General features: G+C 46.9%; 47 protein-coding genes, 1 tRNA gene and 2 other annotated features (1 of these 50 running past the window's edge). Of the genes, 46 read left to right on the top strand and 2 right to left on the bottom strand.

The genetic code is table 11. The features are described 5' to 3' along the window. Positions 1 to 4,404 carry the 3' portion of a S8 family serine peptidase gene (locus tag BLS14_RS25595; RefSeq protein ID WP_090954596.1) on the top strand. Its footprint begins 123 nt before the window's first position, so 4,404 of the gene's 4,527 nt are visible here — the last part of the coding sequence; its start codon lies off the left edge, out of view; its stop codon occupies positions 4,402 to 4,404. 90 nt (positions 4,405 to 4,494) lie between these two features. On the opposite strand, the gene BLS14_RS25590 is transcribed toward BLS14_RS25595, so the two are convergent. Together BLS14_RS25590 and BLS14_RS25585 are read right to left on the bottom strand one after the other, a co-directional pair. Beyond that, positions 4,495 to 5,730: a CynX/NimT family MFS transporter gene (locus BLS14_RS25590; RefSeq protein WP_090810438.1), complete on the bottom strand. Its 1,236-nt coding sequence runs from the start codon at positions 5,728 to 5,730 to the stop codon at positions 4,495 to 4,497. 292 nt (positions 5,731 to 6,022) lie between these two features. Next, a tRNA-Arg gene (locus tag BLS14_RS25585) sits at positions 6,023 to 6,096 on the bottom strand. A gap of 191 nt (positions 6,097 to 6,287) precedes the next feature. On the opposite strand from BLS14_RS25585, the gene BLS14_RS25580 reads away from it, so the two are divergent. The 45 genes from BLS14_RS25580 (at position 6,288) to BLS14_RS25360 (ending at position 57,238) form a co-directional block, all read left to right on the top strand. Continuing rightward, entirely contained in the window at positions 6,288 to 7,265 is a 978-nt protein-coding gene (locus tag BLS14_RS25580; protein ID WP_371121671.1) for a hypothetical protein, read from the top strand. A 135-nt stretch (positions 7,266 to 7,400) separates the two neighbouring features. Beyond that, positions 7,401 to 8,741 (top strand): trigger factor, encoded by a 1,341-nt coding sequence (tig, locus tag BLS14_RS25575; protein ID WP_090954594.1) that lies wholly within the window; start codon positions 7,401 to 7,403, stop codon positions 8,739 to 8,741. Between the two features lie 377 nt (positions 8,742 to 9,118). Then, entirely contained in the window at positions 9,119 to 9,709 is a 591-nt protein-coding gene (gene clpP, locus BLS14_RS25570; protein WP_024633993.1) for an ATP-dependent Clp endopeptidase proteolytic subunit ClpP, read from the top strand. A 12-nt stretch (positions 9,710 to 9,721) separates the two neighbouring features. Further along, positions 9,722 to 10,975 (top strand): ATP-dependent protease ATP-binding subunit ClpX, encoded by a 1,254-nt coding sequence (clpX, locus tag BLS14_RS25565; RefSeq protein ID WP_063566713.1) that lies wholly within the window; start codon positions 9,722 to 9,724, stop codon positions 10,973 to 10,975. A gap of 123 nt (positions 10,976 to 11,098) precedes the next feature. Next, the gene (gene ispG, locus BLS14_RS25560) at positions 11,099 to 12,196 is read left to right on the top strand and encodes a flavodoxin-dependent (E)-4-hydroxy-3-methylbut-2-enyl-diphosphate synthase (protein WP_063566714.1); all 1,098 of its coding nucleotides are present in this window, start codon (positions 11,099 to 11,101) and stop codon (positions 12,194 to 12,196) included. A 169-nt stretch (positions 12,197 to 12,365) separates the two neighbouring features. Beyond that, entirely contained in the window at positions 12,366 to 14,120 is a 1,755-nt protein-coding gene (gene lonB, locus BLS14_RS25555) for an ATP-dependent protease LonB (RefSeq protein ID WP_090954592.1), read from the top strand. A gap of 86 nt (positions 14,121 to 14,206) precedes the next feature. Then, a complete protein-coding gene (gene lon / locus BLS14_RS25550) occupies positions 14,207 to 16,546 on the top strand; it encodes an endopeptidase La (protein ID WP_072735421.1) in 2,340 nt (779 codons plus the stop codon). Positions 16,547 to 16,701: 155 nt separating this feature from the next. Then, a complete protein-coding gene (gene yihA, locus BLS14_RS25545) occupies positions 16,702 to 17,355 on the top strand; it encodes a ribosome biogenesis GTP-binding protein YihA/YsxC (protein WP_063566717.1) in 654 nt (217 codons plus the stop codon). A 266-nt stretch (positions 17,356 to 17,621) separates the two neighbouring features. Next, positions 17,622 to 18,212, top strand: coding sequence for a non-ribosomal peptide synthetase module (locus BLS14_RS25540; RefSeq protein WP_090954590.1), 591 nt, complete (start codon positions 17,622 to 17,624; stop codon positions 18,210 to 18,212). 569 nt (positions 18,213 to 18,781) lie between these two features. After that, a complete protein-coding gene (gene hemA / locus BLS14_RS25535) occupies positions 18,782 to 20,170 on the top strand; it encodes a glutamyl-tRNA reductase (RefSeq protein WP_063566719.1) in 1,389 nt (462 codons plus the stop codon). 14 nt (positions 20,171 to 20,184) lie between these two features. Beyond that, the gene (ccsA, locus tag BLS14_RS25530; protein WP_371121670.1) at positions 20,185 to 21,012 is read left to right on the top strand and encodes a cytochrome c biogenesis protein CcsA; all 828 of its coding nucleotides are present in this window, start codon (positions 20,185 to 20,187) and stop codon (positions 21,010 to 21,012) included. Next, a complete protein-coding gene (locus BLS14_RS25525; RefSeq protein ID WP_256336667.1) occupies positions 20,975 to 21,667 on the top strand; it encodes a precorrin-2 dehydrogenase/sirohydrochlorin ferrochelatase family protein in 693 nt (230 codons plus the stop codon). The genes ccsA and BLS14_RS25525 overlap by 38 nt, the downstream gene beginning before the upstream one ends. A gap of 2 nt (positions 21,668 to 21,669) precedes the next feature. Beyond that, positions 21,670 to 22,626 carry a hydroxymethylbilane synthase gene (gene hemC / locus BLS14_RS25520; protein WP_090954588.1) on the top strand — a complete coding sequence of 319 codons (957 nt, stop codon included), beginning with the start codon at positions 21,670 to 21,672 and terminating at the stop codon, positions 22,624 to 22,626. Between the two features lie 4 nt (positions 22,627 to 22,630). Next, the gene (gene cobA / locus BLS14_RS25515; RefSeq protein ID WP_090954586.1) at positions 22,631 to 24,193 is read left to right on the top strand and encodes a uroporphyrinogen-III C-methyltransferase; all 1,563 of its coding nucleotides are present in this window, start codon (positions 22,631 to 22,633) and stop codon (positions 24,191 to 24,193) included. A 107-nt stretch (positions 24,194 to 24,300) separates the two neighbouring features. Beyond that, positions 24,301 to 25,302, top strand: coding sequence for a porphobilinogen synthase (hemB, locus tag BLS14_RS25510; protein WP_079696601.1), 1,002 nt, complete (start codon positions 24,301 to 24,303; stop codon positions 25,300 to 25,302). A gap of 22 nt (positions 25,303 to 25,324) precedes the next feature. Then, entirely contained in the window at positions 25,325 to 26,629 is a 1,305-nt protein-coding gene (gene hemL, locus BLS14_RS25505; protein WP_090954584.1) for a glutamate-1-semialdehyde 2,1-aminomutase, read from the top strand. Then, complete coding sequence (locus BLS14_RS25500; RefSeq protein ID WP_090954582.1) at positions 26,626 to 27,534, top strand: RluA family pseudouridine synthase; 909 nt, start codon at positions 26,626 to 26,628, stop codon at positions 27,532 to 27,534. Before hemL ends, BLS14_RS25500 begins: the two co-directional genes overlap by 4 nt. A 136-nt stretch (positions 27,535 to 27,670) precedes the next feature. Beyond that, entirely contained in the window at positions 27,671 to 29,143 is a 1,473-nt protein-coding gene (locus BLS14_RS25495; RefSeq protein ID WP_063566726.1) for a LysM peptidoglycan-binding domain-containing protein, read from the top strand. Positions 29,144 to 29,301: 158 nt separating this feature from the next. Then, positions 29,302 to 29,581 (top strand) — a binding site (T-box leader). A 58-nt stretch (positions 29,582 to 29,639) separates the two neighbouring features. After that, entirely contained in the window at positions 29,640 to 32,306 is a 2,667-nt protein-coding gene (locus BLS14_RS25490) for a valine--tRNA ligase (protein ID WP_063568110.1), read from the top strand. A 77-nt stretch (positions 32,307 to 32,383) separates the two neighbouring features. Next, a complete protein-coding gene (locus tag BLS14_RS25485; RefSeq protein WP_063568111.1) occupies positions 32,384 to 33,760 on the top strand; it encodes a bifunctional folylpolyglutamate synthase/dihydrofolate synthase in 1,377 nt (458 codons plus the stop codon). A gap of 56 nt (positions 33,761 to 33,816) precedes the next feature. Next, positions 33,817 to 35,136 (top strand): UDP-N-acetylmuramate--L-alanine ligase, encoded by a 1,320-nt coding sequence (gene murC / locus BLS14_RS25480; RefSeq protein ID WP_063568112.1) that lies wholly within the window; start codon positions 33,817 to 33,819, stop codon positions 35,134 to 35,136. Between the two features lie 120 nt (positions 35,137 to 35,256). Beyond that, a complete protein-coding gene (locus tag BLS14_RS25475; protein ID WP_063568113.1) occupies positions 35,257 to 36,456 on the top strand; it encodes an SPOR domain-containing protein in 1,200 nt (399 codons plus the stop codon). A 145-nt stretch (positions 36,457 to 36,601) separates the two neighbouring features. After that, positions 36,602 to 36,844 carry a DUF4321 domain-containing protein gene (locus BLS14_RS25470; protein ID WP_024633972.1) on the top strand — a complete coding sequence of 81 codons (243 nt, stop codon included), beginning with the start codon at positions 36,602 to 36,604 and terminating at the stop codon, positions 36,842 to 36,844. 93 nt (positions 36,845 to 36,937) lie between these two features. Beyond that, a complete protein-coding gene (locus BLS14_RS25465) occupies positions 36,938 to 37,549 on the top strand; it encodes a Maf family protein (protein ID WP_090954578.1) in 612 nt (203 codons plus the stop codon). Between the two features lie 35 nt (positions 37,550 to 37,584). Next, the gene (radC, locus tag BLS14_RS25460) at positions 37,585 to 38,274 is read left to right on the top strand and encodes a RadC family protein (RefSeq protein ID WP_063568115.1); all 690 of its coding nucleotides are present in this window, start codon (positions 37,585 to 37,587) and stop codon (positions 38,272 to 38,274) included. A gap of 194 nt (positions 38,275 to 38,468) precedes the next feature. Next, complete coding sequence (locus tag BLS14_RS25455; protein WP_063568116.1) at positions 38,469 to 39,503, top strand: rod shape-determining protein; 1,035 nt, start codon at positions 38,469 to 38,471, stop codon at positions 39,501 to 39,503. Positions 39,504 to 39,691: 188 nt separating this feature from the next. Further along, positions 39,692 to 40,564, top strand: coding sequence for a rod shape-determining protein MreC (gene mreC / locus BLS14_RS25450; RefSeq protein ID WP_063568117.1), 873 nt, complete (start codon positions 39,692 to 39,694; stop codon positions 40,562 to 40,564). Beyond that, entirely contained in the window at positions 40,564 to 41,097 is a 534-nt protein-coding gene (locus BLS14_RS25445; RefSeq protein ID WP_063568118.1) for a rod shape-determining protein MreD, read from the top strand. The genes mreC and BLS14_RS25445 overlap by 1 nt, the downstream gene beginning before the upstream one ends. Positions 41,098 to 41,171: 74 nt before the next feature. Further along, the gene (gene minC, locus BLS14_RS25440; protein ID WP_063568119.1) at positions 41,172 to 41,834 is read left to right on the top strand and encodes a septum site-determining protein MinC; all 663 of its coding nucleotides are present in this window, start codon (positions 41,172 to 41,174) and stop codon (positions 41,832 to 41,834) included. Between the two features lie 3 nt (positions 41,835 to 41,837). Beyond that, positions 41,838 to 42,632: a septum site-determining protein MinD gene (gene minD / locus BLS14_RS25435; protein WP_063568120.1), complete on the top strand. Its 795-nt coding sequence runs from the start codon at positions 41,838 to 41,840 to the stop codon at positions 42,630 to 42,632. Positions 42,633 to 42,858: 226 nt separating this feature from the next. Beyond that, positions 42,859 to 43,743, top strand: a complete 885-nt coding sequence (locus BLS14_RS25430) for a M23 family metallopeptidase (protein WP_063568121.1) — start codon at positions 42,859 to 42,861, stop codon at positions 43,741 to 43,743. Beyond that, the gene (locus tag BLS14_RS25425; RefSeq protein ID WP_063568122.1) at positions 43,736 to 44,596 is read left to right on the top strand and encodes a site-2 protease family protein; all 861 of its coding nucleotides are present in this window, start codon (positions 43,736 to 43,738) and stop codon (positions 44,594 to 44,596) included. Before BLS14_RS25430 ends, BLS14_RS25425 begins: the two co-directional genes overlap by 8 nt. Before the next feature lie 104 nt (positions 44,597 to 44,700). Then, positions 44,701 to 45,951, top strand: coding sequence for an Rne/Rng family ribonuclease (locus BLS14_RS25420; protein WP_090954574.1), 1,251 nt, complete (start codon positions 44,701 to 44,703; stop codon positions 45,949 to 45,951). Positions 45,952 to 46,007: 56 nt separating this feature from the next. Further along, positions 46,008 to 46,092: a sequence feature (ribosomal protein L21 leader region), on the top strand. Positions 46,093 to 46,106: 14 nt separating this feature from the next. Then, entirely contained in the window at positions 46,107 to 46,418 is a 312-nt protein-coding gene (gene rplU / locus BLS14_RS25415) for a 50S ribosomal protein L21 (protein ID WP_062328098.1), read from the top strand. Between the two features lie 13 nt (positions 46,419 to 46,431). Continuing rightward, positions 46,432 to 46,761 (top strand): ribosomal-processing cysteine protease Prp, encoded by a 330-nt coding sequence (locus BLS14_RS25410; RefSeq protein WP_063568124.1) that lies wholly within the window; start codon positions 46,432 to 46,434, stop codon positions 46,759 to 46,761. A 23-nt stretch (positions 46,762 to 46,784) separates the two neighbouring features. Next, entirely contained in the window at positions 46,785 to 47,096 is a 312-nt protein-coding gene (rpmA, locus tag BLS14_RS25405; RefSeq protein ID WP_024633959.1) for a 50S ribosomal protein L27, read from the top strand. Positions 47,097 to 47,247: 151 nt separating this feature from the next. Beyond that, a complete protein-coding gene (locus BLS14_RS25400; RefSeq protein ID WP_063568125.1) occupies positions 47,248 to 47,985 on the top strand; it encodes a Spo0B domain-containing protein in 738 nt (245 codons plus the stop codon). Between the two features lie 17 nt (positions 47,986 to 48,002). Continuing rightward, positions 48,003 to 49,313, top strand: a complete 1,311-nt coding sequence (obgE, locus tag BLS14_RS25395) for a GTPase ObgE (RefSeq protein WP_090954572.1) — start codon at positions 48,003 to 48,005, stop codon at positions 49,311 to 49,313. A 232-nt stretch (positions 49,314 to 49,545) separates the two neighbouring features. Then, entirely contained in the window at positions 49,546 to 49,983 is a 438-nt protein-coding gene (locus tag BLS14_RS25390; protein ID WP_024633956.1) for an ACT domain-containing protein, read from the top strand. Between the two features lie 93 nt (positions 49,984 to 50,076). Continuing rightward, on the top strand, positions 50,077 to 51,363 hold the full coding sequence (locus tag BLS14_RS25385) for a homoserine dehydrogenase (protein WP_064635831.1): 1,287 nt from the start codon (positions 50,077 to 50,079) through the stop codon (positions 51,361 to 51,363). Between the two features lie 119 nt (positions 51,364 to 51,482). Further along, on the top strand, positions 51,483 to 52,553 hold the full coding sequence (thrC, locus tag BLS14_RS25380) for a threonine synthase (RefSeq protein ID WP_064635832.1): 1,071 nt from the start codon (positions 51,483 to 51,485) through the stop codon (positions 52,551 to 52,553). Further along, positions 52,550 to 53,518: a homoserine kinase gene (thrB, locus tag BLS14_RS25375; RefSeq protein ID WP_090810415.1), complete on the top strand. Its 969-nt coding sequence runs from the start codon at positions 52,550 to 52,552 to the stop codon at positions 53,516 to 53,518. The genes thrC and thrB overlap by 4 nt, the downstream gene beginning before the upstream one ends. Further along, a complete protein-coding gene (pheA, locus tag BLS14_RS25370) occupies positions 53,515 to 54,396 on the top strand; it encodes a prephenate dehydratase (protein WP_063568130.1) in 882 nt (293 codons plus the stop codon). The genes thrB and pheA overlap by 4 nt, the downstream gene beginning before the upstream one ends. A gap of 138 nt (positions 54,397 to 54,534) precedes the next feature. Further along, entirely contained in the window at positions 54,535 to 55,419 is an 885-nt protein-coding gene (ilvE, locus tag BLS14_RS25365) for a branched-chain-amino-acid transaminase (RefSeq protein ID WP_063568132.1), read from the top strand. A gap of 193 nt (positions 55,420 to 55,612) precedes the next feature. Next, on the top strand, positions 55,613 to 57,238 hold the full coding sequence (locus BLS14_RS25360; protein ID WP_090954570.1) for a LysM peptidoglycan-binding domain-containing protein: 1,626 nt from the start codon (positions 55,613 to 55,615) through the stop codon (positions 57,236 to 57,238). The last annotated feature ends 433 nt before the right edge of the window (positions 57,239 to 57,671 follow it).

Below are 57,671 nucleotides of genomic sequence, written 5' to 3'. Positions count from 1 at the left end.
ACACAATGGAGAGAGATTCTTGCCCAGCGGGAAGGAAAGCTTGCAGCAGATCCATTTTTGGACAAGAGCCTAGAAGGTCTTGGGGGAGAGAAAACAAGAGTAATTGTTGAGCTCTCCAATAAACCAGTTGCTGTTGCGCAAGGCGAATCTACCCTCTCAGGAAAATCTTTTACCTCCTCTATGGAAACAAAGGCTGTGACTCAAGTCGAGCAACAACAACAGTCATTTGTACATAGCCTCACTCAGAATAAAATCAAACACGAAGTATTGGAAAATTACGCATATGCCCTGAATGGTGTAGCCATTGAACTTAAGGGTAACCAATTGGGACAGTTGCTTCGCATACCGGGCGTTGTCAGTGTATACCCTGACCTTGAAATTACCGTATCCCCGGAAACAGATGAAGTGAATCCTTATATGAAAGATACCGCACCATTTATTGGCGCCCCTGAAGTATGGAATCTGGGATACAAAGGAAAAGGTGTCAAAGTTGGTGTTATTGATACAGGAATCGATTATGAGCATCCTAATTTGCAAGACGCCTACAAAGGTGGATGGGATTTCGTAGGAAATGACAATGATCCTTACGAAACAACACATGAAGAATGGAAAGTGTCTGGGGCACCTGAGTTTAATGCCAATGGAAGCGCCTATTACACATCCCACGGTACTCACGTAGCCGGTACCATTGCTGCTCGAGAAGCAGGGGACTACGGCATTGTCGGCGTTGCACCCGAAGCTGATATCTATGCCTATCGTGTTCTTGGACCCTATGGTAGTGGACAAACCTCATGGGTATTAGGGGGAATCGATCGTTCCGTTGCCGATGGTATGGATGTAATCAATCTCTCGTTGGGTAACGCTGCCAATGATCCAAGTTACATTACTTCGGTTGCTCTTAACAATGCCATGCTGTCTGGCGTGACTGCAGTTGTAGCAAGTGGTAATGATGGCCCGAATCGTTATACATTAGGTTCTCCAGGAGCATCGGCTATGGCAATCACTGTAGGTAACTCCACAGGGCCTAGCCAAAGCATTACAGCCAACACTCATTTCTGGATTGGTGAGGAAGGTAAAGGTACGCTTCCAGAAGAACAGCCTGTCCCTGAAGTTGAGCCATCTCCTGAACTGGGAACAGCACCGGGAACGGAAACTCCTGAAGTTCCGGCTCAAGGTGAACCATCAACAACACCGGAAGGTGCAACAGGTGAAGAAGCTTCATCAACAAACGAAGCGGCATTGTCTGGATCAGCGTCTGCTGATGTTACAGCTCTAGATGTGGAAGACAGCCAATCCGAAGAGGGTGTTCAGCCAGCCTCGCCTTCTGCGCCGATCGAAACCTCTCCAGAGGTTGAAACTGTGAAAGAAGAGCCTGCCATTGCTCCAACTGAAACGGAGCAAAATCCATTGGGTGTTACTGAGTCGGTGTACCGACTTGATGTAATGGGCTGGAGCCTCTCAGCAGATCCGGAATCTGTTTTGACGAATCAATATGATCTTTTATTCGCAGGGTTGGGTAAACCGACCGACTTTGAAGGCAAGGATTTTACAGGCAAAGTGGCTTTTGTACAGCGCGGTGAGCTGGCATTTGTAGAGAAAGTAGCCAATGCCAAAGCTGCTGGTGCAGTTGCTATTATCGTATATAACAATATTCCAGGCCCGATCGGTGTGAGTTTGGGAGATAATTTTGAACTTATTCCAACTTTGAGCATGTCGAAGGAAGATGGAGAAAGTATCAAAGCTGAGCTGGATGCCGGTCAAAGCGTTCAAGTGAGCTTCAGTGACTTCGTTAAAGGTCAAACGGCTGGCGATGAAATGAATCCATCCAGCTCCCGCGGACCAGCCAAGGTGACTCTGGATATCAAACCGGATATAGTTGCACCGGGTACCAGCATTCTTTCTACTGTTCCTGCCTATGGCAAGGACGAACCTGGAGCTGATTATTCACAGGCTTACGATCGTAAATCAGGTACAAGTATGGCCACACCTCATGTTGCCGGACTGGTTGCCCTGTTGATTGAGAAGCACAGTGACTGGACACCATTTGATATTAAAGTTGCACTCATGAACAATGGTAAAGTGCTCGACACGACAAAATACGATGTGTTTGATCAAGGTGCAGGTCGTATTCAAGCGGTGAAAACGATTGATCCTGCTGCATTTGTTAAAGTATTGGATGTAACGAAATACACAGAGAATGGCGTGGCTGTCGAGAAACCAAATGTTACAGGTAGTGTGAATTTTGGTAACTTCCTCAGCACGGACGAAAAAACCGTCAGCAAAACGATCAAAGTGGAGTCGCTGAATGGCAGCGGTGGAAACTACACTGTAAGCGTGAATCCAACTCGTACAATTCCTGGTGTATCCGTTGCAGTGGATAAGAGCTCTTTTACACTGAATGGTGAGGAAGAGTTACAGGTTACTATTACAGTTCCAAAAGGTGTTACTGCGGTAACAGAAGCGCAAGGCTACCTTCAGTTGTCTAATGGAACGGACACATTTAGTGTTCCATATGTCGCACATTTCAACCTTACATTGGCAGGCGTTAAATACATTGAGACTGTGAAAGGTACAGAGAAGAACCCGTTCCATTATCCATTGAAGCCTGATGGTACGCTGGATACACTCAATGTAGCTATGGAATTCTACAATCCCATGAATTTTGCCCTTATTGAGATCTTCGATGGCCTTAACCCGGATGGGGGCTATTATGGAGACGGATATATTGGATCTATTTTTGGAAACTACTATAGTTTCGCTGCCAACACAAGATATACTCTGGCTTGGGATGGACAGTATGCAGACTACACTACCGACGAGGTAACGACTATTCCAGATGGTCTTTACACGGTTGATATCACTGCAATCGGTGTTGATGGAAAAACGTATATCGAAGATACTTCTCCATTTTTGGTGAAAAAAGCAGCTCCGGTTGTAACAGCACCAGAAAATCTGGAAGTGGTGCAGGCGGACAAAGAAGCTTTGACAGGTAATGTTGATGATCTTTATATCGTAGCCGCTCCAGCGCTTAAAAGTGGATGGGATACTGAACTTGATGTAACAGCTTCATTGAAGGCTGGTTACACTGTGAAAGATACAACGAATAAGAAGATTACGGAAGGTGCCTTTGAAGTTGAAACAGACGGCTCATTCACTCTTAGACTCGGCAAGTTGTTAGCTGGGGAGTACATTGTGGAAATGTCTGTTGAAGACTTGCAAGGTTTGATTGGAACAGCGACTACATCACTTCTGGTGAAAAAAAATCCTGATCCGGAAGTTCCTAATCCTGGTACACCATCACCGGGCTCTGGTTCAGGGTCTTCAGGCGGATCTAGTTCTTCCAATTCTTCCCCATCAACTACACCTACGCCTACAATTAAAGGTGACGCATCTGTATCCGAAAAGAAAAACGCTGACGGAACTACACAGGCTACAGCAGCGATTTCCGAAGCGGTAATTAATACACAGTTGCAGGATGATAAGAAGGAAATCAAGCTGGATTTATCAAGCGTTGAGTTTGACAAATATAGTCTAGTAGATCTGACAATCAGTAAGGCTATTGCTGATAAAATTCAAGCCTCAGGTAAAAATCTGATTATTGAGGGCAAAACGTTCAATGTGACTATACCTGCTGCTTCTTTGACGGATTACGTCACAGATAGAGGATTTAGCTTGAAGTTGCATGTTGCAGAAGGCAAGGATAACAAACAAAACGAGAACATTGTTTCTCAAATTGTATCTATTGATCTTGATGCAGACAAATTCAAGCACAATATTGGGCTTACATTGAAATATGATGTGAACTCTGTAAAAGACGTACGTAAAGTTATTGCTTATCATCAAACAACAAAAGATGCTTGGCAGCCTGCGTCTTTGTCCAATGTGTCTCAAAAAGGGCAATTGGAATTCAATGTAACACAACCAGGTTCTTATGTTGTTGTAGAGAATGCTGTAACTTTTGGAGACATCAACAGCCACTGGGCTAAAGATGAAATCGAAGTTATAGCCTCTCAACAAATTGCTAAGGGTATTAGTGCTAGCACATTCTCACCGAATAGTACCATTACTCATGCAGAATTTGCGACGTTGCTTGATCGTATTTTCGGAACGGGAATCGATTGGGAAACACGTAGTAAAGAAGCGAGTGCACAGGACCAATTGACACGCGAAAATATGGTTTTGATGATTGCCGATGCTTTGGAAATAAAACAAGGAGTAACATCCATTGGTTTCAAGGATGAAGATCAAATTTCAGATGGAGCGAAATCAGCTGTTCATTTTGCTGTAGAGAATGGTTTGGTAAAAGGTATGTCTGGCAACAAGTTTGCTCCAAAAGCTACATCAACTCGTGCTCAAGTATCTGTCGTTCTGTACCGTCTACTTGAATATCTGGATAAGCTTTAATAACTATTCTAATCACAGTGTGAGTTTAGCAAAAAAAGACCTTTCCATTGGGAAAGGTCTCTTTGCTTATATAATGGAAGCTCCAATTCATCATGAACTAATCAAACGATTGGCACTTGCTTTCAATCCCATGAAAAGTAACAGAACAGCAAGTGTAACTTGCAAAAGCAATGGAAGGGTCCATCCTTGTGTCCAATCATGAAGCACACCGAACAGCAACGGTCCGACGGCTGCCAGCATATACCCAAAGGATTGAGCCATACCTGAAAGTCCCGCAGCCTGTCTTGCATCGGATGTACGCAGTACAAAAAACATGGTTACAAGTCCGAACGAAGCCCCGGCTCCAACGCCAGCCAAAGCAACACCGACGGTTACGAGAGAGGAAATACCACTTAAAAGGAATGCGTATCCCAGAATCAGACATGAACCTGTAATTGCTGTCAGCCAACGTTGATCTTTCATTCGTCCAGCCAGAATGGGGACGATGAACGTTACCGGAACACTAACCATTTGCATCAAAGACAACATCCAGCCGGCTGAAGAGGAACTGAAACCCTGATCAGATAGAACCTCTGGCAGCCAGGTAATTGTAGTGTAAAAAATTAAAGATTGCAGTCCCATGAACAATGTGACATACCAGGCTAAGGGAGATGTAATAAGACGAACGGGCTTCGCTTCCGTTCTCGAAGCCACGTAAACTTCGCCGCGACGTCCAGAACGGACGTGAGGCAGCCAGAGAATCAGGGCTAGAATGGACAGTATAGCCCACATGCCCAGTGAAGCATGCCAACCCATGGAGGTTAAGCCTGCCGTGGGAACGCTGATTCCTGAGGCGATAGCGCCCCATATATTCATGGACACGGAATAGAGGCCGGTAACGAGACCCACTCGCAATGGGAAATCCCTTTTGATCAGACTGGGCAGCAATACGTTGCTCAGGGCAATACCACATCCAAGGATTGCTGTTCCTGTAAAAAGAACGGGAACAGAGGGCATAAACCGGAGGGATACGCCTATGGTCACAAGAATTATGGCAGTTAACAGAGCGGTTTCTAGTCCGAATCTTCGCGCCAATTGTGGAGCGAACGGAGAGATTGCTGCGAAGGCAAGCAAAGGAAGAGAGGTAAGCAAGCCTGCCAATGTATGACTTATTCCTGTATCTGTACGGATCAGTTCCACAATTGGACCTGTTGCCGTAATAGGTGAACGCATTGTTGCTGCGATAACGATAATGCCTGCCAGCAAGAGTCCAAGTTTCATGGATGCTGACGATGAATTATCGACTGCAGAATGGTCAGGTGAGTTTTGATGTAAAGAGGATGGCATGGTAAATCTCCTATAGTTTATTTGTCTAATATGTATACTTTGATACATACATATACATAAACAAGCATAACATCCCGTGTCAACATCAGCCGATTAACGTATTCAATCATCCCCAGAACGCAAAAAAAAGCTTCCCGAAGGAAACTTTTCTTTATTACGTCCCAGGAGGGATACTCTCCTTGCAGTCGAGACTGCGAAGTAATCCTATCGAAGCTAATGCTCCGACGAACCATTGGGGTTCTCATCCCCAGAACGCAAAAAAAGCTCCCCGAAAGAAGCTTTTTTTTAATTACGTCCCAGGAGGGATTCGAACCCCCGACCGACGCCTTAGAAGGGCGTTGCTCTATCCAGCTGAGCTACTGAGACATGAAATTTTTCAAGCAAAATTGATTTTATCATAAATAATGATGAATATCAAACATTTTATTATAATACATTTTTCGTATATGATATTTGGCGGCAGTAACGTTTTTTTCATTATAATTAAGGTTATGTTAGAATATCAGAAGAACTCAAAAAAATAGATCGACTTTCGTTTAATATACATCTATTTATGGTTGATTGCGACTGGAGATTCAGGATACAGAGGAGGTGCTCCTATTAAGGAATCCACGACCCCGGAAACCGAGCACAGTAACAATATTGTGCTGTTTCCTAAGACGCTGGACTATTACCAGATTCAATTGACGGTTATGCTAGAAAATGAACGATATGGTGAAGCGATGGACCTGCTTCGCTTTTTGCTGCAATGCCAAGGGCAGGAAGAACGGCATTACGACGAATGGCGAGCCTTGCTCGAATGGCTTGAAGCTGCGTTTCCTCATTACGGGGAAGATTTACCCGAGGTTCGTGAAGAGCGTGAGGAAGAGGAAATTAGTGAAGAGGACATGGCACGTCAACATGCCCGATCCAAGCTTGAGCAGGATGATGGCTATGCGGATAAACTTCTTCGTACCGTAATGGAGGAGCCTTTATCTGAACAAACAATGCTGGCGCTGGAGCAGCTTGCTTATCTCGATCGGCCAGAAATTGATGATTCGCTTATCGGTTGGCTCAAAGACAAGACGCTGCATCCTTTACTTCAGTTCCGCGTGCTTCAGACATTACGTCGCCGAGGTGTTCAAGGCATTATTGCGTTTACTCGTGGGGAAGAACCAGTTGAAGTGGAGATTGATACCGTTCCGCTTAGACCTGAGGATTTCCCGATTCAGATCGTTCAGATTCTTGAAAGAGTGGCAGATCAGACGGAGGTTCATGAACCTACGCTCTTTTATTTTGCACAAGAACTGTGGATTCAATATGTCATGGCTGTGTACGGAACCCGTGATTACATGTCCATGCTGGAAGAAAATGATTCCATGACAGATATATGGGGAGCTGCTCTACATATGACCGTTGCAGACAGTCTGGGCGGTTCGCATGACGAGGAAGATACTCGCTCAATGTATGCTGTGACAGGGGCGATGCGCTTTCGTCTGGAGCAAGCATATCGATCAATGAAGCAGTTTGTTTCTGCCGGTTTGGATGGTCAATAGGACCCGGAAACGTTTTCCTCAAACCGTATCAAGGGATTCCCCTTGAAAAAGAATCTAATCTTGTTTATACTAAAATGGTTATTTTGTACGTGATTGCCTACGTGAACATGCGAATTTTGGAGGGGAAAGTATACAATGAAAGCAACTTGGGAAAAGATAGAGAAGAACCTTGGGGTTCTTGAGGTTGAAGTGGGTGCAGATCGTGTAACTGCAGCACTCGACAAAGCTTTTAATAAAGTAGTTAAACAAGCAAATGTACCTGGATTCCGTAAAGGTAAAGTTCCACGTTCCATCTTTGAAGCTCGTTTCGGTGTAGAAAGCCTGTATCAAGAAGCAATTGACATTTTGCTTCCTGAAGCTTACACAGAAGCAATCGACCAAACGGATATCTTCCCGGTTGATCGTCCTGACGTAGATGTCGAGCAATTCGCTAAAGGACAAGTATTCAAGTTCAAAGCGAAAGTAACAGTTAAACCTGAAGTTACACTGGGTGACTACAAAGGCGTTGAAGTTGCTGTAGCCAAACATGAAGTAACGGATGTAGAAGTGACTGAAGAGCTCGAGCGTCTTCAACAACGTCACGCAGAACTCGTTGTTATCGACGAAGGTTCCGCACAAAACGGCGACGTTGCTGTAATCGACTTTGACGGTTCCGTTGATGGTGTACCTTTCGAAGGTGGACAAGCTGAGGGTTATTCCCTGGAACTTGGTTCCAACACATTCATCCCAGGATTTGAAGAGCAGGTTGTGGGTCTGTCCACAGGCGACTTCAAAGACGTTGAAGTAACTTTCCCTGAGAGCTACCATGCAGCTGAACTGGCTGGCAAAAAAGCGGTATTTAAAGTGAAAGTACATGAAATCAAACGTAAACAACTTCCTGAACTGGATGACGAGTTTGCAAAAGATGTTAGCGAATTTGATACGCTTGAAGAGTACAAAGCTGATCTGAAAACGCAATTGGAATCCCGCAAAGCAGATGAAGCCAAAGCAGCTCAAGAAAATGCTGTTGTAGAAAAAGTGGCTGAAAATGCTGAAGTGGATATTCCTTCTGCAATGGTTGAGAGCGAAGTACAAAACATGATGCGTGATTTCGACAACCGTCTGCGCAACCAAGGTATGAACCTGGAAATGTTCCTGAGCTTCTCTGGTCAAACACAAGCTGACCTGAGAGGACAAATGCAGGAAGATGCTTCCAAACGTGTTCGCAACAACTTGGTTCTTGAAGCCGTTGGCAAAGCGGAAAACATCGAAGTGTCTGACGAAGAAGTTAACCAAGAACTCGAAAAAATGGCTGAGTCTTACAAGCGTCCTGCTGAAGAGATTCGTGGCATTCTCGAGGGTAATGGTTCCCTGGACAGCCTTCGTGATGAAGTGAAACTGCGTAAAACGATCGATGTTCTCGTTGAGAACAGCAAAGTCGTTGAAGCTGTTGAAGCTCCAACTGAAGAAGTTGCTGCAGAAGCTGACGAAAAATAAGACAAGCTGTTACGTAATGAACAGCTGAATAAACGATAAGGCACGTGAATCATTGCGTGCCTTATTTTTAAATTATGGCATCCATTTTATAGAGGATTCAGTAATAATATGGATGGATTTCGTTGTGGCATTGGTTATGCATATTTAAGGTCCTATGGTTCTCCTGCAAATAAAAAAAAGGTGAAACGGCATAGGATTGCTCCGATTTGCACATACATAGAAAACATGGTTAAATATGATCAGGCAAAAAAGTAAACTTACTCCGTCTTTACACCACTTGTGAAAAATGACATTGTCACAGGAACGTGTTAGAATGAATTTGGGTTTGCTTTACAGGTAGCCTATGTCTAATTACATGTAGAAAAGAGGTTGGTCTCATGAGTCTGGTGCCAATGGTTGTTGAACAAACCAATCGAGGCGAGCGGTCTTACGATATATATTCGCGTTTGCTGAAGGATCGCATTATCTTTTTAACCAGTGCGATTGATGACGATGTAGCCAATCTTGTCATAGCGCAGCTTTTGTTTTTGGCAGCCGACGATCCTGAGAAGGATATAAGTTTGTACATTAATTCACCTGGTGGTTCTGTCACCGCAGGGATGGGTATATACGATACGATGCAATATATCAAGCCGGATGTATCGACCATTTGCGTAGGTATGGCAGCAAGCATGGGCTCGTTATTGCTGACAGCCGGAGCTCCTGGCAAACGATATGCGCTGACTAACAGCGAAGTGATGATTCATCAGCCGCTTGGCGGCGTTCAAGGACAGGCTGCGGATATCAAAATTCACGCAGAATGGATTATTAAAACACGTCAGAAACTGAATCAAATATACGTCGATCGTACAGGTCAACCCCTTGAGAAAATCGAGCGGGACACAGACCGTGACTTTTTCATGAGTGCTGAAGAAGCCAAAACGTACGGCATTATTGACCAGGTGCTCAGCAGACCGATCAATTCCTAAAGGGGTGGTTTCATGTTTAAATTTAACGATGAGAAAGGGCAGTTGAAATGCTCTTTTTGCGGTAAATCTCAGGAACAGGTGCGCAAGCTGGTCGCTGGACCGGGCGTTTACATTTGTGATGAATGTATCGAACTGTGCACTGAAATCGTAGAGGAAGAGCTCGGTCATGACGAAGAACTGGACCTCAAAGATATTCCAAAACCGAAAGAAATCCGCGACATTCTTGACCAATACGTCATTGGACAGGATCAGGCGAAGAAATCTTTGTCTGTAGCGGTTTACAATCACTATAAACGGATCAACACACAAAGTAAGATTGAAGATGTTGAATTGCAAAAAAGTAATATTTTGCTGTTAGGACCTACGGGTTCTGGTAAAACGTTGCTTGCGCAAACGATGGCCAAAATCCTTAATGTTCCTTTTGCTATTGCTGATGCAACTTCATTGACGGAAGCAGGTTATGTCGGCGAAGATGTAGAGAACATTCTGCTCAAGCTGATTCAAGCTGCTGATTATGATGTGGAAAAAGCAGAGCGCGGCATTATTTATATCGATGAAATTGATAAAGTAGCGCGTAAATCCGAGAACCCATCCATTACACGTGATGTATCGGGTGAAGGTGTTCAACAAGCGCTCTTGAAAATCCTGGAAGGGACTGTAGCTTCTGTACCTCCACAAGGTGGTCGTAAGCATCCACATCAGGAATTCATCCAGATTGATACCACCAACATCTTGTTCATTTGTGGCGGTGCCTTTGATGGTCTCGAGCAAATGATTAAACGCCGGATCGGTAAAAAAGTCATCGGCTTTAATACCGTTGCGGAACAAAAAGATCTTAAACCAGGTGAATATCTGGGTATGGTATTGCCGGAAGACTTGTTGAAATTCGGTCTGATTCCGGAGTTTGTAGGCCGTTTGCCAGTTATCTCCACTTTAGAGCCGCTGGACGAAGACACATTGGTACGGATTCTTTCCGAGCCAAAAAATGCGCTTACGAAACAGTACCAAAAACTGCTTGAGCTGGATAATGTGAATCTGGTGTTCGAACCAGGAGCATTGCTGGCGATTGCGAAGGAAGCCATTAAACGTAACACGGGTGCACGTGGACTACGTGCAATCATCGAGGGCATTATGCTTGAGATTATGTACGAAGTGCCTTCCCGTGATGATGTTACGAACTGTGTCATTACCGAAGAGGTCGTTGAGAAGAGAGTCGTGCCTGAACTGAGCCAATCCAAGGACGACAAGCAGGAAGAAAGTGCCTAACTAAAGGCGAATATTCCGTTTCAACACTGAAATATAGACTTGTCAGTTCTCCACTCCTGGCAGAAGGCGAATTCATGTCTCTGTCAGGGTGGAGCTTTGACGTTGTGGGGAGAGAAATCACTCATGTTTTTAAGACAAGATACACGACCCGTAAAAGTGGGTAACTTAACGATTGGTGGCAGCAACGAAGTCATCATCCAGAGCATGTGTACAACGAAAACGGCAGACGTTGAGGCAACCGTGGCAGAGATTTTGCGTTTGGAAGAAGCAGGCTGCCAAGTGGTGCGTGTAACGGTGAACAATGAGGAAGCTGCAGCAGCCATCAAGGAAATCAAAAAACGGATTAATATTCCGCTCGTAGCGGATATCCATTTTAATTATAAACTGGCGCTCCTTGCGATTGAGAACGGCATCGATAAAGTACGGATTAATCCCGGCAATATCGGTAAACGTTCCAAAGTAGAGGAAGTCGTCAAAGCTTGTAAAGAGAAGGGTATTCCGATTCGGATCGGGGTAAACGCAGGATCTCTGGAGAACCATTTGCTCGAAAAATATGGTTATCCAACAGCTGATGCTATGGTAGAAAGTGCACTTTATCACATTGGCATTCTAGAAGAATTGGATTTTCACGATATTATCGTGTCTCTCAAAGCATCGGATGTGCCGATGGCGATTGAGGCTTATTCCAAAGCGGCTGAGATCATCAAGTATCCGTTGCATTTGGGCATTACCGAGGCGGGTACATTGTTCTCTGGTACAATCAAAAGTTCTGCCGGTATGGGTGCCTTGTTATCCATGGGCATTGGTTCGACGATGCGGATATCGCTTAGTGCGGACCCGGTTGAAGAGATCAAGGTTGCTCGTGACCTGCTCAAAACCTTTGGTCTGATTTCAAATGCAGCTACGCTGATTTCCTGTCCTACCTGTGGCCGTTTGGATATCGATCTGTTCTCCATTGCGAATGAAGTGGAAGAGTATATCTCCAAACTTAAGGTGCCGATCAAAGTATCGGTGCTGGGTTGTGCTGTTAACGGTCCGGGTGAAGCCAAGGAAGCGGATATCGGTATTGCCGGTGCACGCGGAGAAGGCTTGTTATTCCGTCATGGTAAAATGATCCGTAAAGTGCCAGAAGAGATCATGGTTGAGGAATTGAAAAAAGAGATCGACAAAATCGTGGAGTCTTATGAAGCGACAGGCGTTATTCCTGGCCGCTCGCACTGATTGATTTATATATCGTTTTGTAACAGTCCGTCAGCATTGACGGGCTGTTTTTTGTTCTCAAACATACAATTTCCTGATCACCCGTTTACGTCTCGGTGAAAAGGCTATACTACCAAGTATTAGCATGATCTCGTATGAGAATAGGGATAGAACAGGAGGATGTTGAGACATGGAATTTGGTATGGTCATAATGATGATTCAGTTATTTTTTGGTGTGGTGATCGGTTTGTATTTCTGGAATTTACTTCGAGGGCAGAAAACGAATCGCGGTGCGGTGGAGCGTGAATCCCGCAAGGAACTGGAGAAGCTGCGGAAGTTGCGCTCCATTTCACTCACCAAGCCCCTGTCAGAGAAGACACGTCCGGCAACCATTAATGACATTGTAGGGCAAAAAGACGGACTTCGCGCCCTTAAAGCCGCGCTATGCAGTGCTAATCCACAGCATGTCATTATATATGGACCTCCAGGGGTAGGTAAAACAGCTGCTGCAAGGGTGGTTTTGGAAGAAGCCAAAAAGAATCCGTCATCTCCCTTCAAGGCCGATGCCAAATTCACGGAACTTGACGCCACGACGGCGCGTTTTGATGAACGGGGTATTGCTGACCCTTTGATTGGTTCAGTGCATGATCCGATCTATCAGGGAGCAGGAGCGATGGGCGTAGCAGGCATTCCACAGCCGAAACCCGGTGCCGTTACCAAAGCGCATGGAGGGATGCTTTTTATTGATGAGATCGGTGAACTGCATTCCATTCAGATGAATAAACTGCTGAAAGTATTGGAGGACCGCAAGGTGTTTTTGGAAAGTGCGTACTATAACTCGGAAGACACGCATACTCCTGCTTATATCCACGATATTTTTCAAAATGGTCTGCCAGCCGATTTTCGTCTTGTCGGAGCGACGACTCGATCGTCCCATGAACTGCCTCCAGCCTTGCGCTCGCGGTGCATGGAGGTCTATTTCCGTCCATTGCTGCCGGAAGAAATCGGGCAAATTGCGGAAGACGCTGTACAGAAAATCGGATTCAGTCCATGTCCAGAGGCAGTTGATGTGGTTAAGCGCTATGCAACCAATGGCCGTGAAGCGGTCAATATCATTCAACTCGCTGCTGGGCTGGCTTTGACTGAAAAACGTGAAACGCTGCAGGCGTCGGATGTGGAATGGGTCGCTGGCAGCAGCCAGATTCAGCCCCGGCCAGATCGCAAGGTGCCTATGCGGCCACAGATCGGTTTTGTGAATGGCTTGGCCGTATATGGACCGAATATGGGCACCATTCTGGAGATCGAAGTATCCGCTGTTCCGACTCTTCGAGATCAGGGACGAATTAACATCACGGGAGTTGTGGATGAAGAAGAGATTGGAGGCGGTTCGCGCATACTCCGGCGAAAAAGCATGGCTAGAGGCTCGGTTGAAAATGTGATAACCGTATTAAAGGCCATGGGCATTCGTCCTAACGACTATGATTTACACGTCAACTTCCCAGGTGGAACGCCAATTGATGGCCCATCTGCGGGGATTGCCATGGCGACAGCTATTACATCAGCCATCCAGGGGCGTCCGATTGACCATGAGACAGCGATGACTGGCGAGATCAGTATTCATGGCCGGGTAAAACCGATCGGCGGTGTACTCGCCAAAGTGGAGGCTGCATTCCAGGCGGGCGCCAAAACGGTCATTATTCCGGCAGAGAACTGGCAGTCCATCTTTGAAAATCTGGATGGCTTACGAGTTATCCCGGTCGATACCGTTGAAGACGTATTCCGAGAAGTATTTGACTGGGTGCCTAATGAGGAGCAAGCCAAACAAATCAACCTTGCGGAGGAGACAGCAACACCTGCACCGGAGATTTTCCCGCCGGCATCCGCATCCTATTTACGTGCTGACTTGCCCCGTCCAGGACAGGTTACAGATTCGGGAAGCTGCTAAGCGCTTCCCTTCATTGGTTTTTTATGTGAACATTTGATAGAATAATGAATGACTACAACCTGAGAGCCATTGGAGGTGCGAAAGCGATGGGACCGAGCAAAGCGAAAGGTCGTCGTTTTCCTTTACTGCCTTTAAGAGGACTTCTCGTCTACCCGAGTATGGTACTGCATCTCGATGTGGGCCGGGAGAAATCGGTCAAGGCTTTAGAAAAAGCGATGGTAGAAGAACATTTGATTCTCCTATGTTCCCAAGCCGAGGTAAATATTGAAGAACCAACACAAGAGGATATTTTCAGAATCGGAACGGTTGCCAAGGTCAGACAGATGCTGAAGCTTCCAAACGGGACGATTCGTGTACTTGTGGAAGGCTTGGAACGGGCTGAAATCATTGAATATACGGACAACGAGGAATACTATGAGGTTCTGGCACAAGAGCTTCCTGAAGAGGAGAACAGTCATCCGGAAACAGATGCGCTGATGCGTACAGTTCTGAACCAGTTCGAAAATTATATTAATCTGTCCAAAAAGGTTACACCTGAGACACTTGCGGCTGTGTCTGATATTGAAGAACCAGGTCGCTTGGCCGATGTCATCACCAGTCACCTGTCTTTGAAGATCAAGGACAAACAGGAGATTTTGGAGACCATCGACGTTCGTGAACGGCTGGAGAAGTTGCTGGACATCCTGAACAATGAGCGGGAAGTACTGGAGCTTGAACGCAAAATCAGCCAGCGCGTGAAGAAACAGATGGAGAAAACCCAGAAAGAGTACTATCTGCGTGAGCAGATGAAGGCGATTCAAAAAGAGCTGGGTGAGAAAGAAGGCCGTGCCGGGGAGGTTGAGGAACTCCGAAATCAAATGGAGGCTCTTGGCTTGCCGGACAAGGTGAAGGAAAAGGTTGAGAAAGAAATTGATCGGCTGGAGAAAATGCCATCAAGTTCTGCCGAAGGTGGCGTTATCCGCAACTATGTGGATTGGCTGCTGGGACTGCCTTGGACGCAGCTGACAGCTGACGATCTGGATATTCAAAAGGCTGAAGATGTGTTAAATGCAGATCACTACGGTTTGGAAAAACCGAAAGAACGTGTGCTTGAATATCTGGCTGTTCAGAAGCTGGTGAAAAAGCTTAAAGGACCGATCCTCTGTCTGGTTGGACCTCCAGGGGTTGGAAAAACCTCGCTTGCCCGCTCTATCGCCAGATCCCTTGGACGTGAATTCGTCAGAATATCGTTGGGTGGCGTGCGAGATGAAGCGGAAATTCGCGGTCATCGACGTACCTATGTGGGCGCAATGCCAGGTCGAATCATTCAGGGCATGAAGACAGCGGGTTCACTCAATCCGGTATTCCTGCTGGACGAGATCGATAAAATGGCTTCAGACTTCCGCGGAGACCCTTCCGCAGCGTTGCTCGAAGTACTTGATCCTGAACAGAACAACACATTCAGTGATCACTTTGTAGAGTTGCCGTTTGACTTATCTAACGTTATGTTTATTACAACTGCCAACACAGTGCATAACATTCCACGTCCGCTTCTGGACCGGATGGAGATGCTCAATATTCCGGGGTATACCGAGCTGGAGAAGCTGCAAATTGCCAAAAACTATTTGCTGCCGAAACAGAAACAGGATCATGGTCTGGAAGAAGATCAGCTGAATATCGGGGATGACAGCATGTTGCGTGTCATTCGTGAATATACACGAGAGTCCGGCGTGCGGAATCTGGAACAGCAGATGGCTTCGTTGTGTCGGAAAGCGGCCAAAAACATCGTGTCTGGTGTGGAAGGTCAGATTAACATTACAGCAGATGAAGTGAAGGATTACCTTGGTCCGGGTAAATTCCGCTACGGTATGGCCGAACTGGAAGATCAGATTGGTACTGTGACGGGACTGGCGTGGACTGAAGTGGGTGGAGATACCCTCGTGATCGAGGTTACCGTTGTACCTGGTACAGGCAAGCTGACGCTGACAGGTAAACTGGGCGATGTCATGAAGGAATCGGCTCAGGCGGCATTCAGCTACACCCGATCCAAAGCTGCACAGCTTGGCATCCCGTCTGACTTCCACGAGAAGAACGATATCCATATCCACGTTCCGGAAGGAGCCATTCCGAAGGATGGACCATCCGCAGGAATTACAATGGCGACTGCGTTGATCTCTGCTCTAACGAACAAACATGTCTCCAAAGATATTGCCATGACCGGCGAAATAACGCTGCGTGGCCGTGTGTTGCCAATCGGCGGACTTAAGGAAAAATCACTGGCGGCCCACCGCGCCGGTTACAAAAAAATATTATTGCCCAAGGATAACGAACGGGACCTGCGGGATATTCCGGACAGCATCAAAGAAGATGTGGAATTTGTTCCTGTAGCCCATATGGATCAGGTGCTGCAACATGCGCTTGTGGAACAGGCAGGAATTCACCTGTAGCCCGTTAAACGAGGGATCGTATGAAGAGTAAACCGTTCTGCGGAAGCTTTGGCGTCCGCTGGAACGGTTTTTTTGGTATGATAGAACAATCCATGGCATAATACCAACAGCAGCTCTAATTAAGAGCACAGGATTCAAGAGAGGACAGATACATTATGAAAGTAAATCAATCCGAATTTATTATCAGTGCCGTTCGGCCTGAACAATACCCCGAGGACGGCCTGCCCGAGATTGCCTTGGCGGGACGATCCAATGTAGGGAAATCATCTTTGATCAACCGTTTGATTAATCGTAAAAACTTGGCACGGACGAGTTCTACCCCTGGTAAGACACAGCAACTGAACTATTATAAGATCAATCAGGATCTCTACTTCGTCGATTTCCCGGGATATGGCTACGCTAAAGTTTCCAAAGAGCAACGCTTTGCCTGGGGCAAAATGATGGAGAAGTACTTGTTGGGACGCGAGGAATTGAAACTGGTCATGCAGATGGTGGATATGAGACATGAACCGTCCAAGGATGACATGATGATGAATGAGTGGCTCCGCCATCATGGCTTGCCTCTGGTAGTGGTTGCGACGAAGATGGACAAGATTCCAAAAACACGTAGAGCCAAACATATTAAAGTCATCAAGGAAGCTTTGGATCTTCGCCCGGGTGATCTGTTTGTTCCGTTTTCATCGGAAGAAGGTTTAGGAAAAGAAGAATTATGGGAGATCATTACCCGCTTTGCCGGAATCGGTCAAGCTTCAGCGGAAGAAGAGTCACAGGCTGAGGAAAATCACGCAGACCACGAAATTAACGGATAACCGGGGATTACGCCATTTTGATGCAGGAAAGCGAGCAACTGGGGTGGATCTTTGATGCAATCAAGGATTAATCCATATTTTATGGATTTTCGTGAACATTCATTGTTTTATTTTGGGGCGAAATAGCTATACGGTAGTGTATAATGAGTATAGGTGCATTTGCGCCAACAGTACCAAAGTAGCGGCCTTGCCGACCTGAAGAATTTTGAGATCACTGCCACATGTGCAGGAAGACAAAACAATCGGGAAAGAATTGAGGAGATTTTATGGCTCAGCGATTAGCCACAGAGTATGTTAAAGCCACTTTGAAATTGTCAGAACCCCAGATGCATCAGTTTTTACGCATGACAGAAGATGGCCGGATTCATCAACGAGTGAAGGTGATGGAGAATGGCTGCCAGGAAATTGTGCTCGTAGATGTGAGTGGAGAAGAAGTTCATTTCCCTTTTGATCGTAGGGAAGGGTTTTACATCTGTGAGTTATCTTGCCGCCTGGTAAACCATTATCTGACGAACGTAGTCCGGAAGCTCTTTATGACTTTTAAGGGTGATGGCGTTGTTCATCGCATTTATGAGGAGTTTACCATGACGTATGTTTATACGCAGGGCGTTGTCCGTAAAATTGTGGAGCAGATCGGCGAGAATACCCGTGTCATCTACGAATACAAAAATACGTTGCTTGAATTGCAGCGTGTGTTCCAGGCTCGAGATATTGAACGCGAGATAAACCGGTTATACGCCGAGGTTGATTCGTTACTTAATACAAGAATGGATGCTTCTACTTCTGATCAACTCCAGCAGATTGATAAAAAGCTTGCGCGCCACCAGAAACGGCTGTTTGAGCTTGAAGCCTACTGACCCAAAAGAGTGAATTATACAAGTATTTAACTAACCATCCCCTAATGCTCTGATCTGGTACATTCCAGGTAGAAGCGAAAGGGGATTTCTTGATTTCGGGAGCTTGATGGATACGAATCTTTTATTTTTTGATCTTCCTAAAGGGGTTGCATTCCCTTTGGATAGATGTTATTTTTAATCTCATTGAAATGAAAAGAATAAAGGAACCAAGTACGCAAGAAACGCGATTGAATAACGACAGCATGAATAATGTTCACATATCGGGATGGAACGAAGATCATCCCAAACCTGAATAGTCATGGAGCCATCCATGGCTATTTGTTTTATATGGGATTTTCATGAATCTTTATCATTAAAACAAGTATTTAACGCATAACGGTGAAGATTGGTGAGACACTACAATAAATGACAATGCATAAGATGATTTACATGGGGATTTCATAAACATTTCATAAAAATGGCCCGGTCATACTATGGATGTGTGATATAATTAACCATGTCAATCATAAATGGATGAACATATGTAGAAAACACTTTGATTGGAAATTTATTAGGCAGGTGAACTTGCAATGCACATCGTTGTCGTTGGTTTGAATTATCGCACGGCGCCTGTAGAGGTTAGGGAACGATTCACATTTGCAGAAAAGGACTTGTCTGAAGCGCTGCAGCAGCTCAAGCTGACCAAGAGTGTATTGGAAGGTGTAATCGTAGCCACATGTAACCGTACCGAGTTGTATGTTGTGGTAGACCGTCTTCACATGTGTGGTTATTTTATTCGGACGTTCATGGAACAATGGTTTAATGTTCCGCGGGAAGAATTTACGCAACACTTATATATATATGAAGATGATCAAGCCATGCGCCATTTGTTCCGTGTCATTTGTGGGCTGGATTCCATGGTTATTGGTGAGACTCAGATTCTTGGACAGGTGAAACAGGCTTTCTTCAAAGCACAGGAAGAGAAAGCTACTGGGACCTGGTTTAACATGCTGTTCAAACAGGCTGTTACATTGGGCAAACGGGCACATTCGGAGACTTCGATCGGAGAGAGTGCGGTATCTGTAAGTTATGCTGCTGTAGAACTAGGCAAGCGTATCTTTGGTATGTTCACGGATAAGAAGGTGCTGATTCTGGGTGCCGGCAAAATGAGTGAACTTACAGTAAAACATCTGTATACCAATGGAGCCTCCGAAGTCATTGTGGCGAATCGGACACTTGCGCGAGCTGAGGAATTGGCAGCGAAGTTTCGGGGGACCCCTTGTACGATGGAACAGGCACTAGAGCGACTGAACGAGGTTGATATTGTCATTAGTTCGACGGGGGCCGAAAGATATGTACTGGATGCCACTGTGGTTCGAGAGAGCATGAAGCGTCGTCAATCGCGTCCACTGTTCCTGATTGATATTGCTGTTCCGCGGGATATCGATCCGGCGATCGGCGAGTTATCCAATGTATTCCTTTATGATATTGATGATTTGGAAGGAATCGTGGAGAGCAATCTGGAGATGCGTAAGGTGGAAGCTGCCAAGATCGAGAAAATGATTGAACTTGAGATGGAAGATTATTATCAATGGCTCAAAACCTTGGGCGTTCGTCCTGTCATTCGGGCATTGCAGGAAAAAGGTGCTTCCATTCATGAAGAAACGATGGATAGTCTGTTTAATAAATTGCCTGAACTGGATGAACATCAGCGTAAAGTTATCCGCCGTCTGACGAAAAGCATCGTGAATCAAATGACGACAGATCCGATTAACCGGATTAAGGAAATGGCTGGTACCAAGCATGGTGATGAAGCGCTGCGCATGTTTACTCAGATCTTTGCTCTGGAGGATGCCGTAGAGGGGGCCGCTGAGAAAGTAAATCAGAGCGATGCCACGGCTCTGCGCAAACCGGATGCCGTTCATCTTAACGATTCCCGGCAAGACCCCGTGCCGGCTTATGCTCCGGCAGGCGTATAAGGCGGGTGGGCAGCTTGACCCTAGCTGAACAAATCTATGAAGCTTTAATCTATATGTATGCCCTGAGCCTACTGTTCTATTTCTCGGACTGCATTCGACGCAATGCTGGGGCGAAGCGGACAGGCACAGGGTTTCTTGTTGTTGTATGGGCACTTCAGGTGTTCCATGTCATTTTACGTATGTTAACCGAAGGGCATTTTCCAATCTACACCACGTTTGATTTTTTGTTTATATTTTCATTTAGCATCGTACTAATGTCTCTAGTGATGACTCGTATTCAACGTTCCGAATTTGTCATTTTGTTGCTGAACGTGGTTGGTTTCTCGGTTACAGTGTTGAACCGGTTGTGGTTTACAGCAGGTGAGATATCTCTGCATAACTGGCAGACAGTGCATGGATTGCTTATTATGCATATCACCTTGGCCAATCTTGGTTTTGCGGCTTTGACGGTGGGTGCTGTATTTGCCATGTTATATCTGTTTTTGCACCGCAAGCTGAAGAATAAGAAATGGAATGATACCGTACGTCGTCTGCCGAGTCTCGAAGTGATCGGCAAATATATGGATGGGGCTACACTGATTGGCACACCTCTCCTTGGTGTTTCTATCATGCTCGCGGTATTGTCCATTGTAGCCGAAACGCGCTGGAGCCTGCTCTTGGATCTCAAGGTTATTGCAACGGGGCTTGCCATAGCGATCTATGTGGGGTACTTCGTCTTTAAGAGAAGAAAACAGTTCTCCACAGTTATTATGGCGAGATGGACGCTGATCGGATACGGCTTTGTCATTATCAGTTTTTTATCCAATGCGTATTCAGCGTTTCATCGTTGGACGGGAGAGTGAAGGGATGGAACGGTACACGCCAATATTTGTAGATATATCAGGGAAATCCTGCTGCGTGGTTGGAGGCGGACGTGTTGCTGAACGTAAAATAAAAGGTTTGCTTCATGCGGAAGCGCAAATTAAGGTGATTAGTCCGGAAGTTACGCCAACGTTACAACAATTGCATCATGATTCCCGAATTCAATGGCTGGCCCGGTCCTACCGCAACGGAGATTTGCGGGGGGCCTTTCTCGTATATGCAGCAACGGACCATAGTGAAGTGAACACAGCTGTTGTCCAAGAAGCTGAAGATGCGGGTATACTGGTTAATGACGCTATATCTTCTGAGCGAAGTACCTTTATTACACCAAGTGTGGTCAGGCGTGGCAGACTGAGCATTGCGATATCGACCGCTGGAGCAGGGCCTATAGCCGCAGCGGAAATTCGTGACACATTGGAACAGCAATTCGGAGATGAGTACGAGACATATATTGAATTTTTGTATCAGATGAGGATGGAAGTAAAGGCACGTGTATCTTCACCAGGTGTCAGAGCTAAATTACTCCGTCGTTTAACCGAAATGAATGTACTGGAAAAGATCCGTGCAGGTCAGTTTAAGTGGTGGACCGAAGAACAAATTGGGGACTGGATATCCCATAATCAGGAGGACATGTAGACATGCGGACAATTAAAGTGGGAAGCAGACAAAGCGCACTTGCTTTGACCCAGACAGGCCATGTAATTCAAGATTTACGTGATATTTGTGAACGGGAAGGATTAGCTTTTGATTTTGAAGTACATAAAATTGTTACAAAAGGAGATTTGATTCTCGATGTAACCCTGTCCAAAGTCGGAGGCAAAGGACTGTTTGTCAAAGAGATTGAACAGGCGATGATGGATCGTACGATTGATATGGCTGTTCATAGCATGAAGGATATGCCTTCCGAGTTGCCCGAAGGGTTGACAAACGGGGCTGTTCCGCGCCGTGCGGATCCACGTGATGCACTAATTTCGAATGGTGGACTCACATTGGATCAATTGCCAGAAGGTGCAAGAGTGGGAACGAGCAGTCTGCGTCGATCCAGTCAACTGAAAGCATACCGTCCGGATTTACAACTCGAATCGCTTCGTGGCAATATTGATTCCCGTCTGCGCAAGCTGGAGACAGAAGGTTTTGACGCTATTATTTTGGCTGCCGCTGGACTGTATCGAATGGGCTGGCAGGATCGGATTACGGAATATCTGTCAGAGGAAGCTTGTCTTCCCGCAGTAGGTCAGGGTGCGCTTGGCATTGAATGCCGTGAAGACGATGCGGAACTGCTCCATCTGTTGCAGTTGTACAACGATCCGGAAACCGCATTTCCTGTGTTGGCTGAACGTCGCTTCCTTAGTGTATTAAATGGGGGCTGTCAGGTTCCGATTGGAGCTCATGCCGTATGGGTGAAACAGCAAGATGCAGATTCCCCGAATGGACAAAACACGTTACAATTAACAGGTATGGTCGGTACGCCGGACGGTGGACTGATTCTTAAAGAAGCAATGACGGGCAAAGATCCGGTTCGTCTTGGGGAAGAAGTGGCTTGGAGATTGATTGAACGGGGTGCAGAGCAGATACTGGCAGAAGTTAGGGGATGAAGACATGGTGGGGAAGGTCTTTTTGGTTGGTGCAGGTCCAGGGGACGCCAAGCTGATTACGGTAAAAGGCTGGGAATCGATCGGTCGAGCAGATGCTGTTGTTTACGATCGGTTGGCTAGTCCAAGATTACTCAAACAAATGAAGCCCGGCGCGGTTAAGATATATGTGGGTAAACGGCCGGATCGACATACGATGAAGCAGGAAGAAATCAACCAGCTGTTGGTTGATCTCGCACTGGAAGGCAAGGTTGTGGTCCGGCTTAAAGGGGGAGACCCGACGATATTCGGACGCGTAGCTGAAGAGGCTGATCTGCTGCGCAAAAACGACGTTCCTTTTGAAATCGTACCTGGTGTAACCTCAGCAATAAGTGTACCTGCTTACGCTGGAATACCTGTGACCCACCGCGACTATGCTTCCTCTATTTCCATCATTACGGGGCATGAGAGTCCGGACAAGCTTGATCGCAGTATTCATTGGGATAAAGTGACGAATGCAACAGGCACACTGGTATTTATGATGGGCGTCTCCAAAATTGGATATATCAGCGAACAGTTGATTCGCCACGGACGCCCTGCGCAAACACCAGTGGCATTGATTCGATGGGGAACAAGAGCAGAGCAGGATACGATCACAGGTACGCTTGAAGATATTGAAGCAAAAGTCATCGCTGCGAATTTTCAACCACCCGCTGTCATTGTTGTTGGTGAGGTGGTGAACCAGCGCGAACAATTGAAATGGGCGGAAGCACTGCCGCTGTTTGGCAAACGCATTTTGGTGACGCGAGCACGCAGTCAGGCTAGTGAATTGGTCAACCGGATCGAGGAACTTGGCGGTGAACCTTATGAATTTCCGGTAATTGAGACCGTGATGCCATCAGGGGAGTCGGCACAGGAAAGTGTCAAACGGGCGTTTGGTGCGTTAAATACGTTTGACTGGGTATTTTTCACGAGTGTAAACGGGGTGGAATTCTTTTTCCGTCATTTGCAGCAACAGCGAAAAGATATTCGCTCCATTCATCAAGCGAGAATTGCGGCGGTAGGGCCTTCCACTGGGGAAGCTTTGCGTAAGTATGGCATCGTGGCGGAAGTCATCCAAGGACCATTTCAGGCCGAAGGTATGCTTGAAGCTTTTGAAAATGAACTGAATGAAGGGCAGAGGGTTCTTTTACCGCATGGAGATCTCGCGCGCTCCTGGTTGCCTGAACAGTTGAGGGAGCGGGGACTTCTGGTCACCGAGGCGATTATCTATGACACCATTCTGGCTGGCGAGGATGACGATGAACTGCTGAAGCTGCTTGAAGAGGGCGGCATTCATGCGATGACCTTCACAAGTTCATCTACCGTCACCAATTTTATGAGCATTCTGAAACGGATGGGATTGCAGGACCCCTTGCCTTTATTGGAAAATGTAGAGGTTGCATGTATCGGGCCTGTTACAGCGAAGACGGCAGAAGCAGCAGGCTTGAAGGTCACAATGATGGCTGAAGAAGCAACCATTGAAAGTCTGATTTCTGTGTTGTCTGAGTGGAAACGAAAGCCTGCCACAGAAGCTGTATTTCCACGTTAAACCTATAAATTGAACCGCAATCGATAGATGAAGCGTGCTGAATTCTTTACGATACCGGCGCGCTTCGCTTTTTGCTCCACATCACTATTCAGGGAGGTTTCACACGTATGAGTTTTCCAATTGTGCGGCATCGCCGTTTACGTCAATCCACAGGTATTCGCAATATGGTGAGAGAGACCCATTTGACTGTGGATGACTTTATCCAACCCATCTATGTTACTTATGGTGAAAATGTAAAATCCGAAATCAAATCCATGCCGGGCGTATTCCGCTTCTCGCTGGATCGTCTGCAGGAAGAAGTGAAGGAGATTGCCGATCTGGGTATTCCGGCTGTGCTCTTATTCGGTATTCCTGAAACCAAAGACAGTGTTGGTTCGTCTGGATTCGCTGAAGATGGTATTGTACAGGAAGCAACGAAGCTGATTAAGTCCTGGTATCCTGAGCTGCTGGTTGTTGCTGATACCTGTCTGTGCGAATTCACCGATCACGGTCATTGTGGTATGGTGCACACCGTGGAAGTGGACGGTCACATTTGCGGAGATGTTCTCAATGACGAATCATTGGAGCTGCTCGTGAAAACAGCGGTATCCCAGGCTAAAGCTGGAGCGGACATCATTGCACCATCCAACATGATGGATGGATTTGTCCAAGCGATTCGTGCCGGGCTGGATGAGAATGGTTTTAGTCATATTCCGATCATGTCCTACTCCGTAAAATATGCTTCGGCATTCTATGGTCCATTCCGCGAAGCCGCGGATTCCACTCCACAATTCGGAGATCGCAAGTCGTATCAGATGGACCCGGCGAACGCTCGTGAAGCATTGCGTGAAGCCGAAACCGATGTGCTCGAAGGCGCGGACATGTTGATGGTGAAACCTTCACTGTCCTATCTGGATGTCATGCGTACGATCAAGGACCAATTTGATCTGCCACTGGTTGCTTACAACGTAAGTGGAGAGTATGCCATGGTGAAGGCAGCGGCGATTCAAGGCTGGATTGATGAGAAGAAAGTGGCTATGGAAATTCTGCTGAGTATGAAACGTGCGGGAGCAGATATGATTATTACGTACTACGGAAAAGACGCTTCACGCTGGTTGGCCGAGAAATAAATTTATATTAAGGAGGATGTTCATGACTGCACAACAAGGAACTCGTCGCAATGATGAGCGCTCACGCAGCGCATTTGAAGAAGCCAAGCAGTACATACCTGGGGGTGTGAACAGTCCCGTTCGTGCGTTCAAATCGGTGGGGCTTACCCCGATCTATGCAGAGCGCGGAGAAGGCTCCAAAATCTATGATATTGATGGCAATGTTTTTATTGATTATGTGGGATCCTGGGGTCCGCTCATTATGGGACATGCGCATCCTGACGTTGTAGAAGCTTTGCGTGAGACAGCCCTTAAAGGAACAAGTTTTGGTGCACCAACATTGCTGGAGACAGAGATGGCAAAACTCGTCTGTGACCGTGTGCCTTCGATCGATATCGTACGAATGGTAAATTCCGGTACGGAAGCAACCATGAGTGCAATTCGGCTGGCACGTGGTGTAACCGGACGCAGTAAAATTTTGAAGTTTGAAGGATCATATCACGGGCATGCCGATAGCTTGCTGATCAAAGCAGGGTCTGGTGTAGCAACACTAGGTCTGCCTGACAGCCCTGGTGTTCCTGAAGGTGTGGCTATGAATACGATTACGGTTCCATACAATGACCTGGAGTCAGTGAAGCTTGCTTTTGAACGTTATGGTGAAGAACTGGCTGCCGTCATTGTGGAACCTGTTGCAGGTAATATGGGAGTTGTGCCACCCGTTTCAGGTTTCCTTGAAGGCCTGCGCAATTTGACGTCTCAATACGGCAGTCTGCTCATTTTTGACGAAGTCATGACCGGTTTCCGTGTAGGGTTGAACTGTGCACAGGGACGATATGGCGTTACACCTGACCTGACTTGTCTGGGTAAAGTAATCGGTGGCGGGCTTCCGGTGGGCGCTTATGGCGGCAGACGTGATCTGATGGAACAGATTGCTCCGACCGGACCGATCTATCAGGCAGGTACACTGAGCGGTAATCCACTGGCTATGGCAGCAGGTTATACGACACTCAAATTGTTGACACCGGAGGTCTATGATCGTCTGGAGACACTGTCTGCACGCTTGCAGGCTGGGTTTGAGAAGAATGCAGCAGAGACAGGTGTAGCCATGACGATTAACCGTGTTGGTTCGATGGTATGTCCATTTTTCAGTGCTGTTCCAGTTACGAATTATGATATTGCCAAAGAAAGCAATCTGGATCAATTCCGTCGTTACTTTGCGGCCATGATTGATCAGGGTGTAAGTGTTGCACCTTCCCAATACGAAGGCATGTTTGTTTCTGGCGTGCATACGGAGCAGGATATTGACGATACGATCGAGGCAAACCGTAAGGCTCTTCAATCATTATGACCATTAAAAGTTGGAAACGTCGTGGGGAATGGCTTGAGCTAATGCCAGGCAAAGCGGTGACAGGCAGTTCAGACAGGCAAACGGCTGCAGAGCAATGGCTCTTGTCTGAGCTTCAGTTACCAGAGAAAATGTTGCGTCAGCTAAAGACGAACCAAGGCATACAACTCGCAGGGGACCGGCTTCGGCTGGCCCTTTTTGCGTCTCAGCCGATCGATGTTGAACCGCGTTGGGCGGATATCGATGTTCTGTATGAGGATGACTTCTGTCTGGTCGTGCATAAACCGGCCGGAATGAAGCTTCATCCCGATGGGAGCCGGGCGGATCAAGCGATTACGCTGGATCATGCGGTTGCGTCTTATTACGAAATGAATGGAATTCAGGCGAATGTACGCCATATTCACCGTCTGGACGAGGACACAACTGGACCTGTTTTATATGCCAAAAATGCTTTTGCCCTCGCCAAACTGGATGAAGCGATGCGCCGTAAAGACATTGGGCGCCATTACGTCGCCATTGCAGGCGGTCAGATATCCACGGAGCTGAATACAATTGATGCTCCGATTGGGAAGGACAGGCATCACAAGCAACGCAGACGTATCTCTGAAGGTGGGCAGGACGCTGTAACTCACGTGGAGATCGTGGAGGTATGGGATAGGGCGACCCTTGTCCGGCTGACACTGGATACAGGACGCACACACCAGATTCGGGTGCATTTAAGTTATGCGGGGCATCCCCTCATCGGAGATGAGTTATATGAAGGCAGAAGGGATTCTATTGGTCGACAAGCGCTTCATGGTGAGACACTGAGTTTTGCTCATCCACTGACAGGTGCTCGAATTGAAGTGGCAGACCCTTGGCCGCAGGATTTTGAACAACTGGTACAACGGGAAGGCAAGGACCAATAAACTGGGAAGGTTTGCACAAAAGGTGGCATGCTCATCTCATTCAAGGCATATAGATGGGGTAACGAAGGATTTGGACCATGGATCAGTCCCATGAGAAGGATCATGGTGAACATATGCCGAAAGGAGGACGCCACCTTTGTTGAATCAACCTTATGGTTTACGGTTCGATATTTATGAGCGCGTTCATTTGTCAGAGGGAGTTCCTGCAATTGAGGAACTGGAGGAAATTGAGTTATATCCCCGCATTCAGGTGATAGGTCAGGATGATCATGCAACATTGCGAGGCCATCTTTTGCTAACAGGTGCGTATCGGGGAGAGAACGAGATCTCGGAAGAACTCAAACATTTTATTCCGGTGGAGATCACGGTACCCCTGAACCGGGTAAGATCGCTTGAGGATATTTCCATTGAGATCGAAAATTTTGATGTCGATTTGTTATCCAACCGAAGTCTGAACATTACTGGCGTATTGTCGCTTCGCGGTATCGAGGGCTTTCCGGTGGAGGAACCGCAGGTCTGGTCAGCAGATGAGTTTACCGTTGTACATTCGCCCGACCCTCAGCAGGGTGACCGTTCTGCTGAAACAGAGCAGACAGGCAGCTATCCCAATGTGTTTGCTCAGGAGTATCTGCTTCAACGGAGCGAAGAGGAGTTACAGCAGGAACATCTATTTCAAGCTGCTTCCGAACCGTTTCAATCCTGGCAGCAAGGGGATGGGAACGCGGAGCAAAGCAAAATAGCTGAAAACGAAGAGTCCTCGTCCTTGAGGGACAAGGAGGATGAAGCGCAAGCGGATGTGTTGTCCGATACGCCTTCTCCCGTTTCGTCTTTTTTAGCGGAGACAGCCGACAGGTTGGCTTCTTACCCTGAATCTGAGCCTTTGCTTCCTCTGGCTGAAGAGTCGTCTGTCTGGTCCGAGCCTTCCGTCGAGACCTTACATACGAACCTAAGGAATTCGGAGCAGACCGATTCCAAACTGGATCTGCAGCCTTCGGATGAACAGGCAGCGCCGGACGTATGGCATTTTGAATCTGCCCGATCTGAACCAAAGCAGGAGGATCAGACGGTTGCAGATGTTCCGGCAGGTTCGCAGTCAGAGAACTGGCAGGATGTCTTCGCAGCATCTGAACCGGAAATTTCGGAGGAAAACACACCTCCTCTTGAAGCGGTGGAGACGAATGAGCCTGCTGAAAAAGAATCTTTTATCCCTGAACCTGTGGCTGAGACGGAAGACAAGCCGGAGCTTAAGGTTGCTTTTGGCAGCAAGAGAGAATCCGCACCCAAGCAGGAAGAGGGCGTAGGCATCTCCTCCTTGTTATCCTCTGGCAGGGTGACACGGGAGGCGGAGGCTGAACGGGAGCAAGAGGCACTTGCTGGAGTCCAGCAGCAAGAAGCATACCCGCCTGATGATGTAGAGTGGAAGAACCTGTTTCTCGGCACCATTGTCGATCAGACCCCGTTCCGTAAGGTGAAGTTATGCATTGTACAGCGTGAAGAGACGCTCGATACCATTGCAGACCGATATCAGTTAAGTACCCGAGAGCTCCAGTTGTATAATCGTTTGTCCGAACAGGTTGTGGAAGAAGGACAGATTCTATATATCCCTTAACCTGTAGGCTGGTTTAATGACCATTTCGACCCGTGATCCCTTGAGGATGGCGGGTTTTTGCTTTGTCAGCCCTCAACCTGCATTGCAGCGCGCTTTTTCCGCTGTTGTCAGGTTGACTATCGGGCACGGGCAGGGTATGATGTGTTTAGGTTTTTTGAAGAACAACGTGGATCGGGAGTAGTAGACAGTATGACCTTTCAGAGAGCGGGATTGTAGCGCTGGGAAATTCCGTAGGAACCAACTGATCGAAGTCGCCCGGGAGTTGCCTGTTTGAATACAAGGGATGAGTAACTTTAGTATCATTCATTCCTAAGGTAGGATGGGCCGGTCGCAGCCGTTATCTGCTTGAAGTGTCACGTAAGTTCAGAAGGGGTAGTCTATCTTTCTATCTGCGTGAAACAAAGGTGGTACCGCGAAAGCTAACCTTTCGTCCTTTGATGGATGAAAGGTTTTTTTGTTTTTTGGCGATGATGAATAAGTAACGGAGGAATGACACATGTCTGAACAAAAAAATTCAGCTGCAACAGAAATGCCAACCACATATGATCCGAAAGCTGCGGAACAAAAATGGTATTCCACTTGGATGGAAAATGGATATTTCAAGGCAGGCCAGCGTAAAGATGCTGAACCTTATACGATTGTAATCCCACCCCCGAACGTAACCGGAATGCTCCATATCGGGCATGCGCTCGATTTCACACTGCAGGACATTCTGATTCGTACCAAGCGGATGCAGGGCTATGATGCACTGTGGCTGCCGGGTTCTGACCATGCAGGTATTGCTACCCAAACCAAAGTAGAGCAGAAATTGCGTGAAGAAGGTCAGACTCGTTATGATCTGGGACGCGAAAAGTTCTTGGAGAAGGTATGGGACTGGAAAGAGCAATACGCAACGACCATTCGTCAGCAATGGGGCAAGATGGGCTTATCGCTCGATTACTCGCGTGAACGTTTTACACTGGATGAAGGTCTATCCCAGGCTGTGCGTAAAGTGTTTGTTCAACTGTATGAAAAAGGCCTCATTTATCGAGGCAAACGAATTATTAACTGGGACCCGGTGAATCGGACTGCACTGTCCGACATCGAGGTTGAATATAAAGAAGTTCAGGGTCACTTGTACCATCTGCGTTATCCGCTCAAAGACGGAAGTGGGTATGTCACAGTAGCGACAACTCGCCCGGAAACGATGTTGGGAGATACGGCAGTTGCAGTTCATCCTAAGGATGAGCGTTACGCAGACATGATTGGCAAGGTGCTTGTTCTGCCTATTATCGGGCGCGAAATTCCGGTTATTGCAGATGAGTACGTAGATAAAGATTTCGGAAGCGGCGCCGTGAAAATAACGCCTGCTCATGATCCGAATGACTTCGAAGTGGGCCTTCGTCATGATCTGCCACAGATTACGGTGATGGATGAGACGGGTACGATGAATGCCGAAGCAGGCAAATATCAGGGACTGGATCGCAGTGACTGCCGGAAGCAGATTGTTGCAGACCTGCAAGAACAGGGCGTATTGATCAACATTGAGGATCATACGCATCAGGTTGGACACAGCGAACGTACAGGAGCTGTCGTTGAGCCGTATTTGTCGACACAGTGGTTTGTTGAGATGAAGCCACTCGCGGAGAAAGCGATTGAGAAGCAACAAAGCGGTGAAGGGGTTCATTTTGTTCCGGATCGTTTTGAGAAAACGTATCTGAACTGGATCGAGAATGTTCGTGACTGGTGTATCTCTCGTCAATTGTGGTGGGGTCATCGTATTCCTGCCTGGTACGACGAGGAGACTGGAGAAGTTATTGTATCTGCTGAAGATCCGACAACATTGCCAGAATACGCTGGACGCAAGCTGAGACAGGATGAAGATGTTCTGGATACATGGTTCAGCTCCGCATTATGGCCGTTTTCTACTTTAGGCTGGCCGGAAGACACGGAAGATCTGAAACGTTACTACCCGACAAGTGTACTCGTAACAGGGTATGACATTATTTATTTCTGGGTGGCGCGTATGATCTTTACCGCTCTGGAGTTCACGGAAGAGGTTCCGTTCAAGGATGTGCTGATGCACGGTCTTGTTCGTGATGCAGACGGACGCAAGATGTCCAAATCGCTAGGCAATGGTGTTGATCCGTTGGATGTGATTGAGAAATATGGTGCGGATGCAATGCGTTACATGATCTCTACAAGTAGTACTCCGGGTCAGGATCTCCGTTTCCGCTGGGAACGGGTGGAACAGGCTCGTAACTTTGCCAATAAAATCTGGAATGCATCGCGCTTCGCTTTGATGAATCTGGAAGGGTTCACCTATGAAGATCGCGATATTAGTGGAGACCTTGGAACAGCGGATTACTGGATTTTGCACCGCCTGAACGAAACTTCTCGTGATATTACGCGTCTAATCGAAGCATATGAATTTGGAGAAACAGGCCGTTTGCTGTATAACTTTATTTGGGATGACCTATGTGACTGGTATATTGAATTTGCGAAGTTGTCCTTCTATGGGGAAGATCCGGTTGCCAAGAAGAAAACACAATCGGTGCTTGCTTATGTGCTGGATCAGACTATGCGCCTGATTCATCCGTTCATGCCGTACATTTCGGAAGAGATCTGGCAGCATCTGCCGCATGAAGGCGAAACGATTACGTTGGCTTCCTGGCCTGTGTATGACCCTGCACTGGAGAACCCAGAAGCGGTTGCCGAGATGAACCTGCTTATGGATACCATTCGTGCAGTACGAAACATCCGTGCAGAAGTAAACGTACCAATGAGCAAGAAAATTGAATTGATGGTGAAAGCGAACAACGCAGAGACATCCAGCATCATTGAACGCAACAGCCATTACATCAAACGTTTCTGTAATACGTCCGAGTTCGACAGCGGCTTGGATCTGAGTTCACCGGATAAAGCAATGACTGCAGTCATTACTGGGGCTGAGTTGTACTTGCCGCTGGCGGGTCTTATTGATATTGATCAGGAAGTGGCTCGTCTGGAGAAAGAGTTGCAGAACCTTGAGGGCGAAGTACTCCGTGTGGAGAAAAAGCTGGCGAACGAAGGCTTTGTTGCCAAGGCTCCTGCCAAGGTTATTGAGGAAGAGCGCGCCAAGCAAGCGGATTATTCCGATAAACGGGATAAGGTGATTGCACGAATCAAGGAACTGAAAGGTTAATATATTCGGGTCGGATGGAGTGCTTCTGCGCCATCCGGCCGCTTTTTTCAACCAAACTCAAACCAAAGGTGAATCATATGACGGAACTTAACGGGACAGAAATAGCATCTCCTTTACTTACCTATGACGAGGCCGTGAACTGGATCAATGGCCTTATTCCTTTTGGCATCCGACCTGGATTGGAACGAATCGAGGGATTGATGTCATTGCTGGGTAATCCTCACCAGCGTCTCAAATTTATTCATGTCGCGGGAACGAACGGCAAAGGTTCGACTTGCGCTTTTTTGACGTCAGTGCTTCTTCAGGCGGGATATGATGTTGGAACGTTTACGTCCCCTTATATCACCAAATTCACAAACCGTTTTCAGTACAACGGTGAGGATATCCCGGAAGAAACGTTGCTCAAAATCTCAAACCGCCTGTATCCATTGGTTCAAGAGATGGCTTCAACTCCCCTTGGATCACCTACGATGTTTGAGGTATCTACAGCAATCGCCCTTCTGTATTATGCGGAAGAGTGCTACCCTGACATTGTAGTATGGGAGACAGGGCTCGGGGGAAGGATGGACGTAACGAATATTGTTACACCCGTGGTATCGGTCATTACCAATATCGGTATGGACCATACGGATGTACTGGGAGATACGATTGAGGCGATTGCTGGAGAGAAGGCGGGTATTATTAAGGCGGGGGTACCCGTTGTTACCTGTGCCACGCAGCCAGAGGCTGTGAAGGTGATCCAGGAGACGGCAGAGCGGCTGCGTTCAACCGTGTATCTGGCGGGAGATCGTTTCTCCTATCATAGACTGGACAGTGATGAGAACGGACAATCTTTTCATTTTACAGGACCGTTCCGTGATCTGGACGCTCGTATTCGCATGCAGGGCGTACATCAATGCGACAATGCAGCGGGCGCACTTATGGTACTAGAGTTGCTTCGCCAATACATGGCATTTATGCTGGATGATGAAGATATTGCGCTTGGACTGGAACATGCCTTCTGGGCAGGACGGTTCGAGAAAGTGGTTGATCAGCCCCGCATTGTTCTGGATGGAGCGCATAATCCGGAGGGGGCCGAATCGCTGGCCAAGAGCATTATCGACGTATATCCTCACAACAAGTTAATTTTGATGATGGGCATGCTGGCGAATAAGCATCACGAAGCGTATTTGCAGCATATACTGCCACTAGTGGATACGCTGATCCTGACCGAGCCAGATTTCCGACGCAAAATGGATGCAGCCGAATTGCTGCAGATCGTCGAACGGGTACGTCCCGCCATTGCGAAACCGGAGCTGGAAATCATCGTCGAGCCCGAATGGGTAAAGGCACTTGATCTATTGAAGTCACGGACGGAAGCGGAAGATCTGGGGGTGGTGTCCGGCACATTGTACCTGATTGCAGATGTGCGGGCAGCCCTTTTGCATCAAACCGATTCTGAAAAAGGTTGGTGAAAGTTTTGTTAAATACATCGGAACACGTTCATTTTATAGGGATTGGCGGATATGGCATGAGTGCCATCGCGAGAGTTATGCTTGAGATGGGATACACCGTTACCGGATCGGATGTCGCTTCACAGGAGTTGACCGAGAAGCTGGCAGCCAAGGGAGCGAAAATATATATCGGACATACGGCAGAGCATGTAAACGGGGCAGACCTGGTTGTCTACTCCACGGCAGCTCCAGCTGATAATGTGGAACGGGTAGCAGCTGAAAAGCTGAACATCCCGATTCTGCATCGCGCCCAGATGCTCGCGCGTTTGCTGAACGAGCGCAAAGGTGTGGCTGTAGCCGGGGCTCATGGCAAAACAACCACGTCATCCATGATTGCACTCGTTATGGATAAATGTGATACAGACCCGACATACATCATTGGCGGGGAAATCATGAACGTGGGCACCAACGCCAAGGCAGGCCAAGGCGACTGGGTTGTTGCAGAGGCGGACGAGAGCGACGGTTCATTTTTGCAGTATCACCCTTGGCTCGGTATTGTGACTAATATTGAAGCGGATCACCTTGAGAACTATAACAGTGATTTTGAAGAACTCAAAAAGGCTTATGTGCAGTTCCTGAGTCAGATTCGTCCAGAAGGCACGGCCATTGTATGTGCTGACGACGAGAATGTTCAAGCCATTTTACCGGAGCTGAAATCACGGGTGACCACATACGGCATTGATTATGCTGCTGATTATACAGCAACAGATATCGTGCTTGGCGACCGCCGAATTTCCTTTACGATGAGCCATCAGGGCAATGTGTTGGGTAAGGTGGAGTTGTCAGTTCCAGGTAAACATAACGTTTATAATGCGATGGCTACGGTTATTACCTGTCTGGAAGCAGGTATTCCATTTGAGAAAATTACAGCCGCCATTATCCAGTTCCATGGAGCGAAACGCAGATTCCAGGTGCTGGGTGAGGCGCGTGATATGCTGATTATTGATGATTATGCTCATCACCCGACCGAGATTGAGGCTACAATCAGTGCGGCCAAAGCAACAGGGAAACGTATCATTGCGGTATTCCAACCACAGCGTTACACACGTACGTTCTTCCTGCTTGATGCGTTCAGTCGTGCCTTTGCAGAAGCAGATGAGGTTCTCATTACCGATATCTATTCCCCTGCGGGCGAAAAACAGATTGAAGGTGTTCACTCGGCTAGGCTGGTTGAACTCATTGTTCAAAACAGTAATGCTTCTGCGCGTTATCTTCCGACAAAGGAAGAAGTTGTTGCAGATCTGCAGAACCGTCTTCAGCCAGGCGATCTTGTGCTCACGATGGGTGCAGGTGATATCTGGAAAGTTGGCGATACACTTGCCAAAGGGTTGAAATAATTACAATCATAAAACCGTCTGACTTCATTTCGAAGCAGGCGGTTTTTTTGCATGAAATGGAATGTTTCTAATTCTCTCCGCATATAGCTGTTATAAATGGGACAAAGGAGAGGGTACGGGGTGAGCAATGCTAGAATGACGTTTCGCTTTGGGGATAACGAGTCGGACAAGCCTGAAAACAAGGGGATACCCACATCCAGCACATTTGTAGCTTTGAGTGAAGAAATTCCGCACAGTCCAACGCCAACACCAACGCGGTTGAATTCAACGCCTTCATGGACACCAGAGGATATTCCCGGTGACTGGGGAGAGACGATACTGACAGGCTCCACTGTACCTGAACCTTACCAAAGAACGGACAAGGATTCGAAACTCGATGAGCCTGGATATAATTATAATCATCTTACTGCGTATCCGGGAGATGAGGACGAGAACAGATCGGACGAGAATTATGGAGGTCATGATTGGCTTGCAGATAGTGAAAACTACTCTTATAAGCGAAATCGTCCCCCAAGGGGCTGGAAAATGATTGGTTCAGTAACGGGTGCACTTGTAACCGGTGCCCTCTTCGGCATGGTAATTCTTTCTTTTTTTAATCGTGAAGGTGCCGTAGACCCTGGGAGCAAGATCCCTGCCAATCAGGCGGTATCGGCCGTAACAGGTCAGCAGGGAGTGGCAGGTTCGGAACAGCAGCTCCAGGCAACGACTACAGGTGGCAGCTATTATGCCCTGCAATATGGTGTGTTCAGTTCTCCTGAACGCGCTGAACAGGCGAAGGTGGAACTGTCCCAGGCAGGCATTGCCGCAGGCTCCGACCCGGAGGATGGTAATCGGGTGTATGCTGGCATTTCGGCTGACCGTGAGGAGGCCAAGCTGCTCAGCTCAAGGCTTAAGGCCGAAGGAGTGGAGCTGTACGTCAAGGAAATCGTCAACCCAGAAGTGAACCCGGCAGTATTTGGCGGAAAAGCAGAGGATGTGCAGCAATTCTTCGCAAGTGGATCTGCTTTGGTTGAACAACTGTCTACCCTCTCGATCCAGCAACTTGGTCAGTCTGTTCCAGAAGCCGTCTCAACCGAAACGATGACCTCATTACAGAACCAGCATCAGCTCTGGCTGACCGGTTTGAATAGTATTGCACCAGGCCTGAGTGCAGACGTGCAACCCTATGTATCGGCGATGGGAAAATCGATGGCCAGTGCGGTAACAGCAATTGCCGAATACAACAAAAATCCGGCTAATGTGCATATGTGGTCTGTACAGTCCGATCTGATGGAATATGTATTACAACAAAAAAAATGGCTTGAAGCGATAAAACAGTAATCACCGCTTTCCCATAACACAGCCTTGAAATACCTATCCGGCAAGGAACTGGAAATAGTTCCCCTTGCCGGATTTGTGTTTGTATTGACGTACAAAACCCCGTATAATAATGTGGGTGTCAAAAAATGGCGAGGGAAGATCACCGATGAAAAAAAACTTCGGCATGTTATTGCTGTTTCTGCTGCTCGGCTGGCTAGCCGGTGCGTGGATCGCCAAGGCACTGCAGCCTGTAAAGGCCGTTGCCTTTCTAACGAAAGCCACGACCATTCGTTGGTCGCCGCAGGCTGATCTGGATATTATCAGTTATGATATTTCACTTCAATTTCAAATGAGCCTCCTGAGTCTGATCGGTATTATTGCTGCTGTATGGCTGTATCGCAGGTTATAGGAGAATGACGAATTTTGACGAAGAAACTAAAAAAAATGATATCTACTAGCGTGATCCGACAGGATGTCGCCGTAGCTTAAGGGGCCGGTTATTTTGGATAAAACACAACAGCGTCGTATTATTCTGGCTTCCACTTCGCCGCGGCGTAAAGAACTGATCGCATCACTCCATCTAGCTTTTGAAGTAATACCAAGTCACGCCGATGAAGATACACCGCCGGAATGGACTCCTGAACAGACGGTACAGGAGCTTGCGATGCGTAAGGCGCTTGCCGTTTATCGCGGGCTGGAAGGTCGCGAACAGGATGCTGTTATTATTGGTAGTGACACTGTTGTCGTTCTGGATGGTGATATTCTTGGTAAACCCGTAGACGAAGCGGACGCTGAACGAATGTTATCTCGTCTACAGGGGCGTGTACACCGTGTTTTCACGGGAGTAGCTTGTATCGATGCAAGTAATGGACAATCCATGGTTCAATATCGACAGACTAATGTAACGATGAAGGAACTGTCTGAAGCTACGATTCGTGCGTATGTTCAGACTGGAGAGCCTTCGGACAAGGCGGGATCATATGCCATTCAGGGCATTGGTGCTTCATTGATAGAACGTGTTGAAGGATGTTATTTCAATGTGGTGGGCCTACCGTTGTCCTTGCTAAGCGACATGCTGGATGGATTTGGCGTACATGTATTGCCACGTACATGAAATTCCGCAATTGACGATCTGAAAAGAGGGAACATATGGAGTCGCCTCAATATATGATGCGCGACATCCCCCAGGAAGAACGCCCGAGAGAACGCATGATGGAATATGGGGCGGGCGCCTTAAGCCATGCTGAATTGCTGGCGATCTTACTTCGAACAGGTACAAGACAGGAATCCGCAGTGCATATGGCACAGCGGATTCTGACTGAAGCGGGTGGAATTCGCTCGTTGATGGATTTGAGCCTGGAAGAACTGACTGCGATGAAGGGTATCGGCATGGCCAAGGCTGTACAGCTGAAAGCTAGCATTGAGCTTGGTCATCGGATTGCGAAGAGCAGACTTACACAGTCAACTTCAATTCGTACCCCACGTGATGCGGCCGATATCCTTACCGAACAATTGCGTTACTTGCAGAAAGAACACTTTGTGTGTCTTTTCCTGAATAGCAAAAACCACATTATTGCCCAGGAAACACTCTCCATGGGTAGCCTTAACGCTTCGATTGTTCATCCGCGTGAAGTGTTCCGGGCTGCCATCAAATGCAGCAGCGCCTCTATTGTGTGCGCACACAACCATCCCAGTGGTGATCCTACGCCTAGTCCAGAGGACATCCAAATAACCAAAAGACTGATCGAAGCCGGCGAAATTGTAGGCATAGACGTGCTGGATCACATTATTATCGGAGATGGAACGTACGTAAGTTTGAAGGAGAAGGGCTTAGTATAATATAATGGTTGGCGTTGATGTTTTCCTATGAATGTTGACGGCGTTGTCCGTAGAAGATAGGTTCACTTTACAAATGCAAAACAATGCAACACAAAACAAATGCGAATATTAGCTCCACCATTATGGTGGTAATGAAAATGAAATGCTCTTGATTCACTGGGGCGGCTATATGAGGCAGAAAAGGAGATTACGTCATGTTTGGTGGTTTTACGAAAGATTTGGGTATTGATTTGGGGACAGCGAATACGCTGGTTTATGTACGTGGAAAAGGAATTGTGGTGCGCGAACCTTCGGTTGTCGCTATACGGACAGATACAAAAACTATCGAGGCAGTAGGTGAAGCCGCCAAAAAAATGATTGGACGTACACCAGGTAACATTCGTGCCATTCGTCCAATGAAAGATGGCGTTATTGCCGATTTCGATACAACGGCAACGATGATCAAATATTTCATCCGTGAGGCGCAGAAACAACGCTCCATGTTCCAACGTCATCCGAACGTGATGGTATGTGTACCATCCGGGATTACTGCAGTAGAACAACGCGCGGTTGAAGATGCAACCAAACAGGCTGGAGCACGTGAAGCCTATACGATTGAAGAGCCCTTTGCAGCTGCCATTGGTGCAGATCTGCCTGTATGGGAACCAACGGGTAGTATGGTTGTCGATATTGGTGGCGGTACAACGGAAGTGGCTGTCATCTCTCTTGGCGGTATTGTAACAAGTCGTTCGGTTCGTGTAGCGGGTGACGAGATGGATGAATCCGTAATTCAATACATTAAACGCCAGTATAATCTGATGATCGGTGAACGTACATCGGAGCAGTTGAAAATGGATATCGGATCAGCTATGCCGCTTGAGCAAGTGGAAACAATGGAAATTCGTGGACGCGACCTCGTTACAGGCCTGCCGAAGACGATTACGATTACTTCGGATGAAATCAGCGAAGCTCTGGCGGATACGGTGAATGCCATTGTTGAAGCTGTAAAAGTAACATTGGAGAAATGTCCTCCTGAGTTGGCAGCAGATATTATGGACCGTGGTATTGTTCTCACAGGTGGCGGCGCATTGCTTCGCAATCTGGACAAGCTGCTTGCTGGTGAGACAGGAATGCCTGTTATCGTAGCGGAGAACCCGCTCGATTGCGTTGCAATCGGAACAGGTAAAGCGCTTGAGAATATTCATTTGTTCAAGAGCAGAAGCAGTTCGGCAGTTCGTTCCAAACGTTAATTGATATATGCTATGCTTGGCTCGTTTATCGACCAAAGGGCATGATATCAACGAAGAGGACCCGGTTAACCCCGGGAGAGCTATTACCCGCATACCCGGGGAGAATCGACTGATATTCTCGATGGGACTATAAGTCTGACAGTCTCCCCACCGGGCATGGCTCGGAAGAGAATAATGGATGTTAGAGGGTGGTCGAACTGTTTAAACTGCTGGGTAACAAAAGACTTTTTGTTTTGCTGGTGGGCCTTGTTACATTTATCGCGTTAATGGGCTTTACGCTCGGTCCGCGAACCGCTCTATCCTGGCCGGAGAAATTCCTGAAGGATTCAGTCGGATTTGTACAATACGTATTTTACAAGCCCGCTTCTTCTGTAGCGGGCTTTTTCAAAGATTTGGCGAACATGCGTACGGTATATCAAGAAAATGAAGAGCTTCGCATTGCAATGGGTCACTATACCCGAGATCGGCTGAAATACAATGATATGGAGCAGGTGAATGAACAGCTCCAGAAAGCTCTCAATTTTACAGAGGAACAAAAAAATCGGTATAACTACGGTTCACGAATTGCTCAAGTCATCAGTGCTAACTCTGACCCGAACAGCAGAACGATTAATATCGATATTGGTGAAAATGCGGGAATCAAGGCTGGAATGGCTGTTACTTCGCAAGAGGGGCTGGTTGGGGTTGTCAGTCATGTCAGTTCATATACGTCAACGGTTAATCTGTTAACATCCATGGACGCCAATGATCCAACATCCAACGCCATTGCAGCTACAGCGGTTGGTAAAGAAAAAGTGTTTGGTATGATCGAGAGTTATGATCCAAAATCCGGCATGCTAAAAATGACCAAGATTTCAGAGGATTCAGATATCAAAGAAGGGGATGAAATCATCTCCTCCGGGATTATCAACAATTTTCCGAAGTACATGCGTATCGGAGAAGTGGAGAAGGTTGAAAAAAGCGAATATGGTTTAACACAAACTGCTACAATTAAGCCCTATGCAAGCTTTTTGGACTGGAAAGAGCTGATTGTGATTATTCCACCTGAGGTAAAAGAATAATGGTAACGCGCAAGCAAGTCTTATTCCTGTTACTGTTCGTTTTGTTCATTGTTGAGGGAACGATCCTTCCGCTGCTCATTCCTTCGGCCTGGCAAATGCGTATTTCTGCCAACCTGGTCTACATCGTGATTTTGTTTATTGCTGTATATCATCATCGGCACACGGCGTTGGTGCTTGGCATATTATTTGGACTCTTGCACGATGTCGTATTCTACGGCGAAATGATTGGACCATACGGATTCTCGATGGGATTATCGGCATATATGATGGGACTTATTTTTCAAGCGCCGCGTGCACCACTGCCGGTTATGGTTTCCGTCGTCCTTTTGGGAAGTCTGCTGAATGACACCATGTTATTCTTTCTGTACAAGCTCTTCCAACTCAATCATGTGACATTTGACTGGGCATTGCTTGAATACATGATTCCCAATTTGTTCATTCATTTTGTGTTCGCGCTGATCATTTATGTTCCTCTTCGGAAACAACTGGAGCGGATTGGTAAGAGAAAGAGCAAAGCACAAGAAGCTTCTTGATACATTTTATGGAGTGAGAAGCAGGAACTTGGGGACCCGGGCACGAAATGTAATGAGATGGGAGGGACAGGCTTATGACGGTAAAATCGAATCACGTAACGATTAAAGGCATCCGAGACGGCCTGGTTTTCCTGTTGGACGATCAATGTGAATTCGAGGAATTGCTCTACGAGCTCCGCTATAAGCTGGAACACAGCCATCAAAATATTTTAACCGGACCGATTGTTCATGTGGATATCAAACTGGGCAGCCGCGAAGTGACGGAGGACCAGAAAGAAGCAGTTCTTGATATATTGAAACAAAAAGGGAATTTGCTCATTCGTTCCATTGACTCACCGGCCCTTAAACCAGAGGTTAAAGGGCCGCCGCCGATTGTAACCATGTGTGGTATGGTACGTTCGGGTCAGGTGCTTCATCATGAAGGGAATCTACTGTTTCTTGGTGATATCAATCCGGGGGGCACAGTAACGTGTACCGGAGATATATATGTTTTGGGTTCACTCAGAGGCATGGCTCACGCTGGAATTGGTGGGGACGAAGACTCGATCATTGCTGCTTCGGTGTTTGCACCAACGCAGCTGCGGATCGCTGACATCATCAGCCGTCCTCCCGATGAGTGGGAGAGCCGAGAGACCGGAATGGAATTTGCTTATTTACAGGACAATCAGATGCAGATCGACAAGATGAGCAATATCGTTCGGTTGCGCCGAGATTTTAATGTGTTTAAAGGAGTGTAGCTCATGGGAGAGGCGATCGTGATCACTTCGGGTAAAGGCGGCGTGGGTAAAACAACCACCTCGGCAAACATCGGGACAGCGCTGGCGCTGCTCGGCAAAAAGGTTTGTCTGGTAGATACCGATATCGGCCTTCGCAATCTGGATGTCGTGATGGGACTCGAAAACCGGATCATTTATGATCTGTGCGACGTTGCAGACGGCCGCTGCCGACTGAATCAGGCTTTGGTCAAAGATAAACGTTTTGAAGAATTATATATGCTGCCTGCAGCACAAACGAGAGATAAGAACTCTGTGTCACCAGAACAGGTGAAGGATATTATTCTCGAACTAAAAAAAGATTTTGAATACGTCATTATTGATTGTCCAGCCGGAATTGAGCAGGGGTTCAAAAATGCGGTTGCAGGAGCTGACCAGGCCATTGTGGTCACTACACCAGAAAATGCGGCTGTGCGTGATGCGGACCGTGTCATTGGTTTGCTGGAGAGTTCGCACATTAAATCGCCAAAATTGGTTGTGAACCGTATCCGTAACAATATGGTCAAATCAGGCGACATGCTCGACATTGACGGCATTTTGCAAGTACTTAATATTGATCTGATCGGGATCGTTCCTGATGATGAACTTGTCATCAAGGCAGCCAACTCGGGAGAGCCCACAGTAATGAATCCGGATTCACTTGCGGCCATTGCCTATCGAAATATTGCCCGTCGTATTCTGGGAGATACCGTTCCTCTGATGCAATTGGAGCAAAAAAAGGGTGCTTTCACACGTTTTAAGAAGTTTTTTGGAATGGGTTAACTGGCTCTTCCTTATCACATTTATGTATGACAGCCGTGGCCCTCAAGCCCGGCTTTTTGATTATTATGGAGCCTTTGATTAAAGGCGACTTGTATGAAACAGGATATGTACTTCACAGGAGGACTCCACGTTGTGGGGTTATTTTTGCTTCCAGCCGAAGCTTGTTCATATTATGAACGAGCCCCTCATAAGATGTAGTAAACAAGCCTCGGCGGGAGGACATTCCATGAATACGAAACTCAGAATCAAGCAGAGAAGAGAAGAGCGCATTCGGCGGTTAATGGATGGTGCTACGGAAGAAATTATGCAGCAGCGAGAATCGGGCTCGGTATCCGATAAGCGTTCATCTGCGCAACGTAATCCTTTCTCGTCTATGGATATACAAGAAAATCTACGAACGGCAAGATCTTCGTTGGCGGAACAGGAAAGAGATCCGGAGTGGCTGTGGAAAAAAGAGAATGGGCATTATGGTCCTGGCGGCCATCCACGCTTTAATCTGATGAAGTCATTCGTGGGACGAACGGTGGTTAGCATTTTATTATTCGGTGGTGTCTGGGGATTGTTTCAGTTGAACACCTCATGGACGACACCTGCCAAAACCGTAATCGCCGATGTGCTGCATCGGGATATGGATTTTGCTTATGCTGCTGCTTGGTACGAACGGCATTTTGGTGGAACGCCGTCATTCCTGCCTGTTCTTGGACATACCACCGATCCTGTGAACGGCTCGGGAATTCGACATCTGCTCGGCAAACCGATCTCGGGAACTGTCGTTCAGCCTTTTGCTCTGAGCATGAAAGGCATTGAGATTGTTCCTGAAGCTGGCGGTACGGGACTTATTCAAGTAGTTAGTTCAGATGCCGGACGAGTACTTCAGGTATTGGATGATCCGGAAAATGGGACAACGGTTGTAATCCAGCACTCGGGTCAAGTCACAGCGATATACGGACGCTTGAACGAGAGTGAAGTCCAGGTGAATGATTGGGTAGAAGCGGGTGACGCGGTCGGTAGCATAAAGGAGACTGGAAATGATCAACCTGCCACATTGTATTTCGCTGTAAAAGAGGGCGAGCAGTATGTAGACCCTGCGGAAGTGGTTGCCCTTGATTAGGTTGTGGGGTGTACGTATCTCGTTTCATCCTTTTTTTGTGATTATCATGATGGCTTCCCTGTTGACTGGCAACTTTATTGAACTCATCACGCTGTTTGCCATCGTTTTTATTCATGAATGTGGACATGCTGCAGCGGCAGCCCTTCTGGGCTGCCGTGTCCTTTCGATACAGATGCTTCCTTTTGGCGGCGTCGCCGTTATTGAGGATGCCGGAAATATTACAGCCCGGCGGGAGATCATTATCGCTTTGGCAGGCCCGTTTCAAAATATGCTCATGGTTGGAATCGTTTTGTTGCTGAAGTATGGGAATCTGGGAGACCCGCTTTTTTTGGATTATATTATACAGGGGAATCTGCTGATTGCCCTATTTAACCTGCTACCTGTGTTGCCACTGGATGGAGGTAAAATTGTACAGGCACTCGTTAGTCTTGCTGCTCCCTACTATACGACATTGATGTGGACTTACAGAATCAGCATTCTGTGTAGCGCAGGGGTTATCTTGGTTGCCATCGGTCGCTGGTTTACCGGTGATTACGGGCTGCCGTTAAATATCCTGTTGATCGGAATTTTTCTGTTCTATTCCAATGTGACCGATTACCGAAATATTCCCTACCGGTTTATCCGATTTCTGATGAATCGTGAAAGTGCATTCACCCGTCATGCGGCTACAGGCAGTTTGGCGCAGCCGATAATCTCATTTCCGGCGAAACCTTTGGAGACTATTTTGCGTCTATTAAAGAGAGAAAGATACCATATGATATATGTGATGAATAGACAGGGAAGAATCATGGCCGTTTTGCCTGAGCAGCGAATCATCGGTTCTTATTTCAAACAAGACACGGATAAGTTGTAGCATCTTGGTGGATCTATCCTGAATTGGGTTAATACATGTACAATGAGTATGCAAAGATACAGAATGGATGTGGATGAATTGAATTGTCTTCTAGAGGTGAAGCCATGAAACAAATGATTGTACATAATGAACATAACCTCATGCAAATGGCGCTTCTGGAAGAAGGCAAAGCTGTAGAATTCATGGCAGAGCGTACACGCGAGCGTGGACTGCTGGGTTCGTATTTCAAAGGACGGGTAGTGAACGTGTTACCAGGTATGCAAGCTGCTTTTGTGGATATCGGTCAGAAAAAGAATGCTTTTCTGTATGTGGACGATGTATTGCATCCCAATCTGGAGAAACAACCCAAAGTGAAGCCTTCAATTTCGGAGCTGCTTCGTCCAGGTCAGGATGTAATCGTCCAGGTCCTGAAGGAGCCAGTAGGAAGCAAGGGAGCCCGGGTGACGACTCATTATTCGCTGCCGGGCCGCTGGCTTGTCTACATGCCTTTAGCGGACTATGTAGCCGTCTCCAAGAAAATTGCCCGTGAGGGCGATCGTTCCCGCCTCAAAACGCTGGGTGAACAACTGAGACGGGACGAAGAGGGGCTTATCATACGAACCTTATCCGCAGAGGAACAGAGGGAAGCCATTCAGGCCGACCTGGAAACATTACGTGAGCAGTGGCGTCTGATTCGTGAAAAAGCGGATAGTTTGCCTTCACCAAGCCTGCTGCATCGAGATCACAGTATGGTTCAGCGGATCATTCGTGATGTGTATACGCCTGGCAGCGATGAAGTCATTACGGATAATGAAGCACAAGCCCGTGAATTGAGTGCTTTGCTGGAGGAGATCTGTCCAGGCCATCAACCTAAAGTACAGGTGTACAGGGGAGAAGAATCAATTTTTGCTGCTTATCGTGTGCAGGAGCAGTTGAACAGGGATTTCGCCCGCAAGATATGGCTGCCTGGAGGCGGATATATTGTCCTTGATCATACCGAAGCGCTCACTGTAGTCGATGTCAATACAGGCAAGTACACGGGAGCAGGCGGCGACAGTCTGGAAGAGACCGTAACGGAAACGAACATGCAGGCAGCGGTTGAGATCGCCCGTTTAATGCGTCTTCGGGATATCGGTGGCATGATTATTGTGGACTTCATTGATATGGAGGAAGCGATGAATCGGCATGAAGTTGCGGCAACGCTGGAAAATGAACTCAAGAAGGATCGAACCAAGGCTTTTGTAATGGGTTGGACCAAGCTGGGATTGCTCGAACTTACCCGTAAAAAGGTACGAGAAGAGAGCACGCTCCCTTACGTGGAGCCGTGTTCTTCCTGTCATGGGACAGGCAAAAGATATATTTCGCCGTTGCATTGATTTTTAGTATAGTTGGTGGTATAATCATCAGGTATGTGTTTAGCCTATTGGTCTTGCACATGCTGTAACCGCACTGGCCGGGTACAAGAACAGTTCCGCAAGGACACTGTCACCTGAGACCGGGCGAGTCTGAGACATGAGGAGGTGCAAGGCAAATGTACGCAATTATTGAAACAGGTGGTAAACAGTACAAAGTCCAAGAGGGCGATGTTCTGTTCATCGAGAAATTGACTGCGAACGATGGCGAAAGCGTAACGTTCGACCGTGTCCTGGCTGTATCTAACGATCAAGGTTTGACAGCAGGTACACCATTGGTTTCCGGAGCAACTGTAACGGCTAAAGTGGAGAAACATGGCAAAGGACAAAAGGTTGTTGTATACAAATACAAACCTAAAAAGAACTACCATGTGAAGCAAGGTCACCGTCAACCGTATACAAAAGTAACTATCGAAGCAATCAAAGCGTAAGAAGGTGCGATAAGTGATTATCGTTCAAATCTTTCGTAATGATGACGGGAGCATCGATCGTTTCTCCATCAAAGGGCATGCTAATTTTGCCAAGCGAGGAGAAGACATCGTATGTGCCGGGGTATCCGCTGTTACAGTGGGTACGGTGAACTCGATTGAAACACTGACTGGTGTCGAAATGGACGCCAAGATGAAGAATGGCTTTTTAAGCGCTTCTTTACCGGTGCTGGAGAAAGACGGAACCTGGTCCCAGGTACAATTGCTACTCGAATCCATGGTGCTTATGCTCACTGATATTGCAGAGTCATACGGAAAGTATATTCAGATAGAGCAAGTCAAATAATCAAAGAAGGAGGACAACCAATCATGTTGAAATTAAATCTTCAGTTATTCGCATCGAAAAAAGGTGTAGGTTCCACGAAGAATGGTCGTGACAGTAACGCACAACGCCTTGGCGTTAAACGTGCTGACGGACAAACAGTAACTGGTGGTAGCATTCTCGTTCGCCAACGCGGAACGAAAATTCACCCAGGTACTAACGTGGGTATCGGTAAAGATGACACTTTGTTTGCGAAAGTTGACGGCGTTGTGAAATTCGAACGTTGGGGACGCGATCGTAAAAAAGTAAGCATCTACCCTGTGAATGTTGCTCCAGTAGCAGCTGCAGTAGAAGCATAATATCGGCATTCCGCCTAAGGAGCCTTCGGCATTTTTGCCGGAGGCTTTTTGTATTTATAGGTTATTCGATAATGAACTGGCAGAAAAGACATGTTATACTTGGTTACGGTGGGGTTTAAACCAACCGAGTTTTGTAGAACGGGGAGAAGCCATGAAATCTTGGAAAAGAGTGCCCTGGATTGCGGCATGTTCACTTCTGATTCCTTTGGTTTTCGTTATGCTGTATCCAGTGATTATTTCAATAGCTGTATACGCATTGTGGTCCGTCGCGGTGCTTTTTGTTTCTGTGAATGTGATGAAGAGACAAGCAGAGGCGGAACGCAGAACCATCATACAATCTATGGAAAAGACAGCAATTGCATCATTAAATCATCATAGGCATGATTGGATGAACGATCTTCAGGTATTGTATGGATATCTTAGACTGGGCAAACTTGATAAATCAGTGCAATGTGTGGAAAGAATAGTAGAGCGGGTTAACGAAGAAAGCCGAATCTCCAGATTGGGTATTCCTTCACTCGTATTTTATCTTCAATCTTTCCGGACCAGTGGAGTCGCTCTGGAATTGCATGTGGTCGTAGAGGAAGAGTTGCAGCTTAGTGCTCTGGTCTCTCCCGAGGATGGCGAGTCGCTTACGGGGGCGATTGCCGATGCGATTCGAGCCTATCAATATGGCGGCGGCCGGTCGTCTTGGGGAGAGGTTCGCAAACTGACCTTGAACTTCGGACAGGATCACGGAGATGTGGTTGTCCGGCTGGATGGGGATCAAACACCCGATCCGGAAACATTGCGGCAGCTCAATGCCGTACTCAAAGGAAAAAAAGTCAGAACGGAGCAGCTTCCGTCTGAGGATACGTTTATACAATTCAGAATGCCTTGCGGAATATAGGAAGAAGGGGTTAACCAATGTTTGTAGATAAAGCGAAGATTTATGTGAAAGCCGGAGACGGAGGGGACGGAATTATTTCGTTTCGTCGTGAGAAGTATGTACCGAACGGCGGACCTGCCGGAGGTGATGGAGGCAGAGGAGCTGACATTATTTTCCGTGTGGATGAAGGTCTGCGTACGTTGATGGATTTCCGTTACCAGCGTCACTTCAAGGCCCCTCGTGGTGAGAAGGGACGTAATAAAAGTCAGCATGGCGCGAACGCTGAGAACATGATTGTACGTATTCCACCTGGAACCGTGATTTTGGATGAAGACAGTGGAGAAGTACTGGCTGATTTGACACGTCATGGTCAACAGGTTGTTGTTGCTCGTGGCGGACGAGGCGGACGGGGAAACATTCGTTTTGCCACGCCTAACAATCCAGCGCCAGAACTGGCCGAAAATGGCGAAGAAGGTCAAGAACGTTACATCGTACTTGAGCTTAAGGTCATGGCAGATGTCGGTTTGGTTGGTTTCCCAAGTGTCGGGAAATCTACACTGTTGTCTGTTGTTTCGGCAGCCAAGCCAAAGATTGGAGCATATCATTTTACAACCATTACACCTAACCTGGGTGTTGTTGGTGTAGGTGAAGGCCGTAGCTTTGTTATGGCCGACTTGCCGGGCCTGATTGAAGGTGCTCACGAAGGTATTGGGCTTGGACATGAGTTCTTGCGTCACGTAGAACGTACACGCATTATCGTTCATGTCGTTGATATGTCTGGTTCAGAAGGACGTGATCCGTTCGAAGACTGGCAGAAAATCAACGAGGAACTCAAATTGTACAATCCTATCCTCGCTGAGAGACCACAAGTTGTAGCAGCCAATAAAATGGACATGCCGGATTCCGAAGCTAATCTCGAAGAGTTTTTGCAGAAGGTTCGTGAAGTTCAACAGGATATTGAAGTTATGCCTATTTCGTCCCTGACACGGAAAGGGATTCAAGAGCTCCTGTATCGTGCGGCTGATCTGCTGGATCAAATTCCGGACGAGCCAGTGGTTGAAGAAGTTGCTGACTTATCCGAACGCAAAGTGTACAGCTTGGACAAAAAAGAGGACGATGGTTTCCGTATTGTACGGGAGAATGAAATCTTCGTGGTCGAAAGTGCCAAGATTGAACGTATGATGAAACGGATGCAGCTGAATTCGCATGAAGCAATTCTCAAGCTGGCGCGTACATTGCGCTATATGGGTGTGGATGCGGAATTGCGTAAACGCGGAGCTGAAGAAGGCACCATTGTGCGCATTGGCGAGTTTGAGTTCGAATTTGTGGAAGGCAGCAGCTATTATTAAGATAGAAGTGCAACCCTTACGAATATAAAGGATTAAAACATATACGCAGAGTAGTGGGAGATTACCCGCTGCTCTGCGTTTTTTTATTTTTCCTTACCTGCACGTGGGATAAACTTGTATACTGTTAGGAATAGTTTTTCAAAAATAGACATGTGAGGTATTGCCCTTTTGAGATAGATCCTTTATAATGTCCACTATATGAATACATGAGTCTTTGAGGAGAGGACGTTCTGTGAATGAACGCTATTACTTAGTACGGGAAGACATTTTGCCAGAGGCTGTGGTGAAGACCATGCAGGTAAAAGAACTGCTAGCTTCCGGGGATGTCAAAACAGTTCATGAGGCGGTTGAACAGGTTGGATTAAGCCGAAGTGCTTTTTATAAGTACAAGGATGGCATCCATTTGATCAATCAGCTTGAACGGGAGCGAATTGTAACGATCTCCATTGATTTGGAGCATCAGTCAGGAATATTGTCTCGTGTGCTCGGACATGTAGCTGGTTATGGAGCCAACGTGCTAACCATTAATCAAAGTATTCCGCTCCAGGGGAGAGCCAATGTTGTCATTTCAGTGGAGACATCACACCTCCATGGGGAAATCGGAGAAATGCTCGATCGGATGCAGGATATGCCCGGGGTTCGACGCACGCGCATTGTAGGCCAAGGTTAATTAGACGTTATCGTAAAACGTTTAGGAATAAGTTGTTTGTATGGTTAAATCGTACAGGGGTGAAGGAGAAAAGACATTGGGGGTAGATCGTTAGTGAAACCGGTAAAAGTGGGGTTGTTGGGTCTGGGTACGGTGGGGACTGGGGTCGTTCGCATCGTGGAAGGAAATCAGGAGGATTTGAGCAGTCAGGTTGGATCACCGATCGTTATAGAGAAGATTGCAGTGAAGAATACGGAAAAAGATCGTGTCATTGCTGTAGACCGTGCGAAGCTCACTGAAGATCCTTGGGAAGTCATTCGTCATCCAGATATTGATGTTATCGTGGAAGTTATGGGTGGCATTGATCAGACCAAAGAGTACATTCTTGAAGCACTGGAGCGGGGTAAGCATATCGTAACCGCGAACAAGGATTTAATGGCACTGCACGGTTCCGAGATTTTGGCTAAGGCACAGGAAAAGCAATGTGATGTATTCTACGAAGCGAGTGTGGCTGGTGGCATTCCGATCATCCGCACGCTGATTGAAGGTTTCTCATCCGACCGGATTACCCGCATTATGGGGATTGTGAACGGAACAACGAACTTTATTTTGACCAAAATGAGCCAGGAAGGCGCCTCATATGAAGAGGTTCTGGCCGAGGCTCAAGCACTCGGATACGCAGAAACCGATCCAACTTCGGATGTCGAAGGACTCGATGCAGCTCGCAAAATGGCGATTCTAGGCACTTTGGGCTTCCGTACCAATGTGGAACTGAAAGACGTAACCGTTAAGGGGATTACATCCGTGACCCGTGAAGATATTACGTATGCCAAAAGACTTGGCTATGAGATGAAGCTACTAGGTATCGCGGATCGTCGGGATGATGAGATCACCATTAGTGTTCAGCCAACGATGGTAAGACAGAATCATCCGATTGCATCCGTCAATGGGGTGTTCAACGCTGTGTATGTACATGGCGAAGCTGTAGGTGAGACGATGTTCTACGGTGCGGGTGCAGGTGAGCTTCCGACGGCAACTTCTGTAGTAGCGGATATCGTGGCTGTGATCAAAAACCTGAAGCTGGGTGTGAATGGCCTTAAAGCGATTGTGCCTTATAAACAGAAGCGCCTGCAAAGTGACGAGCACATTATGTCGAAAAACTTTATTTTGCTGCATGTAGATGACAAGGCAGGGGTACTGGCGCAGATTACACAAATCTTCGCTGAATACGAAGTCAGCCTGGCTTCAGTCGTGCAACAGCCGAACGAGCACAACCCGGATGCTGAGATCATCATTGTTACGCATAACGCTAGCAAGGCAAGCATGGATAAAGTGTTGAAACACTTTGAATCCCTTGCCGTCATTCGTCGAATTAAGAGTGTGTACCGGGTAGAAGGATAATATGTCCCCAAATTCCGGTTTGAATTTTCAGATCTAAATCCAAGTTTAAGGTACACGTTTAACCATATAGATGTATGCAATCATATTCCTATTATTAACGACAAAGGAGTTTACCCACAATGAGATATCAAGGATTACTGCAAACGTATAGAGAGCACCTTCCGGTTAATGAAAACACGCCACTGCTTACGCTTCATGAAGGAAACACACCCCTGGTTCATGCGGAGAATCTGTCCGAGGAACTCGGATTGAATTTATATTTCAAATATGAAGGTCTGAATCCGACTGGTTCATTTAAAGACCGCGGAATGGTTATGGCTGTTGCTAAAGCGATGGAAGAAGGCAGTCGCACGATCATGTGTGCATCGACAGGTAACACTTCGGCGGCAGCAGCAGCCTATGCGGCTCGTGCTGGTCTGAATTGTATTGTATTGATCCCGAATAACAACATTGCGCTGGGTAAACTGGCTCAAGCTATGATCTATGGAGCCAAGGTAATTGCGATTAATGGCAACTTTGACCGTGCATTGGAAATTGTGCGTGAGATTACAGCCAAACATCCAATTACGCTCGTGAACTCCGTGAATCCGTTCCGAATTGAAGGACAGAAAACGGCTGCATTTGAAGTGATTGAACAGCTTGGTCAAGCACCTGATGTACTTGCAATCCCGGTGGGTAACGCAGGGAACATCTCGGCTTACTGGAAAGGATTCAAGGAGTATAAAGAAGCAGGCAAATCGAATTCCCTGCCACGTATGGTCGGTTTTGAAGCGGAAGGCGCGATGGCGATTGTCAAAGGTGAACCGATTCTTGAGCCTGAAACCGTAGCAACAGCTATTCGAATTGGTAATCCAGCAAGTTGGAAAACCGCTGTAGCTGCAGCTGAAGAGTCTGGCGGACAGATTAATTATGTAACTGACGAAGAAATTCTGACAGCATATCGTACGATCGCCGCGCGTGAAGGGATTTTTGCTGAACCTGCATCCGCTGCTTCCGTTGCTGGTGTATACAAACTGAAGAGTGAAGGGTACTTTAAAGGCGGAGAAACTGTGGTTTGTGTACTGACAGGACATGGTCTAAAAGATCCTAATATTGCAATCAAAACGGTAGCGACTGAGCCGCTTGTTGTGGAAGATTCCGAAGAAGCGGTTATGGCGGCAATTGCACAATTGGAGCAACAATCCGTATGAGTTTGCAGCAAAGGGTAACTGTTAAGGTACCTGCAAGTACAGCCAATCTGGGTCCAGGGTTTGATACCCTGGGCATGGCATTGTCTCTGTATGCATGGCTTGAGATGAAACCGGCTGAGCAGACAACATTTCATTTACATGGAGATCATCTGACGGGTTTGCCAACAGATAAATCCAACTTGATATATGAAGTTGCACAGATGGTGTTCAACGAAGCTGGAATCTCCGTGCCGGAGTTGGAGATTTCCATGTATTCCGATATTCCGCTTACTCGGGGACTGGGAAGCAGTGCATCTGCAATTGTGGGTGCGTTGGCTGCTGCTAATGCTTTAATTGGTACTCCGTTATCTGATGCCAAGCTTCTGGACATGGCTACGTCGCTGGAGAAACATCCGGATAATGTAGGAGCCTCGCTATATGGAGGTATCATTACAGCAGCATGGGATGGCAGTCGGGTAGACCATATTCGCATTGAGCCGCATCAGGATTTGCAGACGTTGGTCATCGTACCGGACTTCGAGTTGTCCACTTCGAAAGCAAGAAATGTAATTCCACAGCAGTTTGACAAGTCTGATGTCATTCACAACATAAGCAGATCATCCTTACTCGTTGCAGCTTTGGCAAGTGGGAGATTGGAAATGATTCAAAAGGCGATGTCTGACCGGATTCATCAACCCTACAGGGCATCTTTGGTACCCGGTATGGCTGAAATCCTTGAACATGCGGTCAATCATGGAGCTCTGGGGGCTGCTTTGAGTGGAGCCGGACCTACCGTTTTGACGTTGGTAGATCGTCATGACACTCGTAAGCTCGAACTGGAGCAATATTTGATAGACACAATGAGCCGTGAAGGTATCACTGCTTCTGCATTGTGGTTGGATCCGGATCTGGACGGTGTTACCGTGCTGCCTGATCAAGATGAAAGTCCTTTTATGGACAGAGTTAAAGGGGAAGTTAACGCATGAAACGAATTGCAGTATTACCTGAAGGTTCAGTTTCTCATGAAGCAGTAGATTTTCTGTTTAATGGGGAGCCTTTGGAATTGCTTCATTCCAAACTGATTTCTGATGTTTTCCGGGCTACGGATAGTGGAAAGTCCCAGTATAGTGTCATACCTATTGAGAATACGATTGAAGGCTCCGTTAGTTTGCATATGGACTGGCTGGTTAACGAAGTGGATATTCCGATGCAAGCAGAATGGGTTTATCCATCCATCCAAAATGTCATTGGGCATGGCTCTGAGTTCAGGACAGAGAGTGGTGAATATGATTTCGGGAAAATTACGAAGATCATGTCCCATCCTGTAGCGATTCCACAGTGCCAGAATTTTATTCGCCTGCATTCACCTGGAGCAGATCTTGAGGGTGTTAACAGTACAGCGGAAGCTGTGGAGATTGTTAAAAAAAATCCTGGCAAAGGCTGGGTCGCGATTGGTACAAGGCTGGCTGCACAGAAGCATGGTTTGGACATTATGGCTGAACGGGTTACCGATCATGACAACAACTATACTCGTTTTGTGTTGATAGGCCATGAGCCTGTTCAGATACCACGAGAGCCTGATCATGTGAAAACCAGTTTGCTGGTTACATTGCCTGAAGATGCACCGGGTGCATTGCATCAGGTGCTTTCGGCTTTTGCCTGGCGGAAGCTGAACTTGACCCGATTGGAATCTCGTCCAACGAAGAAGAGGTTGGGGAGTTATTATTTTTACATTGATGTTGAAGAAAGTGCAGATTCGGTATTGCTTACCGCAGCCATGGCTGAGATTGAGGCTTTGAATTGTCAGGTACGTGTTCTTGGCAGCTATCCGTGTTATACATATCCTTCGTTGAAAACGACCTGAATCAGGACGTACATTGGTGAAGGTTGTCATAAGACTGGGTAATGTGTGCAAGAACAGCTTGTCATTTGTTGTCCAATGAGCGAGATAAATGTAGTTTCGGAATCAGGGGATGGAAATTTTATGGAGGTGCAGTCATCGGTGTCAGAACAATGGATTTACTTGGATGGTCGATATGTGACCAAGGAGAATGCAACCGTTTCGGTATATGATCACGGATTTTTGTATGGAGACGGTATTTTCGAAGGTATTCGTATTTATAACGGTAACATTTTCAGATGCAAAGCGCATTTGGATCGTTTGTACGATTCAGCTAAATCCATCAGTCTGAACATTCCGTTGTCTTATGATGAGATGCTGGAAGTGATGGCTGAAACGGTACGTCGCAATGATATGCGTAACGGTTATATTCGTCTGATCGTTTCACGTGGACCTGGTAACTTGGGTCTTGATCCGCTGCGCTGCCCTAAAGCGTCCGTTATTATCATTGTTGAGCAACTCGCGATCTATCCGGAGGAAGCGTATCTTACTGGGTTGAAAGCCGTGTCTGTATCGCAGCGCCGCAACATTCCTGATGCACTTAATCCAAAAATTAAATCATTGAACTATCTGAACAACATTCTTGTTAAAATTCAGTCTAACTATTCAGGTGCCGGTGAAGCGATTATGCTGAATTCCCAAGGTTACGTTACTGAGGGTTCGAGTGATAACATCTTCATCATCAAAAATGGTGTAGTTTATACGCCACCTTGTTATCTTGGTGCATTAGAGGGAATTACACGTCAGGCCATTATCGATCTGTGCGGTGAGCTGGATCTTGAATTAAAAGAAGTGCCATTTACACTACATGATGTGTACATTGCCGACGAAGTCTTCTTCACTGGAACAGCCGCAGAAGTTATTGCTGCATATGAGGTGGACGGCAGAACGATTGGAACGGGTGTTGCAGGTCCTGTAACCTTGAGATTGCTGGAAGCGTTCCGTCAAATTGTCGACAAAGACGGTTACAAAGTTTGGGAAGAATAAAAGGAACGAACTAAATAGGAAGCAGGAAATCCTTCTTGTCTCAGAAAATCAGCATACCTGGAGTATGCGGTTTTTGGGGCGGGAAGGATTTTTTTTGCTTAGTTGATGTCATTGGCCCAATTTCTGCATAGGATGTAGTAACGGTATGGGCGAATGCACTGCCCAAGTATCACGTCTAGGAGGTTAGTTCCAAGTGAAAATACACATGGTGAAAAAAGGCGACACATTATATCTGCTGTCCCAAAAATATAATGTAGCGTTGGACAAAATTATCGCAGCTAATCCCCAAATTGCAAATCCTGACAAGTTGGAGATCGGCATGAAGGTCAAAATCCCTGCGGAGCCTGTAACACCAAAGCCAGAAGGCGTGTTGCACAGTCATAAAGTCCAGCAAGGAGATTCGTTGTGGAAGTTGTCACAGGCTTGGGGAGTTCCGTTGAAAGATATGATCAATGCGAACCCGCAATTGAAAAATCCTAATGCTCTTCTTGTAGGGGAGACCGTGTACATTCCATCAGCGAATGCACCGGGGAATGCGGCTTCAGAGAATGGTGCCTCATCCAATGTTGCTCATGAGAAGCTGTCTCCTGAAGGGAAGGAATACACGGGAGTTAAAGAAGAAACGCCTCCAGTCGTACCAGTAGTCCCAGTACCTGAACCAGCTCCTTTACCGGAAGTCTCCAATGCGGTTCCGGCTCCTGTACCTGCAAATCCGGTCGTACCTAATATCAAGCCAGAAGTGGAAGTGTTACCTCAGTTACCTGAAATTCCTGAAGAGAAACCGCAGAAGGAAGCTCAGAAGAAAGAAAATACCAAATCTGAAGTGCAATTAAAACCGATAACTGAAGCGCCGACGTATACGATGCCTAATATCTCACCTGAAGTCCTGCCTTTACCTGTAATACCTAACAACACGAAATGGCCTACAGAAGTAGCTCCTGCGACCAAAGCTCCATGTGGTTGCGGCAGTAAAATGCTGCATGCTCCTGCCGAGCATCCCTATGCCCAAGTTCCTGTACCTGCACAAGAGGTATACACTGCTCCACAAAACATGTATACGGCTGGGGCGAACGACAATGCTACATTCCCAGGTATACCTGAAGTGAGTCCTTACTCCATAGGTAATACATCCAACACGCCTTGGACCGGCGCGGAGTATAATCATAACAACGTTATGCCAAACGTATCTGCTGAGATGCAGAACAACTCGTATCCGATCGCTCCATCAGGTCAAGTGAACAGCCCATACCCTCCATTTGCGGCCAATGAGCATATGAACCACCAACCGCCTCATATTTCTCCTTACTCTATGCTTCCGTACCCGCCATGCGGATGTGGCAACCATCATATGCCTAACCATCAATACGCACATCCCTCACATAACTACCAGAACCCAGCGTGGGGCACATACAATCCTTATGGGATGCAACCCGAAATGACCACATCCATGATGCCTAATCAGCCATTGGAGTATGCCTATCAAAATCCATACCCTACTCAGAACATGGTGCCGCCGTCTCCATTGGGTGCATTTGGTGAACTGTATCCTCCACAAGGTAAGGGGGGAGGCAAAAAGGGTGGACGTGACGAGGCTAACTTAAGCCAGTCCTCTACAGAGAGTGAGGCTGAGTTTAATCTTGAAGCAAAGCCTAAACAATCAGCCAAAACAGGAACTGCGAAACGCAGAACAGCCAAACCTGCTGCTAAATCTAAATCTAAAGTATCTGTATCCGGGAAACAAGCAAGAGAGCGCACAGGGATAACCACTAAACGTAGTTCTAACAATAAAAAGCGTAGAAATCCCTGGATACAGCAATAACACTGTAAAGTAAACGGAAAACCGTTAATCTTCAAAAGGCCGACTCTGAGAAGAGTCGGCCTTATGAGTTTGTATGGAGAGCATGGTAATCCTACTATAGTATGGAAGTGTCACGTTTGTAGAATTCTTTAGCAGTTATCAAGAAAATCCATGAATGTGGACGGGATTGTTAGGGGAATAGAGCCTTATATTCGCTATAGTTTTATTGGGGGCATTGGGGACTTAGAATCTATTAAATGTTTTTTTGAAAAAACTATTGCATTGGTTTCGTCAGTATGATATATTATTTAAGTCGCCGCTGAAACATAGCGCTGACAACGAAAAGAGTAACACAAACGAGTTTGATCTTTGAAAACTGAACAACGAGTGAGTAACGATCTTGCTTGCAAGATCGACGCTGAGAAATCGGTACACGTCTTCGGACTGTATGATT

The sequence above is a fragment of the Paenibacillus sp. OK060 genome (assembly GCF_900101205.1).
In the GTDB taxonomy this organism is placed as follows: domain Bacteria; phylum Bacillota; class Bacilli; order Paenibacillales; family Paenibacillaceae; genus Paenibacillus; species Paenibacillus marchantiae.
The sequence above is the reverse complement of the archived record's forward strand: the minus strand, read 5'-3'. Positions and strand labels throughout refer to the sequence as shown.

Excerpts from the sequence above, each read along its gene's own strand:
- radC (WP_063568115.1), top strand. The coding sequence starts at position 37,585 with ATGGAGTCGCCTCAATATATGATGCGCGACATCCCCCAGGAAGAACGC.
- BLS14_RS25590 (WP_090810438.1), bottom strand. The coding sequence starts at position 5,730 with ATGCCATCCTCTTTACATCAAAACTCACCTGACCATTCTGCAGTCGAT.
- BLS14_RS25500 (WP_090954582.1), top strand. The coding sequence starts at position 26,626 with ATGACCATTAAAAGTTGGAAACGTCGTGGGGAATGGCTTGAGCTAATG.
- BLS14_RS25470 (WP_024633972.1), top strand. The coding sequence starts at position 36,602 with ATGAAAAAAAACTTCGGCATGTTATTGCTGTTTCTGCTGCTCGGCTGG.
- clpX (WP_063566713.1), top strand. The coding sequence starts at position 9,722 with ATGTTTAAATTTAACGATGAGAAAGGGCAGTTGAAATGCTCTTTTTGC.
- obgE (WP_090954572.1), top strand. The coding sequence starts at position 48,003 with ATGTTTGTAGATAAAGCGAAGATTTATGTGAAAGCCGGAGACGGAGGG.
- yihA (WP_063566717.1), top strand. The coding sequence starts at position 16,702 with ATGAAAGTAAATCAATCCGAATTTATTATCAGTGCCGTTCGGCCTGAA.
- tig (WP_090954594.1), top strand. The coding sequence starts at position 7,401 with ATGAAAGCAACTTGGGAAAAGATAGAGAAGAACCTTGGGGTTCTTGAG.
- hemA (WP_063566719.1), top strand. The coding sequence starts at position 18,782 with ATGCACATCGTTGTCGTTGGTTTGAATTATCGCACGGCGCCTGTAGAG.
- lonB (WP_090954592.1), top strand. The coding sequence starts at position 12,366 with ATGGAATTTGGTATGGTCATAATGATGATTCAGTTATTTTTTGGTGTG.
- BLS14_RS25455 (WP_063568116.1), top strand. The coding sequence starts at position 38,469 with ATGTTTGGTGGTTTTACGAAAGATTTGGGTATTGATTTGGGGACAGCG.
- cobA (WP_090954586.1), top strand. The coding sequence starts at position 22,631 with ATGGTGGGGAAGGTCTTTTTGGTTGGTGCAGGTCCAGGGGACGCCAAG.
- BLS14_RS25430 (WP_063568121.1), top strand. The coding sequence starts at position 42,859 with ATGAATACGAAACTCAGAATCAAGCAGAGAAGAGAAGAGCGCATTCGG.
- BLS14_RS25420 (WP_090954574.1), top strand. The coding sequence starts at position 44,701 with ATGAAACAAATGATTGTACATAATGAACATAACCTCATGCAAATGGCG.
- hemB (WP_079696601.1), top strand. The coding sequence starts at position 24,301 with ATGAGTTTTCCAATTGTGCGGCATCGCCGTTTACGTCAATCCACAGGT.
- thrB (WP_090810415.1), top strand. The coding sequence starts at position 52,550 with ATGAGTTTGCAGCAAAGGGTAACTGTTAAGGTACCTGCAAGTACAGCC.
- BLS14_RS25400 (WP_063568125.1), top strand. The coding sequence starts at position 47,248 with ATGAAATCTTGGAAAAGAGTGCCCTGGATTGCGGCATGTTCACTTCTG.
- rpmA (WP_024633959.1), top strand. The coding sequence starts at position 46,785 with ATGTTGAAATTAAATCTTCAGTTATTCGCATCGAAAAAAGGTGTAGGT.
- minD (WP_063568120.1), top strand. The coding sequence starts at position 41,838 with ATGGGAGAGGCGATCGTGATCACTTCGGGTAAAGGCGGCGTGGGTAAA.
- lon (WP_072735421.1), top strand. The coding sequence starts at position 14,207 with ATGGGACCGAGCAAAGCGAAAGGTCGTCGTTTTCCTTTACTGCCTTTA.
- BLS14_RS25490 (WP_063568110.1), top strand. The coding sequence starts at position 29,640 with ATGTCTGAACAAAAAAATTCAGCTGCAACAGAAATGCCAACCACATAT.
- ispG (WP_063566714.1), top strand. The coding sequence starts at position 11,099 with ATGTTTTTAAGACAAGATACACGACCCGTAAAAGTGGGTAACTTAACG.
- hemC (WP_090954588.1), top strand. The coding sequence starts at position 21,670 with ATGCGGACAATTAAAGTGGGAAGCAGACAAAGCGCACTTGCTTTGACC.
- minC (WP_063568119.1), top strand. The coding sequence starts at position 41,172 with ATGACGGTAAAATCGAATCACGTAACGATTAAAGGCATCCGAGACGGC.
- pheA (WP_063568130.1), top strand. The coding sequence starts at position 53,515 with ATGAAACGAATTGCAGTATTACCTGAAGGTTCAGTTTCTCATGAAGCA.
- hemL (WP_090954584.1), top strand. The coding sequence starts at position 25,325 with ATGACTGCACAACAAGGAACTCGTCGCAATGATGAGCGCTCACGCAGC.
- rplU (WP_062328098.1), top strand. The coding sequence starts at position 46,107 with ATGTACGCAATTATTGAAACAGGTGGTAAACAGTACAAAGTCCAAGAG.
- clpP (WP_024633993.1), top strand. The coding sequence starts at position 9,119 with ATGAGTCTGGTGCCAATGGTTGTTGAACAAACCAATCGAGGCGAGCGG.
- BLS14_RS25485 (WP_063568111.1), top strand. The coding sequence starts at position 32,384 with ATGACGGAACTTAACGGGACAGAAATAGCATCTCCTTTACTTACCTAT.
- BLS14_RS25540 (WP_090954590.1), top strand. The coding sequence starts at position 17,622 with ATGGCTCAGCGATTAGCCACAGAGTATGTTAAAGCCACTTTGAAATTG.
- BLS14_RS25525 (WP_256336667.1), top strand. The coding sequence starts at position 20,975 with ATGCGTATTCAGCGTTTCATCGTTGGACGGGAGAGTGAAGGGATGGAA.
- thrC (WP_064635832.1), top strand. The coding sequence starts at position 51,483 with ATGAGATATCAAGGATTACTGCAAACGTATAGAGAGCACCTTCCGGTT.
- murC (WP_063568112.1), top strand. The coding sequence starts at position 33,817 with ATGAGTGCCATCGCGAGAGTTATGCTTGAGATGGGATACACCGTTACC.
- BLS14_RS25445 (WP_063568118.1), top strand. The coding sequence starts at position 40,564 with ATGGTAACGCGCAAGCAAGTCTTATTCCTGTTACTGTTCGTTTTGTTC.